Genomic DNA, 57,671 nt, shown 5'->3' with positions numbered 1-57,671 from the left:
GTGAGGTCGAAACCCGCTTCGAGCGCCGCACCCACCATCCTGAGACTGACGATCGAATCGCCACCCGCCGCAAAGAAATCGGTCGTCACGCCGAGCGTTGCCGAGGGCAGCAGCGTGCGCCAGATAGCGAGCAATTGCGCTTCGAGTTCATTACGCGGCGCGACGATCGCAGTCGCAGCGGTATCCACGGCGGGCGCGGGCAGGTTGCGTCGATCGATCTTGCCGCTCGACGTCAGCGGCAACGCATCCAGCACCACCCACGCGGACGGAATCAGCGCGGCCGGCAAGCGCTCGGCCAATGCGCTGCGCCATGGCGCGTGACCATCGTCCAGTGCAGTGTCGCTGACCAGATAGGCGACGAGTCTCGCCGCGCCATCGTCGTGTCGCAGAACCACGGCCGCATCGCGCACGCCGTCCAATGCACGCAACGCCGTTTCAATTTCCGCCGGTTCGATCCGGTGGCCGCGCAGCTTCAGTTGCTGATCGAGACGGCCGAGATAGTCGAGGCCACCGTCGGCTCGTTTGCGGCTCAGGTCGCCCGTGCGGTACAGCCGCGAACCCGGTGCGCCGAACGGATCGGGCACGAAGCTCGCCGCGGTCAGCGACGCGCGTCCGTGATAGCCGCGCGCCAGATTGTCCCCGCCGATGCACAACTCGCCAACCGCTCCCGCCGCTGTCGGCAGGCCGTCCTGATCGAGTACGCGCAACGTGGTGTCATGCAACGCAACGCCGAGCGTGACGGGTTGATTGGCGGCGACGGAGGCCATGCTCGACCAGATCGTCGTTTCGGTCGGGCCGTACATATTGGACAGCGTCACACCGCGTTCGAGCAGCGCCGAGGCCAGATCGGCCGGCAATGCTTCGCCGCCGCACAACGCCTGCAACGGACCGCTCAACGCGACGCCCGCGCGCGTTTCGCTGTCGAGCAGCATGCGCCAACCGGCGGGCGTCGCCTGCATGACGGTGGCGCCGCTTTGTCCGATCAGACGCAGCAGACGCGCGCCGTCGAGTACCGTTTCGCGCGACGCCAGTTCGACTCGTGCGCCGCGCGTGAGCGGCAGGTGCAACTCCAGCCCGGCGATGTCGAACGACAACGTCGTCACGCTGAGCCACACGTCCGTATCGCTGAAATCGATGCGCGCGGCGACGCTCGCGAGCAGGCGGTCGAGGCTCGCGTGCGTGACGCACACGCCCTTCGGCTCGCCGGTCGAGCCGGACGTGTAGATCACGTAAGCGGCCTGTTGCGGATCGATCGGCTGACTCCAGCCGTGCGCCGCTTCGCCGTGCACATCGTTCACGCGCACCAGCGTACGGCCCGCGAAGCAGGCTGCAAGCCGGGCGGCGCTGGCGTCGTCGGTGACGATCAGATCGACACCGGCGTCGTCGAGAATGCGTTGCAGCCGTTGCGGCGGATGATGCGGGTCGAGCGGCACATACGCCGCGCCGGTTTTGGCGATGCCGTACAGCCCCGCGACCATCTCGACGGAACGCTCGACGCACAGACCGATGCGTTGTTCCGCGCGCGCGCCGAGCGCCTTGAGGCGGCGTCCGATCCGGTTCGACCATGCATCGAGCGCGGCGTAGCTGAGCGTCTTGCCTTCGCAGCCGAGCGCATGCGCCGCCGGTTTGCGCGCGGCCTGCGCAGCGAGGCGCGCGCCGATCGGCACGAAGCGATGACCGGCGACGCGCCGCAAGACTTCGTGCGACGCCTCGGCAGCTGCAGCGTCGCGATGGGGCATCAGGTTGCCGACCGCCTGATCGTCGGCATCGGTGGCGCACAACGCGGCGAGCACGTCGCGCCAGGCGGCGGCGAGTTGCAGCAGCAGCGGCTGCGCGACGCGCGCGCCGTCCGCGAGCCAGACGACACGGCCTTGCGCGTCGTTCGACACCAGCAGGGTCAGCGGATAGTGCGTGCGCTCGACCGACTCGACATGGCTCACGCCGACGCGGCCGAAGCGGCCGCGCAACGCGGCATCGACGGGATAGTTTTCGAACACGAGCAGGCTGTCGAACAGCGCGTCGCCGCTCTTGCCGCTCCACTGTTGCAGATCGGCCAGCGACGTGTGTTCGGCCTGATGGCGCTCGCCCTGCGCGGCGTGTACCGACGACAGCCACGCCGACACGCGTTGCGCGGCCGGCACTTCGATCCACGCGGGCAGGCTGTTGATGAAGAGGCCGACCATCCGTTGCGCGCCGTCGAGTTGCGCAGGGCGACCCGCGACGGTCGTGCCGAACGCGACGTGACGGCGATTGCCGCGTCGCGCCAATACGAGCGCCCACGCCGCCTGCACGAGCGTATTCACCGTCACGCGATGCCGTTGCGCGGCGTCGCGCAGCCGGTTCACGAGCGGTTCGCCGAGATGCTGGGTGTGGGTCAGCGCGGCGCCATGTTCCTGCGCGGCGCGCGCCTCGTGTTGCAACAGGGTCGCCGGTTCCGGGTGGCGCTCCAGTTGGGCGAGCCACCAGTCGCGCGGCGGCGTTTGCGCCGACAGCCACTCGACATAGCGGCGATATGGGATCGCCTCCGGTTGCGGCGGCGTTTCTCCGGCGACGCGCGCGACATAGTCGTCGGCGATTTCACCGAGCAGTTGCGCGCTGCTCCAGCCGTCGAGCAACGCGTGATGGATGGTGCGGACCAGATCGTGCTGCCCGTCGGCCCGCGTGAACAGCGCAATGCGCAACAGCGGTGCGCGCGCGGGGTCGAAGCCCTGGCGACGGTCGGCATCGCACCAGGCCTGCAGGTCACGCTCGTAATCGGCGGGCTCGAGCGCGGACCAGTCGTATTCGACGAACGGCAACTCGACGCGCCGTTGCACGAGTTGCAACGGATCGGCTGCTGGCGGCACGACGAACGACGTGCGCAGGATGTCGTGACGCGCGACGGCGTTGCGCCATGCCGCGGCCAGCGCAGCATGGTCTAGCGGACCCTCCAGCGTGAGCCGAAGCTGGTTGACGTAAAGGCCGTGCCCGCCGTCCATCAATGCATGGAACAGCAGGCCTTTTTGCAACGGCGTTGCTGGGTACAGATCCTGAACATTGGCGCGCTCCAGGTTCAGCGCATCGAGCGCAGGCTGGTCGAGTTGCGCGAGCGGAAAATCGCTGGCGCCGAGCGGCATATCGCCTGAAATACATCGGTCGATGAGCGCGGCGAGTTGCGTTTCAAAATCGCTTGCAAGCGACTCCGCGACACCGGACGAGATGTGCGCCGGGTCGTAGCGCAACGTGGCCGTCAACCGGCCGTTGGAAATCCACGCGTTGATGTCGAGCGCGTAATCGAGCGGCGTGTGAGCGGCGACGGCCGCGCCCAGATTGTCGTCGAGCGCGAACGAAAGACGTCCGGCGAGCGAACCGGTTTGCGGCAGGCTCTGATCGAATCGGCCGAGATAGTTGAAGCTGATTTGCGGGGCCGGCAGCGAGTTCGCGAACCGCTCGCGCACGCGATGCCAGTGAGCGCCGCGCAACGGGATGGCGCGCAACGTGCGGGTGGCCGCGACCAGTGGATCGCCGCCGCGCAGATCGAACCATGCCGGATAGCGGGTAGTGAACCAGCCGACTGTCCGGCTCGTGTCTAGCGCGGCCTGTGCGCCATTGGCGGTGCCGTTGAGGTCGCGTTCCGCGTCGCGCCCGTGGCCTTCGAGCGACAGCAATGCGCCGCGAGCTCCGCTCCATCGGTTCAGCGATGAAGTGAGCGCGGCAAGCAACAGTGTTTCGGTGGTGGCGCGTGCGGCGGCGGGCGCGTCGCGCAGCAGCTTGCCGGTCAGGTCGGCTGAGAGCTTCAACGTCTGAGTCTGGCTGGTGCCGACGGTCGGCTTTTCATCGCGCGCCGATGCTTTTGCCGTGCTCGAACCTTGCACGATCTGGGCGGCTTCAAGGTCGGCGTGCGCGGCGTTTTCGTGCGAGTACGATCCGGCGAGCAACGCGTGCCACGCATCGAATTCTGCTTCGAGCGATGCCTCATCCGCCGCGTCCTGCTGATGTTGCACCCATGCGCTCCACGGCAAGCCGCCGGGCAACTCAACCGCCTGCTGTTGCGCAAGTTGCTCATACGCAAGCTGGAACGATTCGAGCAGAACGCGCCACGACATGCCATCGACCGCGAGGTGATGGATGGTCAGCAGCAACCGCCCTTCGTTTTGCAAGCGGACATAAGTCGCGTTCAGCAGCTTGCCCGTTTCGATATCAAGGCTCTGCTGCAACGACGTGCCGATCGCCACCAGACGCTCGGGCCACAGCGGCGAATCGGCTGTTCCGTCGAAGTCGACGACCTCGAGAAACGTGGTCGCGGAGGGCATCGACTCACGCGGCTGCACCTGTTGCCACCAGCCGCCAGGCGAGCGGACGAACTTCAGACGCAACGCGTCGTGCGCGGCAACGACCGCATGCAGCGCCTGCCTGAGCAAAGCGGGATCGAATTCGCCTTGCACACGCAACGCGACGGTCTGGTTCCAATGCGATTCGCCCTCGGGAAAACGCTCGAAGAACCACGTCTGAATCGGCGTGAGCGGCAAGGGTTCGTGCCGTTCGGATGGCATTGCCTGATCGGCGTCGCCAGCCGCAATCGTGAACGGTAACTGCGCAAGCCGCGAAATCACCGGCTGCGCGTAAAACTGCTTCAGCGTGAAATGCATGCCGCGCTGTGCGGCTCGCGACACCACTTGCAGACTCAGAATCGAATCGCCGCCCACAGCAAAAAAGTTATCGTCGACGCCGATTGCCTGCGTCCCCAAAACCGCGCGCCAGATGTCGAGCAGGTCCGCTTCGTGACGATTACGCGGTTCGCGCACAGACGCTTCAGCGTTTTCCGCCGATTCCACCGGCTCCGGCAATGCGGCGCGGTCGATCTTGCCGTTCAGCATCAGCGGCAACGTGTCGAGTTGCATCAGCACGGCGGGCACCATATGGGAGGGCAGACGCGCTTCGAGCGTGTCGCGCAGCGCCCGCAGATCGAGCGACGCCGCACCGGCCACATAGCCGACCAGACGCAGATGCCCGTCCTTGTTGCGCGCTTCGACGGCGGCGTCGCGCACGCCGTCGCATTGCCGCAGCATCGCTTCGATCTCGCCCGGTTCGATCCGGAAGCCGCGCAGTTTGATCTGCCGGTCTATCCGCCCCAGAAAGTCGAAGCCGCCGTCAGCGCGGCGGCGGCACAGATCGCCACTGCGATAGCAGCGCGCGCCGGGCGAGCCGTCCGGGTCGGGGACGAATCGCTCGGCGGTCAGCGCCGCCTGTCCGACATAGCCGCGCGCCAGCGTATCTCCGCCAATGCACAGTTCGCCGATGCCGCCGACCGGCACCGCGTTGCCGTCGACGTCCACCACTTGCGCGGTCCGCGAAGGGAACGGCGTGCCGATCTGCACGATGGGCTGTTGCGCATCGTCGGCGCTGGTCCGGCGATGCAGGCAGGCGACCGTGGTTTCGGTCGGGCCATACAGATTGTCGACGTGGATCGCGCGCAACGGGCCGCTGTTCCAGCGGGCGAGCGCGTCGCCGGGCAGCGCCTCGCCGCCGACCGTGATCTGGCGCAGCGCGGCGAGGCTTGTGCGCGCGGGCGGCGATTGCAGCCATTGCTGCCAGTAGGCGGTCGGCATCCGCGCGAAGGTGACGCGCGAATCGATCAGCCGCTGGCTGAGTGTCGCGAGGTCCCACGCCTGCGGGCCGCGCATGACGACGCGGCCGCCCATCAGCAACGCGGGCAGCATTTCGTGCAACGCCACGTCGAAATTGATCGTGGACGACTGCAACTGGCAATCGTGTTCGGTGATCGCGTAGTTGTCGATGAAGTCGGCGAGATGCAACGCGAGCGCGCGGTGGCTGACCGCCACACCCTTCGGAAGACCGGTCGAGCCGGACGTGTAGATCGTGTACGCGAGTTGGTCGGGATGCGGCGTTGTGACGTGGCGTTGCGTGCTTTGCGGGCTTTGTGTGATGGTGGCCGTTGCTTGATGGATGTCGAGCGTCGTGCGCGCGTCGAACACGTCGGCGAGCGAATCGAGGTTGACCGTGTCGCTGACCACGACACGCACGCACGCATCGTCGAGCATGTAGCGCAGACGTTCGGCCGGATAGACCGGATCGAGCGGCACGAATGCGGCACCCGCCTTCCAGATGCCGAGCAGCGCGGCGATCATGCCCGGCGAGCGTTCGACGCATAGTCCGATGCATTCGTCGCCGCGTACACCCGCGTCCAATAAACGCTGTGCGATGCGGTCGGACCAGCGATCAAGCTCGCCGTAGCTCAGTTGTTGCGCGTCGCATTCGAGTGCGATGCGGTCGGGATGAGCGGTCGCCGTGCGCGTGAACTGTGCGGTGAGAGAAGTTTGCGCGGCCTGTTGCGTCGCGCGCTTTGGCTGCATCTGCAACACGGCTGCCGCGCTGGCCGAACGCTGCAACACAAAATCCCGCACATTCGACGCCGCGCCTTCAGCGGCCTGCGCAACGATGGCGAGATACGCGTCGGCGAGTTGTTCGACGGTGTCGCCATCGAATAACTCGACCGGGTACTCGAACGCGAGTTGAACGCCGTCGTCATCGCGAGAGAGATTCAGCGCAAGATCGAACGGCGTCGCTTCGGCGCCATGTTCGACGCGCTGCAGTTGCAGCGTGCTGGAGCGCAGTACCTGCTTCCAGTCCACCTGATCGAAGTTGAATGCAACCTGAAATAGGGGCGTGCGCCCGTTGTCGCGCTGCGGCTGCAACGCCGCAACCACGCGATGAAACGGCACGTCCTGATGGGCCTGCGCGTCGAGCAGCGCGTCGCGCGTATTGCGCAACAGCGACGCGAACGGCAACGCACCCGTGAGCGCGACCCGCACCACGACCGTGTTGACGAAGTAGCCGATCGCACGTTCCGCCAACGCATCGCGCCGGTTGTTCAACGGCACGCCGATGCGGATATCGGTTTGTCCGCCGTAGCGGTAAAGGAGGGCGGCGAACGCGGCCATCAGCGTCATCGGCAGCGTGAGGCCGTGGCTGCGCGCCAGCGTGCCGATGCGCGCGACGAGGTCGGCGGGCAGGCGTCGCGTGACGCGTGCGCCAGCGCTGTCGCGCGGCGCATCGCGCCTTGCGCCCGACAGCATGATGTCAGTGTGCTGGCTGCCGAGCTGCGCGCGCCAGTATGCGAGTTGTTCGTCGATCCGTGCGGCGCTCAGCGCGCGGCGTTCGTGTTCGACGGACGTGAAATAAGCGCAGGGTTGTGCATCGCCGGATACGACGCGGTTTTCATAGCGCTGGAACAGCGATTCGATGATGAGCGCGAACGACCAGGCATCCGCGACGATGTGATGCATCGTCAGTTGCAAAACGTGTTCGTCCGCTGCTACGCGCACCAGTGTTGCGCGTAGCAACGCGCCGTGGTGGAGATCGAACGGCGCGTGCGCAATCGCGATCAGTTGGTCCTGCAGATGCGCTTCACGGCTCGCGGCATCGAACGATGAAACGTCGGTGACGTGCCAGTCGAAGCGCGGTGCGTCAATGGCCTGCTGATAGGGCACGCCGTCGCGTTCGTCGAAACGCACGCGCAGCGCGTCATGGCTTGCGCAGACTTCGGCGAGTGCCTGGTGAAGCCGCGCGACATCGAGCGGGCCGCGGGCCCGCAACGCCCCCGACACGTGATACGCGGTGCTGGCGGGGTCGAGCTTCCACTCGAAATACAACGCTTCCTGGGCGGGCGAGAGCGGGTGAGGCGTGCCGTCTCGTTGCGCCGATGCGAGTGTGGATGAAGTTGCAGCAGGCTCGGCAACGAGCGGCGCAATCACAGCCCTTCCGGCGTGCTGCATGGTGGTCACCCATTCAGCTTGCAATGCTACGGTGCGCGCTTCGAATACGATGCGCGGCGGCATGGTCACGCTGAACGTTTCGCCGACTCTCGCCGCCAGTCGCGCGGCTTTTAGCGAGTCGCCGCCCAGGTCGAAAAAGTCGTCGTCGATGCCTAACGGTGCGTGGTCGAAAACGGCCTCCCATTGTTCGACCAGCGCCTGTTCGACCGCCGATCGCGGCGCGCGATACGGCGCTCTTGCCAATGCGTTGCCGCTGGTATCCGAGGCCCGCCGATAAACCGCGACAGTCGGCAGCGCACCGTCGCGCCATGCGGTTGCGCACGCGCTGCGGCGCAATTTGCCGCTCGACGTACGCGGCAGATCGCCGGGAGCGAGCAGCACAATCACGCTGACCGGTTCGCCATGCGCTTGCGCGACCGCGCGGTTGATCTGTGCGAACAGCTCGGCCGGATCGGTTTTCGCCACCGCGCGCGACACCTCCGCGGCAATCCCGATTCCTTCGACGCCTTGCTCATTCGCGGCGAACGCGATGATCCGGCCTTTGCGAACCTTGTCGACCTTCTGCGTCAGCGTCGCCTCGATATCCTGCGGATAGTAGTTTTGTCCGCGAACGATGATCAGGTCCTTCACGCGCCCGGTGACGAATAATTCGCCATCGACGACGCAACCCAGATCGCCAGTGCGCAGCCAGTGTTGCGCGCCTGCGTTGTCTGTATCGCGTGTGACGAAGGTCTCGGCGCTGGCTTCCTCGTTGCGCCAGTAGCCGTTGGCAACGCTCGGCCCGTTGACCCAGATCTCACCGATCTGTTCATCGGCCAGTTGAGCCTGCGTAGCAGGGTCTACGATCAGCACGCTGTGCGCGTCCGGCACGCGGCCGCAACTGACCAGCGCCACACCGTCACCGGATGCCTTCAGCGCGCCCTCGCTGAGCGCTTGCGGCGCGACATGGCGCACCTTCATGCCGTGGCCGGGCTCCGCGCCGCTGACCAGCAGCGTCGCTTCCGCGAGACCGTAGCAGGGGAACAGCGCGTTCGCGTCGAAGTCGTGCATGCCGAACTGCGCCGCGAACTGCATCAGCGTTTCCGCGCGAATCGGCTCCGCGCCGCAGAACGCGACGCGCCAGCTATCGAGCTTGATGCCTTCGAGTTGCGCGCTGCGCACTCGATCCGCGCACAGCTGGTAAGCGAAATTCGGGCCGCCGCTGACGGTGCCGCGATAGTTGGCAATCGCTTTCAGCCAGCGAGCGGGCGCTTCGAGAAAGTGCTGCGGCGACAGCAGCACGAGCGGGAACCCACCGAACAACGGCGCCAGCAGGCCGCCGATCAGACCCATGTCGTGGAACAGCGGCAGCCAGCTCACCATCGTGTCGGCGGACGTGAAGGCCATCGCGGAACTGATCGCGCGTTCGTTCGCGACGAGGTTCGCGTGACTGACCATCACGCCCTTCGCGGTGCTGGTCGAGCCGGACGTGTATTGCAGGAACGCGATGGTCGAGCCGTCGATTGAAACGGGCGCATTCAGGGCGATGGCCGGCGCGTCGTCGGTCGTCGTTGCGTCGACCGGTAACGTGATCGGCACGGCCGTTTCGTAGACGCCCTCGCTGTGCTCGGTGGCGAGCGCATTCACGGCGCCGGCGTGGGCGAGATCGGTCAGCAGCAAACGTGGCTGCGCGTCGCCGAGAATCGCCAGCAGGCGCTCGAATTGTTGCGGCTGGGTCGGCTCCGGCGGATACACCGGCACGGCGGCGATGCCCGCATGCAGACAGCCGAGGAACGCGACCGCGTAGTCGAGGCCCGACGGCAGCAACAGCATCGCGCGATCGCCGGGCGATGCCTGCGTGAGCAGCGTGGCGGCGAGTTGCCGCGCGCGTGCGTCGAGTTCGCGATAGGTGAGCGTGCGTTCGTCGCGTTCGCCATCGGCGAGGAAGCGAATCGCGATCTGGTCGGGTTGATGCGCGAGATGAACGGCAAGCGCATCGAGCAACGTGACCGGTGTTCTGGGAACTGATGCGGCTTGCGCTGCTTCCACCGCTTCCTTCATCGCGCCAGGATTGCGCCGCAGGAACGGACACGCGCCGAAATTCGGCGTCTCGTCGTCGGGCAGGAAGTACTGCTTCCACTCGCGGTTTTCCGCGTCGCCGAAATAACCGAGGTCCGCGTGCGGCGGCACTTCATCCCAGATGTTCAGCCGGCGCCGCACTTCGGAGCGCGCCTGCGTGCTGATCGCGCGGTTCGTCACCTTGTCGACGAACACGGCGCGCGGCTGGAACAGCAGCACCATGCCGGGCCCGAGGTTGCGGCTGTGACGCGTACCGAACGACGGGCACGCGCACACCACGAACGTTTCCAGTCCCGCGAAAGAAAACTCCCAGTCCGGGTGCGAGGGATCGAGTTGCTGTCCCACCTTCGGATCGGGATCGCGGTCGTGCAGATACTGCAGCGTTTGCCAGAACGCATCGTGATACGCGGCGTGCGCCAACGGCTCCTCGTCCGGCTCGAAGAAAATCGCGATGTTGTTCTTCTCGTATTGCGGCAACTGCGCGAGTTCCGCGAAGCTGGCCATCGTGTCCGGCAGCGAAGAGATGTCCTTGCCGTCGATCCACGAATAGAACATCTCGCCGCGCTTCTCGGCCTGGGTGCCGAAGAAACATGGATAGCCCGGGTCCATCACGTCGGCGCGCAGGCGCTCGTACGATGCGGGCAGCCAGTCGGGCAACGGGCGATTGAACGTGTTCGCGCCGACCTGGCGGCCGAGAATGATGCGGGATTGCCAGTCGGATACGTCGATCGCGTCGCCGTCCAGATTCGGGCTAACAGATTCCTTTTCAGGCTGCATCAGATGCTCCAGATGTGCGTGTGCTAACGCCGGCTCGTCGTGTGCGAGCCGGACGGTTGATCCGGTAGGGCAGAAGCCCGAGGACCGCGCCTCGGGCAATGGAGTGAATGGGTGCGTCGCGACGCGGCGGCACCCGTGACGCGCGGGCGGCGCGCGTCAGGTCGTGACGGCGCTCGCGCGAGAGGCGTCGGCGGCAGCCGTGGCTGGCGGCGCGGTGAGTTCAGCGATCCAGTCATCGGGGATGATCGGCTGGTGATACGTGCACGAATCGGATTCGACGGTGGAGCCGTGCAGGCGGCCGTCCGGGATCAGCACCATGTCGCCGGGATGCATCTGCAGTTTCATGCCGAGGTTGCCCCAGAACAGCATGTCGCCGCTTTCGATCACGACCAGCCGGTGCTCGTTATGCACATGCGTGGTCGAGCAGAGTTCATGCGGTTCGATAAACGTATCGCGGTCGATATCCGGGAAATCGATTTCGATCTTGTCGTAGATGCGGCGCGCGTACTCGCAGTACGTTTCGATCGACGACAGCCAGTCCAGTTGTTCGCCGAGATCCCAGCGTGCGCGCTGGGCCAGCAATTGCGCCGCCGCCACGCCTTGCGCGAATTGATGCAGCGCGGCTTCGCCGTGTTGGGTGGCGAGGGTGTCGATGGTGCGTTCGAAACGCGCTTGCAGATTCGCGCGCAAGTCGTTCATGTTCGCACCGGCGGCCGCGCCCGGTGCGATGTGCGCGCAGGCCTTGAGCAGCGCACCGCCGAACGCGAGATGCTCCGCCTCGGCGACGAACGCCGCGCCCGCGAGGGCGAACGCACGATCGGGCCGCGAGCCGAGCGCGTAGAGCAGATTGCAGCGCGCGAGCGTGGTCGGCAGATAGAACTGCCAGTACGAATGCGTTTGACGCGTGACGCCGCACATCGCCGCGATGCGCGCGAAGGTGGCGTCGTCCGGCAGCCTGCTCGACAGGCTCGGGCGAAGCTCTGGATCGAGCCAGTCGAAATAGCAGGAACCGGCGGCGCGCGCGAGTGCAGTGCGGCGCGACGGCAGCGTCGCCCAACGCTGAATCACGATGAAGCGCAAACCTTCTTCGAGAAAATCGCGCTCCAGCAATCTGTCGAAACGCAGGTTCCAGAATTGCAGTTCGTCGTCGATCGTCGTGCTCAGGCGCGTGCTGAGCGTTTCGCGCGATTCGCCGGGCTGCGCCTGGTCGCCGAGATAATCGAATGCGTAGGCTTCGAGGTAAGGGCGAATCTGCGCGCCGATGATCCGCTGTTTATCGGCGTAAAACGCGCTGAACCGCTGTTGCTGGTCGGCCGCGAGACCGGGCACGCGGCAGATGTCGAGTTCGTTGATCGTCAGCAGTGTGCGGTTGGTCGCGAGCGACGGCAGGCGGCTCACGTTGTCCGCGCGCACCGGCTTCTGATATTGCAGGAAGGTGAAATCTTCGGGCCGCAGCGGACGCCGGTAGAAATCGTCGTCCAGCACCAGTTCGTCGACGGATGCGCTGCGAAACGGCTCGCACGCAGCGAATTCGCGCAGCAGCGAGCGGAAGTTTTCGCGCTGCGGTAACTGCGCGGCGAAATCGAACAACGGAGGTAAGGCGGTCGGGTTCATGGGAAGCGACTCCAGTGAATAGGGCAGGTTATGTAGTAATGGACGCCCGGCGCGGTGCGCGCGAGCCCGGCCGCATCAGCCGATGGGTTGCATCTCGGCGGGTGTCTGCTGCGACAACGTTTGGCGCAATGAAACAGCAAGACTGTCGATCACTTCGCCGCGATGGCTGTCGATAAAGAAATGGCCGCCGTCGAAAGTCGAGCGTGAGAAGCGGCCGCGACTTTCGCTTCGCCACGCATCGAGCGTGGCAGGGTCTTGCGTGACGTCGTCGCGACTGCCGCCGAACGCATGCAGCGCGCAATCGAGCGGACGCCGCGTGCCGGCGCGCGGCGCACGCCACGTGCCATACAGATGAAAGTCGTTGCGCACGATCGGCACGACCAGTTCGACGAATTCGCGGTTTGCCAGCAATTCCGGCGCGGTCTGGCCGAACGCCGTCAACTCGTCGAGCACGTCCTGTTCGGGACATGTCAGCCAATCCATTTCAGCCTCGTGATGCGACGGCGCAGGGCAGCCGGATACGCCGAGCCAGCGTGGTTCGATACCGAGTCGTTCACGCAACGCATGCGCCAGTTCGAGCGCCAGCAACGCGCCGAGGCTATGCCCGAACAGCGCGAACGGACGGCCAGAGTGCTGACGCAGTGCAACTTCTGTATCGCCGGCGAGACGGTCGATTAGCGGTGCCCACTCCGGCAGCAATGCCTGATCGTGACGCACGCCACGCCCCGGCAGATACAACGGCGCGATGTGCAGCCAGTCCGGCGCTGCGTGCGGCCAGTTTCGATAGACGGCCGCCGCCCCGCCTGCATACGGCAGGCAAAACAATGTGATCGGCTGCATGGAACGGGTGTTATTGCGCGGTGATGTCGGCAGGGGAAACGGCGGTGCGTGGCGCCTGGGCGTCCATCGCCTGACGCAGGCTGAGCGGACGCATGTCCACCCACACTTCGTCGATATGCGCGAGGCATTCGGCTTTGCTGCCCTGCTTGCCGACGGTGTGCCAGCCCGCGGGCAGACTCTTGTAGGTCGGCCAGATCGAGTACTGCTCTTCGTGATTCATCACCACGTCATACACGGTATTTTCGTCGCCCCAGCTCATAGTTTCCTCGTTAGTGATCCAAACTATCTATGCGCAAAACATAGAAATTCAGGACGGTTGAGTTGTACACACGGAATGAGTTGCGAGTCGCGCAACGAGTCGCGCAATATTACGGACTGCTTTCGATGCGTTGGGTGTTGGCTTGCGTTGCTACGCTGGCTGGAAGATTGATACGCAGAATAGGGCAAGCGTCGGTAAGCGTCAAGGAATGAGAATGATTCTTATCTACATTTGTGTGTTTTTCTGTAACTGCTGAATTGTTAGGCAATGGGTTGGGAATGGCTCTTGCGAGCCCGCGAGGACGGCATTGCAGGCGCGCAAGCCCCGCCTGGCCTGAAGCGGAGCTAAATACCAGAATTGGTATCGATATCGCCAAAAATCTGATTGGAAAGATATCAACCCGCTCCGTACACTTCAGCATTCCCAGAAAATAAGAGACAGCCCCGTGATTCGCGTTTCAGAGCCTTGTACAGCCTGCCGCCGCACGGAACGCGCTGTCGCTATCCGCTTACTCGTCGTACCGCCGGTCGCGCCGCGCCGGTTCGGTCAAACTGGCCGGTGTTTTGACCCGGCGCGTGCATCAAGGAAATAGGCATGTCGGAAAAAAAGCGGAAATTGCGATCGACGGAATGGTTCGGTACCGCCGACAAGAACGGCTTCATGTATCGAAGCTGGATGAAGAACCAAGGCATTCCCGATCACGAATTCGATGGCCGCCCGGTCATCGGGATCTGCAATACCTGGTCGGAACTCACGCCGTGTAACGCGCACTTTCGCAAGCTCGCCGAGCACGTGAAGCGCGGTATTTATGAAGCGGGCGGATTCCCCGTCGAGTTTCCGGTGTTCTCCAACGGCGAATCGAATCTGCGTCCTACCGCGATGCTCACGCGCAATCTCGCGGCGATGGACGTGGAAGAAGCGATTCGCGGCAATCCGATCGACGCGGTCGTGCTGTTGACCGGCTGCGACAAGACCACCCCTGCATTGCTGATGGGCGCGGCGAGTTGCGATGTGCCCGCGATTGTCGTCACCGGCGGCCCGATGCTGAACGGCAAGCTCGACGGCAAGAACATCGGCTCCGGTACAGCGGTGTGGCAACTGCACGAATCGCTGAAGGCGGGCGAGATCAATCTGCATCAGTTCCTGTCGGCGGAAGCGGGCATGTCGCGCTCGGCGGGCACCTGCAACACGATGGGCACCGCGTCGACGATGGCGTGCATGGCCGAAGCGCTCGGCACGTCGCTGCCGCATAACGCGGCGATTCCCGCGGTCGATTCGCGTCGCTACGTGCTCGCGCATATGTCGGGCATCCGCATCGTCGAGATGGCGCACGAAGGGCTCACGCTGTCGAAGATTTTGACGCGCGAAGCATTCATGAACGCGATCCGCACGAATGCCGCGATTGGCGGCTCGACCAATGCGGTGATTCATCTGAAGGCGATTGCCGGGCGCATGGGCGTCGACCTCGAACTGGAAGACTGGGTGCGCATCGGCCGCGACACGCCGACTATCGTCGACCTGATGCCGTCGGGCCGCTTCCTGATGGAAGAGTTCTATTACGCGGGCGGTTTGCCGGCGGTTCTGCGCCGTCTCGGCGAAGCGGACCTGCTGCCGTTCCCGGGCGCGCTGACCGTCAACGGCAAATCGTTGTGGGAGAACGTGAAGGAAGCGCCGAACACGAACGACGAAGTGATTCGTCAACTCGACAATCCGCTCGTCGCCGATGGCGGCATTCGCGTGCTGCGCGGCAATCTCGCGCCGCGTGGGGCGGTGCTGAAGCCGTCGGCGGCCACGCCTGAATTGCTGAAGCATCGCGGGCGCGCGGTGGTGTTTGAGAACCTCGAGCACTACAAGGCAAAGATCGTCGACGAAGAACTCGACGTCGATGCGAACTCCGTGCTCGTGTTGAAGAACTGCGGGCCGAAGGGTTATCCCGGCATGGCCGAAGTCGGCAACATGGGTTTGCCGCCGAAGCTGCTGCGTGAAGGCGTGAAGGACATGGTGCGCATTTCCGACGCGCGCATGAGCGGCACCGCGTACGGCACGGTCGTGTTGCACGTGACGCCGGAAGCGGCTGCGGGCGGTCCGCTCGCAGCGGTGCAGGACGGCGACTGGATCGAACTCGATTGCGACGCGGGCACGCTGCATCTGGATATCAGCGACGCAGAACTCGAACGGCGGATGGTGAATCACGTGCCGCCGCAACCGCCTGAGGGTGGTGGCTATCAACGCCTTTACGTGGACCACGTTTTGCAGGCCGACGAAGGTTGCGACCTCGACTTTCTGGTGGGTTGTCGTGGTGCTGCTGTGCCGCGCCATTCGCACTGACGCAACGATGTTTCGCAGCATCGCAGCACAGCGTTGATTCACGCTGCCAACCCGAGTCAGTCGTGGAACCGTCGCCCGACAGTGACATGGCTGACTCGACCGGGCTCTCTTTACTTCACGCGAACAACGCAGGCCGGTTAGCGGCCGGCATTGCATTCGTCTTGAGTTCAGCGCTGCGCGTACCAGACACGCGCCGCTAACTATGGTTGATATGCGTGCGCGTATGGAGCGCACGCCATGCGCCCGGCGTCATTCCTTGCAAGCGTTTGAAGATTCGCCGGAAATAAGCGGTATCGGCGAATCCCGACAAACGCGCAATTTCATCGACACCCGTACCTGACTCGGCGAGTAAAGCGGCGGCGTGTCGTGTGCGGCGCTCATGCAGCGCCTCCGTCATTGTCTTGTTGAACACGCTGCGAAACACGCGCCCTAAATAATCGGGATTGCACCGCAGTTCCGCAGCAATACTCGACGCGGTGATGGGCGACGAGAACTTCGTCTGAATGACGATCTGCGCGCCTGCAGCAAGCGAGGACGTGGTGCGGGCTTCGTCTCCCGCAGCGACGCCCGAGCGGGCGGCCTCACAGAGAATCAGCATCACAATCGGCCCCAATGTCGCGGACTTTGCGCCGAACAGTTCCTGATCGTTGAGCAATTGACGGAACAGTGAGGTCATCTGATCCGGCCGCGCGATATTCACATGCTGACGTATCTGCAATGTATCGCCATTCGCAGAAAACAGCTGCGTATTCAGCGTGAAATGTACCCAGTAGAATTTCAGATTTCGCGGCGACGGCATGATGCCGCCATGACGTCGATGCGGCCAGAGAATCAGCGCTTCTCCTGGTTGCACTTCGAACTGCTCGTCTTCTTCATGCAAACGCAATACACCCTGCTTGACGAAGATCAGTTCGAACGATTCCAGCGTGCGCGCCGGGTGAATCCAGTTCTCGCTTTTCGCGACGAACAGGCCGCCATTCTGGGCTCTGATAGCCAAACCTGTTTCCACTTCCAGTTTGATTTGCACGCCCGCTCCCCCAATGCGAAATGATTGTTGCCGCATGAATATGACTTGCATGCGGCTTCCGATAATAGTCGGAATTGTCTCCCTGTGTATTGTTTTGTCGCTTGTCGCCGATAGCGGCGCCGGTAGCATGAACACATAAATTTCCGGCCGGAAAACCTATCCGTCAACCCGTCTTGCAGTCGTCGGATTCGACAGGATTTACCGGTCATACAACAGGTATGGAGACGACAATGGCGGATACCACGGCGTTAGGCGGTACGGATAGAAGCATCGACCGGACAGGCTGGTCCGGTACGACACTCTCGGCAATAGAGAAGACCGGCTACGGTCTCGGCGATGCGGGTGGCACGATCATCACCGCGTTGATCGGCAACTTCCTGACGTTCTTCTATACGGACATCTTCGGGCTTGCGCCAGGCATCGTCGGAACGATTTTTATCGTATTGCGCGTATTCGACGCAGTGGCCGATCCATTCATGGGCGCACTCGCCGATCGTACTCATAGTCGATGGGGACGTTTCCGACCATGGCAACTGTGGGGTGCGATTCCAATCGGCGTCGTCACGGTGCTGACTTTCACAACACCAGCTCTCTCATACGAATACAAGGTGGTGTACGCGTTCGTCACTTACCTTCTGCTTTCAGCGTGCTATACGGCAGTGAACGTGCCGTACTGCGCGCTGATCAACACGATGACGACGGACCACAAAGAAGTGATGTCGTCGCAGACCTATCGCTTCGCACTGTGCGGCGTGACCGGCTTTCTGGTATCGACCGGCGTACCGTATCTGGTCAAGCGTCTTGGCGGCGCGGATCAGGCACTCGGCTACCGGCTCGCCGTCATGGTCGCGGCAGGCGTGGCGGTCGCGATGTTGCTGTGCTGTTTCGCGACGGTGCGTGAGCGCGTGCCGCTGCGCGGCACCGGCGGTCTCACCATTCGCGACCAGTTGCAAAGCATGAAACGCAACGACCAGTTGATCGTCATGCTGGCGATGTCGTTTCTGCTGATTACGATCTTCAACACGAAGGGCGGCGGGTACATGTACTTCATTACGTATGTGCTGCATGGCGATGCCGCCTACACGTCGCTGTTCTTCGGCGTCGCAACGTTTTCCGCGATTCTCGGTACGTTGATCGTCAACCGGCTGAGCAAGTACTACGACACGCCGCACATTTATGTGCTGACCAATGTGTTCCTCGGTTTGCTGTCGGTTGCGCTGTACTGGGTGCCGGGAACTTATCAGACGTTGTGGCTCGGTTTGATCCTGATCTATTGCACGGTACTCGGCTTCACGTTGCCATTGCACTTCGCGATGATGGCCTACGCCGACGACTACGGTGACTGGAAAACGGGCGTGCGTTCGTCGGGAATGAACTTCGCGTTCAACCTGCTGTTCATCAAACTTGCGTGGGCGGCCAGCGCGGGCATTATCAGCGCGGTGCTTGTAGTTGTGGCTTACAAGGCCGGTATTGCAAATCAGACTCCCGCATCGATTGGCGGCATTACGGTTATTGCGACGGTCATTCCGGGCATTCTTCATCTCGTGCTCGCCGCGGTTGCGCTTCGTTACCGGATCGACAAACCGTTGCTGGAAAAAATTCACGCCGACCTGAAACAGCGCCGCGTTGCTGTCGACGGCGTTCGCTAAGCGAGTACTTTCTCGTCCAACTCTATTCAGCTTTCGACAGACCATGGATCAAAAAGCTCATACCATTCAGCCCATTTCGCTTCACGACATCACGATCGACGACTCTTTCTGGAACGGCTATCGCCGCCTCGTGCGTGAAGTCGTGGTTCCGTACCAATGGGATGCGTTGAACGATCGCATTGAAAATGCGGAGCCGAGTGGCGCGGTTCATAACTACAAGGTAGCCGCAGGCGAAGTAGACGGATCCTTTCACGGCATGGTGTTTCAGGACAGCGACGTGACGAAGTGGCTTGAGGCGGTCGCCTATCTGCTCGTCTCCGGTCGCGACGCAGACCTTGGGCGTACTGCGGATGAATTGATCGATATCGTCGCGCGGGCGCAGCAGGAAGATGGCTACCTCAACACGTATTTCACATTGAAGGCGCCCAGTCAGCGCTGGACGAATCTTGCCGAGTGCCACGAGTTGTATTGCGCCGGGCATCTGATCGAAGCGGCCGTCGCTTATTTTCAGGCGACTGGAAAGCGCAGGCTCCTCGACGTGGCTATCCGCTTTGTCGACCATATCGACACGGTTCTCGGACCGGAGGAGGGCAAGCTAAAGGGCTACCCGGGCCATCCCGAGATTGAACTCGCGCTGATGCGTCTCTATGAAATAACGAACGACCCGAAGCATATAGAACTGGCGCGCTATTTCGTCGAACAGCGCGGCGTGAGTCCGCACTATTACGACGAAGAATACGAGAAGCGCGGGCGCACATCGCACTGGGACGTGCATGGCCGCGCCTGGATTACGTGGCATAAGGCATACAGTCAGGCACATCGTCCGATTGCAGATCAGGATGTCGCGGTCGGGCACGCAGTGCGTCTCGTCTATTTATATGCGGGGGTGGCGCATCTCGCGAGACTGAGTGGCGATGTAGCCAAACTCGACGCGTGCCGGCGTATCTGGCGAAATATGGTCGAGCGCCAGATGTACGTGACAGGGGCTGTCGGCGCGCAAGTGTGGGGCGAGTCGTTCACGAGCGACTACGATCTGCCGAACGATACGGCCTACACCGAGACGTGCGCATCAGTCGGCATGGTGTTTTTCGCGCAAAGGATGCTGGAGGCGGATCACGACGCGCGCTATGCGGACGTGCTCGAACGTGCGCTATATAACACCGTACTGTCCGGTATGGCGCTCGACGGCAGATCTTTTTTCTACGTCAATCCGCTTGAAGTACATCCCACGAGCATTCGTCACGATCATAAGTACGAACATGTGAAACCGGTGCGGCAGAGATGGTTCGGCTGTGCATGTTGTCCGCCGAATGTCGCGCGATTGCTTTCGTCGCTCGGACAATACGTTTATCTCGTCGATGGCGATTCCATTTATGTGAACCTGTATGTGGGCGGCGACGCGAAGCTGAGAGCCGCCGCCACGGAAGTGCGCTTGCGTCAGACGGGTGCGTATCCATGGGACGGCGAAGTACGACTCACGCTTGAAGACGCCGGTGGATTTACAGGCGCGATTGCACTTCGTTTGCCGGATTGGTGCGCGAATCCTGAAGTGCGGGTCAACGGAAATACGGTGGGCCTCGCTGACGTGACCGTGGATGGCTATGCACGTATCGAGCGCGACTGGGCTACCGGCGACGTGATCGAACTTACGCTGCCCATGCAGGTTCGACGCGTGAGCGGTCACCCCAGATTGCGGCATTCGACGGGGAAGATCGCGCTGCAACGCGGGCCGATTGTCTACTGTGTCGAGCAGGCAGATAACAATGGCGATCTGCATCTGATACAGGTGCCTGCCGATGCGCAATTCGAAGTGCTCGACGGCGCGGCGGTCGATGAACGGTTCGCGGGGCGACGCGTTATCGAAGTCGATGGCTATCGTGCCGACGCAGAAGCATCCGCCGGCGCATCGCTCTATCGCTATGACGAGCCAGCCGCCGCAAGCAGCAAACAGCGGCTGACTTTTATTCCATACTTCTGCTGGGGAAATCGGGGAGAAGGCGAAATGCGGGTTTGGGTCGATGCCGATAGAAAAAAGATTGTGTAATTAACTAGCCTAATCGATCCGGTATTATCGAAAATCCTTAATGGATTTTACGGATTGCCCGAGGAATTAACCTGAATGGCATCGCTAAATGCGATGCCATTTGCATTTAATAGTTCAGAAAATCACCTATCCAGTCAATTTGCGCCAAGAAAAAGTCAATCGTGACAGGTGTTTAAGCGCGTTAACCCTAATCATACCCAAATCTGAATACCTTGATATCGAAACAGGGATTGGACGATTCGCGCTAACCGACATTATTATATTTTCATAATACCAAAGCAGCGAATAACGGCAGTTCCGAGACATAATTCCCAGGAGGCACGGTGACGGGCATTCAGCTCAACGGCGTGACAAAAAGGTATGGCGAGACTGAAGTCATTACGGGTCTCGACCTGAATATCCACGAAGGCGAATTCCTCGTCTTTTTAGGCCCGTCGGGTTGCGGCAAGTCCACGCTGCTGCGGATGATCGCCGGCCTCGAAGGCGTCAGCGAAGGCCAGATCAGCATCGGCGGCCGCGAGGTCACTAACCTGCCGCCCGCAAGGCGCGATGTCGCGATGGTGTTCCAGCACTACGCGCTCTATCCGCACATGACGGTCTACGACAACATGGCGTTCGGCTTGCGCAATTCGGGCGTCGACGCGAGCGAGATCGAGCGGCGCATTACCGAAGCCGCCCGCATGCTCGAACTCGATCCGTTGCTCAGGCGCCGGCCTGCGCAACTGTCGGGCGGTCAGCGGCAGCGCGTTGCGATTGGCCGCGCTGTCGTCAAGGAACCCGAAGCATTTCTGTTCGACGAGCCGCTTTCGAATCTCGATGCATCGCTGCGAACCCGTACGCGGGTCGAGCTGGCGCGCATTCATCGCCGCCTGAATTCGACGATGGTGTTCGTCACGCACGACCAGATCGAAGCGATGACGCTCGCCACGCGAATCGTCGTGATGAACCGTGGACGCATCGAACAGATCGGCGCTCCGCTCGATATTTACCGGCGTCCGGCCACGCGCTTCGTCGCGGGCTTTATCGGCGCACCGGCAATGAACTTCATCGACGTGGAGCCCGCTGGTGAGAACGGTGGCCGCCTGCTGGTTCGCCTGCCTGTCGATAACGTCGTGATACCGACGACCATCGCCACCGGCAGCTTGCCGTCAGGGCAACTCACGCTCGGTGTGCGTGCTGAACACGTGGTGATCGACGCCAACGGTCCGCTGACGGGCCGCGCTGAATTTGTCGAGCGTCTCGGCGATCGTTCGCTGGCACACGTGAGTGTGCCCGGCTGCTCGCTGATCGTCGTCGAGATTCCGCGCGACTATGAATTGCAGGCTGGCGACCCGATCCGTTTGAATATCGACGCAGCGCATCTGCACATTTTCGACGAAAGCGGGACGGCGCATCATGGCGGCTGACCGCTCGCTGACGGCCGGATTGCCGAAAGCGCGGCAACGCCGTTTCAACTATCCCCTCGCGTCGTGGTCGAACGGACTGTTTGTTTTGCCGTTCGTGATTGTCTATGTGCTGCTGCTGGTGGTGCCGCTGGTGTACGGTTGGTGGCTAAGCTTGCAGAACGTCGATCTGCTCGGTGGCACAACCGAGTTTATCGGCATCAAGAACTATGTCGACCTCGCATTCGATCCGATCTTCCGCGGCGCTGTACGCAATACGTTCTACTTCGTTTTCCTGACCGTGCCGATGTTCGTCGCATTGGGTCTCGCGCTCGCGCTGGTGCTCAACCGGCCGGGTCGTTTCAGCGCGGCGCTGCGGGCGATTTTCTTCGGCTCGTCGGTGTTGTCGGTGACGATCGTCACGCTCGTCTGGAAACTCGTGCTAATGCCTGGTCACGGTCTGCTGGCCGATGTCAGCCACGCGCTGAGTATTCCCGAGTTCGTGCCGCTGGTTCACGAATCCACCGCGTTGCCGATGATCGCCGTCGTCACGGTATGGTGGATCGTCGGCCTGCCGATGATGCTGTTCCTTGCTGCACTTCAGCAAATCCCGCAAGAACTCTACGAAGCCGCTGCGCTCGATAACGCGTCACGCTGGCGCACTTTCGCGTCGATCACGTTGCCGTCGATCCGCCGCACGCTCGCACTCGTGGCGGTAATCGAAGCGGTGTTCCAGTTCCAGTTGTTCGGGCAGGCCCAATTGCTGACCGATGGTGGACCGAACAACGCGTCGCGACCGCTCGTCCAGTTCATTTATGAATCCGGCTTCCGCCAATGGTTGTTCGGCTATTCGGCTGCCGCCGCCCAGGTGCTGTTTCTGCTGATGCTGATCGGCATTGCGGTGCAGGCATGGATCGTACGCAGGAAGGATTCCGTATGAGTACTGCTGCTCTCAAATCCGCTCCCGGTCCTTCGCGTCAGGAGGGTACGCGTGGCTCGCTCGCAGGCCGCTTCGGCGAGCGCCTGATGCTTGGCGCCGTCGTGCTGCTCGCGCTGGTCTGGATTGCACCGCTCGTGTGGGTGTTCGCGCTGTCGTTCAAGCCGAATGCTTTCCTGCAGCAACACACCGACGTGCTGTTTTCACCGCCTTTTACGCTGGAGAACTACACCAGCATCATTGGGACGTCGGCAGTGGGCGGCTGGTTGATCAACAGCGCGATAGTCGCGTTGGGGCAAACGTTCCTCACGCTGATTATCGCGTCGCTCGCGGGTTACGGTTTCGCGCGCACCACGTTTCCCGGCAAGAACGTGCTCTACGTGATCTGTCTCGCGGGGCTCGCGGTTCCCGAGCAGGCGCTGGTGATTCCGCTGCATAGCATCTTCGCGGCACTCGACTTGCACAATACGTATGGCGCACTGATCATGCCGCGGCTCGCCTCGCCATTCGGTGTGTATCTGATGACGCAGTACTTCAAGGCTGTGCCCGTCGATATCGAAGAGGCCGCATTGCTCGACAATGCATCGCGTTTCAAGGTGTTCTGGCGCATCGTGTTGCCGCTGTCGATTCCGGCGCAAGCCACGCTCGCGATCTTTACTTTCCTGAGCGCGTGGAACGACTACCTGTGGCCGCTCGTGTCGGCGTCGAAGCCGGAAATGTACACGCTGACCATCGGACTCGCATCGACGCAGGGCAACTTCGCGCAGTCCGAAGGCATTGGTTATCTGATGGCGCAGGCGGTATTCGCCGGACTACCAATCTTCGTGTTGTATCTGTTTTTCCAGAAGTACATTGTGGCCGCCGTGGCTGGCACCACAGTGCGCTGAGTTGTTGGCTTGCCGATGTCGCAATTCGCTTTAATACGTTATCACGTTGATAAAAAGAACCGGTCACGCCTTTGACCGACCTGCGGCCGCGCGATATTCACGAAAAGCGTGCGGCTGGTAACCATCGTAAATGGAATCGGATTAACCGCGATGAGACCGGGGTGAGCGCTGAAGCGCCTGCTCTCGCCGACACGCCAACTCCGATCGACATAGGAGACAACCCATGAAGAAATCGCTCGTGCGCGGTGCGCTTTCGCTCGCCTTGCTGGGACTGGCCGCCGGCCTTGCCGCTCCGGTTCAGGCTAAAACCGAGATTACGCTGTCGCGTTTCTTCGGCGCCTGCGACGCTGAATACGGCAAAGTGAACGATGTCAGCAAGGCGGCGGGCGAATGCGGGATTATCACGACGCTGGTCAACCAGTTCAACGCGACGAATAAGGAAGATATCGTCGTCAAGCCGCAGATCATCGAATGGAATCCGTACTACACGCAGATCGACGCGCGCATTCTGAGCCATGACGTACCCACTATTTCAGTCATGCACGAAGCGGTTCTCGGCGACTATGTAAAGCGCAAGCTGGTCGAGCCGCTCGACGACGGCTTCAAATCGGTTGGCGTCGATACCAAAGATTTTACGGGCAACGCGCATCGCGGCGTGACGTTCGGCGACAAGACCTACGCGCTGCCTTTCGACACGCATTCGTGGCTCTGGCACATCAACATCAATCTGTTCAAAAAAGCGGGTCTGGTCGACGCGAGCGGCAAGCCGATTTTGCCGACCACGCCCGACGAACTGCTGAAGCAGGCTAAGCAGTTCAAGGAGAAGACCGGTCTGCCATATATCACGATGCCGATCGCGAACGAAAGCGCAGCGCAAACGCGTTCGCTTTACTCGATGGTGTATCAGCAGAACGGCACGCTGTTTCCGAATGGTCCCACGAAGATCGATCTGCATAACAAGCCGGTGACAAACTCGCTGCAATTGCTCGACAGCCTGATGAAGGCGGGCGACATTACGCCGAATCTCGACTATGGTGCTGCGAATCAGGCGTTCATGAACGGCAAGGCGGGCGTGCTGATCTGCGGAACGTGGATGATCGAGGACCTGACCAATCTGTCGAACAAGCCTGGCTCCGCGCTTGCGAATAACGGCTATGAAGTGGTGCCGTTCCCGAATCTGTTCCAGAAGAAAGCGGTGTGGGCCGACGGCCATTCGTGGGTGATGCTCAAAGGTGGCGCAAAGGATGAAAAGACTCGCCACGCTGCGCTGGTGTTCCTCAAGTTCCTCTACGACCACGATGCGGACTGGGCCCGCACCGGGCACTTGCCTGCGCGTCAGTCGGTGATCGACAGCGCTGCGTTTAATGCGTTGCCGCATCGTTCGTCCATCAAGGAAATCTCGTCGACGGGCTATGCATTGCCGAACACCGTGCCGCGTCAGTTTGCGATTCAGGAAATTGTTGGCGACGAAGTGAGCAACATGCTCACCTCTGGAAAGTCGATTGCGGATGTCCAGCAACAGGCGGAAGACCGCGTGAACAAATTGCTGTCCAGGTAAGCAGGCAATCAGGTAAGCACGCAATCGCGTTACTCACGACCCTTTCGGAAACCGATGTCCCACGCGTGTCGCCAATAGACCACACGCGTGGGCGGATCTCACAACAGGACTTATCACGATGATTAATTCACGCCTTGTCGTCGACCGGGATTTTGTTGTCGCGGACCTTGACCGGCGCGTCTTCGGCACCTTTGTCGAACATATGGGCCGCTGCGTTTATACCGGTATTTACGAGCCGGATCATCCGAATGCCGACGAGCGCGGCTTTCGCAAGGACGTGATGGAACTTACGCGCGAACTCGGTCCGACGATCGTCCGTTATCCTGGCGGCAATTTCCTGTCCGGCTACAACTGGGAAGATGGTGTAGGCCCGAAAGAAAAGCGGCCGAAGCGTCTCGACCTCGCGTGGTATTCGGTGGAGAGCAACCAGTTCGGCACCAACGAATTCATCGACTGGTGCCGCGAACTCGATATTGAGCCGATGTACGGCGTCAATCTCGGCACTCGCGGCCCCGATGAAGCCCGCCATTTTGTCGAGTACTGCAATCATCCGGGCGGCACGGCGCTATCGGATTTGCGTCACGAGCATGGCTATGAGAAACCGCACGACATCAAGTTCTGGTGTCTCGGCAATGAGATGGACGGCCCGTGGCAAATCGGCCGCAAGACCGCCGACGAATACGGCCGCACCGCGCTCGAAACCGCCAAGCTGATGCGTGCAGTGGACCCGACGATTCAACTCGCCGCGTGCGGTTCGTCGACGCATGAAATGGCGACGTACGGCATGTGGGAAGACCGCGTGCTCGACCACTGCTTCGATCAGGTCGATTTCATTTCGCTCCATACGTACTTCGAAAACCGTCACGATTCAACCGCGGAGTTCTTCGGCAACATCGACGTGATGGACCTGTTCATCAAGGAGATTGTGGCGGTTGCCGATAGCGTGGCGGCGCGCAAGCATTCGACCAAACGCATCATGCTGTCGTTCGATGAATGGAACGTCTGGTACAAGGCACGTTCGATCAACGATCTGCGCAAGCCGGGTTGGCCGAGTGCGCCGCGTCTGATCGAGGAGGTCTACAACGCGGAAGATGCGTTGGTAGTGGGCGGTGCATTGATCACGATGATGAACAACGCCGACCGCGTGAAAACCGCGTGTCTCGCACAACTCGTCAACGTGATCGGCCCGATCATGACCGAGCCAGGCGGCGCTGCGTGGCGGCAAACGATTTTCTATCCGTTCTCGCAAGCCTCGAAATTTGGTCATGGCCGCGTGCTGAAACCGGTGATCGATTCGCCGACTTATGAAGCCGAGACCTTCCCCGAAATCGCATACCTGTGTGCATCCGTTGTCGATGATCGGGCAACCGGCACGACAACGATCTTCGCGCTGAACCGTCATCTGACCGACGAGATGGAACTCAATATCGAGTTGCGCGGACTCGGCGCGGACCGCACACTCGATCACGCGCTCGAGTTGCATCACGCGAATCTGAAGGCGGTGAACACGGCAGATGCGCCGATGACGGTGGCACCCGCTACCAACACGCAGGTCGTCGTGGATGGCGAGAAGATCACCGCGCGCCTCAAGCCGGGTTCGTGGAACGTGATCGTCACGACGTCGGCCAAGCGCAGCTAGACGCCAGACGTATTGCACGGATGTCGACGAAGGAGGGGTGATGTTTGAGCGTGAGCCGGTCGTTGGCACCATGACTGCGCAGGTTGCGCGGATCGTCGGAATGAGGATCGTCTCGGGCGAGTTCGGACCGGGCGATCTGCTTCCGGTAGAAAGCGAGCTGTGCAGCGAGTACCGGGTGAGCCGCACGACGGTTCGTGAGGCGATCAAGCAACTCACCGGCAAGCGCCTGATTGAAGTGTCACCCAAGATCGGCACGCGTGTGCTGCCGTTCTCCGACTGGAACCTGCTGGATCGCGATGTACTCGCGTGGCGGCTCAATGCGCAATTCGATTCGAAGATCGTCGAAGACATCTTTGAAATGCGCATCTGTTTCGAGCCGCGCGCGAGTTTTCTCGCGGCACGTCACGGCAGCGATGAAGATCTTCAGTTAATCGATCGTCGTTATCGTGAGCTGGCGAGTGCTTATGCGTCGCCTTCCGCGCAATCGGATGTGCGGGCTTCGGTCGAGGCGGTGCTGGAGTTTCATATGGCGATCATCACGATGTCGCAGAACGGCATGTTCATTACCATCGGGAGCGCGATCAAGGCGGCGTTGCGGGTGTCGTCGGAGATGCTTTACCGGCAGGCGGCGAAGCCCAGCGAAGATATCGCCTTGCACGACGACGTACGCAGCCGGATCGTTTCGCGACAGCCGGAGGAGGCGTCGGCCGCGATGACGCGGTTGCTCGCGGCGTCGCGCGAACGGATGTTGCGGTACACGATTACGCCGAAGGAAGCCGGTGGCGGAGTGAAAAATTTACCGCCATCGTGATATGTCATCGTATGTCTATCTGTTCGTTGATCCACTTTTTATTAGGGAAGACCCGGGTAAATGCTAGTTTTCTCGCGCCCACGCTGATCCTTATACTGACGAGGAAGTACGACGACATATGAGATCCAGCTCGTGAGAGCCAGATTTCACCGTCGACGCCGGATCATCGGAACCGGGCCATGCTCCGTCCACTTGCGCCGCTTCATCGAACCGCGCATTCGGGTGACACGCATTGTTCGGGGCACGTGAGGAGAGAAGAGTGAAATCGAAATACCGCTGGGTAATCGCCGCGCTGCTGTTCTTCGCCGGCATGCTGAATTACCTGGATCGCGCCGCATTGTCGGTGGTCGCGCCGATCATCAAGGCTGATCTGCAGATCAACGACGCGCAGATGGGTTTGCTCTTCAGCAGCTTCTTTATCGGCTATTGCGTGTTCTGTTTCGTCGGCGGTTGGGCCGCGGACAAATTTGGCCCGCGCAAAGTTTTCATGCTCGCGGCGGGTTTCTGGTCGATGTTCTGCGGTGCGACTGCATTCGCCGGCAGCTTCGGCACGCTGATGGTCGCGCGCGTCGCCTTCGGCGTTGCCGAAGGGCCGATGGGCACCACTACCAACAAGTCTATTTCCAACTGGTTTCCCCGCCGCGAAGCAGGCCGCGCAGTCGGTCTGACGAATGCCGGGCAACCGCTCGGTGCAGCGGTCGCTGCGCCGATCGTCGGACTGGTCGCGCTGCAATTCGGCTGGCGCATTTCGTTCGTGGTGATAGCGGTACTCGGCTTTGTGTGGATGGCGTTCTGGTGGCGCTGTTTCCGCGATCAGCCAGACGAGCATCCGGCTGTATCGAAGGAAGAAGCCGAGTGGATCGTGGCCGACCGTCATTTGACGGCGACGGTCAATGCCGATTCTTCGAATACCGGACACAGCGTCTTTCACTACCTGTTCTCGTTGCCTGTGCTTGGCGTCGCGATGGCGTTCTTCGCATTCAACTACGTGCTCTACTTCTTTCTTTCGTGGCTGCCGAGTTATTTCACCGATTACCAGCATCTGGATATCAAGCACATGAGTGTGGTCGGTATCCTGCCCTGGCTGGGTGCAACGCTTGGTTTTGTATTCGGCGGCATGATTTCGGACGGACTGTATAAGCGCACCGGCAATGTTCTGTTTGCACGCAAGACGGTCATCATCATGGGCCTTGGCGTGGCAGCTATTTGCGTGATGCTTGTGTCGCGAGTGAGTTCTCTCGTACCTGCCGTCACATTGATCGCGGTGGCGAGTCTCTTTGCGTTCATGACACCGCAGGCGTGCTGGTCGCTGTTGCAAGACATCGTGCCGCGTGAGCGGATCGGCGCAACGGGCGGCTTCGTGCATCTGCTCGCGAATCTAGCGGGTATTCTTTCGCCGAGCATTACCGGCTTCATGATTCAGTACGGCGCGGGTTATTCGTCGGCGTTCGTGGTGGCGAGCGCGCTGGCAGCGGTGGGTCTGATCGTGTTGTGGTTCTCGGTGCGCGAGCATAACGTTGCACGCTTGCGCAGTGCGCCGGTTTGATTGAGTGAACGTTGATCGTGCCGCATGCTTTTCTATAGAAGGCGATGCGGCACTCGCAGTACTATTAGGTCCCATTCGGTCGATACGACCCGACAGGACTGACTATCATGAGCGATCAACAGCAAGTAGCACCGGACAGCACGGCAGCGCGAGTCGCGCTGTGGCGTGCGCTGCATGTCGAAGCCGATGCCCCGCCACACGTGCTGGACGACGATATCGGCCTCAAGCTGCTCGCGCCAGGCGGCGACTGGCGTCAGCGCGGCGACATGGACCCGCAATTCACACGGCCGTTTCGTGCGTCGATCGTCGCGCGGGCCCGCTTCATCGAAGATCTGGTCGTGGAGCAGGCCGGCCGTGGAGTGGAGCAGTACGTGATTCTCGGTGCCGGGCTCGACAGCTTCGCGCAACGGCGGCCCGAGATCGCATCCCGCATCAAGGTATTCGAGGTCGATCAACCCGGTCCTCAGGCATGGAAGCGTCAGCGTCTGATTGAACTCGGCTACGGCGTGCCGGAGTGGCTACATTTCGTGCCGGTCGATTTCGAACGAAATGAAGCGTGGCGGCAGGCGCTTTCGAACGCCGGCTTCGACGACAGCAAACCGGCTATCGTGGTTTCCACCGGCGTGAGCATGTATCTGACGAAAGACGCAAACGCGGCGACGCTGCGTCAAGTGGCGTCTTTCGCAACTGGTTCCACTTTAGCGATGACGTTTCTGCTTCCGCTCGAACTGGCGGATCCCGAGGTTCGTCCCGGTCTCCTGATGGCGGAGAAGGGCGCGCGAGCCAGCGGTACGCCCTTTATCAGTTCTACACGCCGTCCGACATCGTCGCGCAAGCCCGCGACGCCGGCTTTAAGGACGCACGGCATGTGTCGGCGAACGATCTTGCCGCGCTTTATTTCGCAGACAGATCCGATGGTCTGCGTCCGCCGAACAATGCGGAAGAACTGTTGGTGGCGAGTACCTAGCTCGCGCATTTACCGTACTCCGCAAAACCAGAACTCGCGTCGGTCGATTTCATAAATCGATAGTCCGCTTTTTCCGTCGATACTTTTCCGCTCCAGAACAAAAAGGAAAAGAGATGAGACGACGCGAGACAAATGCAGAACGGGAAGCCCGTTTTGATCGCCATCACGGTAACGTAATTCGACATAAGCACGGTACGAGCGCACTCGCAAAATGGAGTGTCGCATTGATGGCGCCCGCGCTAATCGGGCTCGCAGGAGCCCACGCGGCCGAAAGTCCGCAACGGGGCAACTGGGTCAATAGCTGGCAGGGAAGTCCGACTAAAGGCGCGACTTTCGACACCAAAGCCTGTCCTTCCGACGTCGGCGTGCAGGATCAGACAGTCCGCAATATCGTGTACCTCAGCACGGGCGGCGACCGACTCCGCGTGCGGATTTCAAACGCGGGCGGAGCGGTGCCGTTGCGGGTCGGCGCGGCCTCCGTCGCCCCTTCTTCAGGCGATGGCCCCGGCCTCGAAGGCGATTCGCATGTGCTGCATTTCAGCGGCGCACAGGAAGTGGTGGTTCCCGCAGGTGGCGAAGCGCTCAGCGACGTGGTCGATCTACCGGTGAAATCGTTCGACGCGCTTGCGGTCAGCGTTTATCTTCCGGCGAACACGGGGCCTGCCACGCAGCACTTCCTCGCGACGCAAACGAGCTATCTGTCCGCAGGCAACCAGACCGGAAGTGGCAACACGGTTGCGTTCACGCGCCCGGTGAGTTGCTGGATGTTCGTCTCTGGCGTCGATGTCGACGCAGCGCCCACGGTCAAAGGAACGCTCGTCACGTTTGGCGATTCGATCACCGACGGCTATCTGTCGACGACCGGCAAAAACCGCCGCTTTCCCGACGCGCTGGCTCGCCGGATGTCGCTGCGCAAAGGCGCGGCGCTGTCGGTTTCCAATGCGGGCATCAGCGGTAACGAGTTGCTGACGAACCGCGATCAGGCGATGTTCGGCGTCCCGGCCAGCGAGCGTCTGGCGCGCGACGTGCTGACTCAACCGGGCCTGCGCGCCGTGGTGTTCCTCGAAGGCATCAACGATATCGGCGACAAGTCGGCCAAGGCGGAAGACATCATCCAGGCCATGCAGCAGGTCATCGCGCAGGTTCACGCGGCCGGAGTGCGCATTTACGGCGGCACGCTCTTGCCGTTCATGGGATCGAATAGCACCTACCACACCGACTACGGCACGCCGGCGGGCGAACAGGAGCGGCTCAAGGTGAATGAGTGGATCAGAACGAGCCATGCATTCGACGGAGTGATCGACTTCGACAAGGTGACACGCGATCCGACCAACCCGGACCATATGCGCGCGGTATTCGATAGCGGCGACCACCTGCATCCGAGCGATGCGGGTTACGAAGCGATGGCGCGCGCAGTCGACCTCGATATGATCTTGTCCAATCTCCGCCGCCACTAAAAGGCGAATGGCGATCGTGGCGAAGCCTCGCCACGATTCGCTTCGCGCCAGATGTTCAACGACGTTGCTAATCTGAAGCTGCGTCGTCGGTAGAGCTGCGCAGCGGCGCGCGGCTCTGATCGTTATTCAAATGCACGAATTTCCGCAATAGGCGCAATAGCTGTTGCGCGTCTTCTTCTCCCATTCCGTCGAGCAGGCCGTGACTCAATGCATTGACGGCGGGAATAAACTGAATGAGTAGCTTCTCGCCTTCCGGCGTCAGCAGCAGACGACGTTGGCGACGCGGCAGAACCTCGCGAACAATCCAGCCCTTTGCTTCGAGTCGCACGGCGATGTCGGCGGTGGTCGACGTATCGAGGCCGACCCGTTGCGCGAGAGTGACCTGATCCAGTCCGGGCAACTCGTGAAGCATTCGCAGTATCGAGTACTGGACGGGCGTCACTTCGCGACCCAGCAATTCATGAAACATGGACACTGAAATTTGATGTGCCCGTCTGATCAGATGCCCAGGCTGATCGTAGAGGTCGAGGCTGATCGCCGAAGCGGTGTTGTCTGGTGATGTGGCCATGGAAATAGAGAAAAGCTGTTGACTGGCACGCATCGGAAGTCGCCGATGTTTGCGACAGTGCCGGACTTTGCAAGCGTGAGCATTGTCCACGATCGCCGCGTTTGCTGATTGAAAGTCGGTGTTAGGGAAAACCTTCATTTAATCATCAAAGTTATATTGAGTACACTGAATCTCAATGAGTATACGGAATGAAGAGTGATCGCGACTCGTCAGTGGACTTATCGACGCCAACCAGATTGAAGCCGTTGCGCGCGCTAAAAATAAGGAGTGAGACTCAAATGTTCCCCAAAAACGCGTGGTACGTCGCGTGTATGCCCGACGAAATCACGGACAAGCCGTTAGGTCGCCAGATCTGCGGAGAAGCAATGGTGTTCTATCGAAATGCGGATGGCGCCGCCGTCGCATTGGAGGACTTTTGCCCGCATCGGGGCGCACCGCTGTCGCTGGGTTTCGTGCGTGACGGCACGCTCGTTTGCGGTTATCACGGACTCGAAATGGGATGCCAGGGCAAGGTGACCGGTATGCCCGGCCAGCGCGTCAATGGTTTTCCTTCTATTCGCCACTATCCGGTTATCGAACGTTACGGTTTTATCTGGGTGTGGCCCGGCGATGCGACTCAGGCCGACGCGGCGAAATTGCATCATCTGGAGTGGGCGGAAAGCGCGGAATGGGCATACGGGGGCGGCCTTTATCACATTCGTTGCGACTATCGGCTGATGATCGACAACCTGATGGACCTCACGCACGAGACCTATGTGCACGCGGACAGCATCGGGCAAAAGGAAATCGACGAAGCCGCGCCGAAAACCACGAGCGAAGGCGATACTGTCACGACGAGCCGCTTTATGGAAAATGTTGCCGCGCCGTCGTTCTGGAAAATGGCGTTGCGAGGCAATGGCCTTGCGGACGATGTTCCCGTCGACCGTTGGCAGATCTGCCACTTCTCGCCGCCGAGTCACGTGCTGATCGAAGTCGGTGTCGCGCACGCGGGTCATGGCGGTTATCACGCACCGGCTAACAGGAAAGCTTCTTCAATCGTAGTGGATTTCATTACGCCGGAGACCGAAACCTCGATCTGGTACTTCTGGGGCATGGCGCGTAACTTTCGTCCCGATGATGCGGCGCTGACGGCCAGCATCCGCGAAGGACAGGGCAAGATTTTCAGCGAAGATCTGGAGATGCTGGAACGCCAGCAGCAGAACCTGTTGAAGTGGCCGCACCGCAAATTGCTCAAATTGAATATCGATGCCGGTGGCGTGATGTCGCGGCGAGTGATCGACCGCTTGCTCGAACTCGAGCAAGTTAATAAAGAAGAAAGCGAAAGTGCGCCGCAGTCCCCCGTTTCACGCGTTATTCCAGTGCGGGCGGCAACGTGAAGGATTCTATTTTGAATGTAGTCGTCACTCGCAAATGCAGTGAAGCACTCGATATTGCGAGTTTCGAACTGGCCGGAGAAGACGGCCGCTCATTGCCGTCTTTCGCTGCGGGCTCGCACGTCGACGTGCATCTTCCTGGCGGATTGGTGCGCCAGTACTCGTTGTGCAATGACCCGACGGAAACGCACCGTTACGTTATCGCGGTACTTCGCGACGAACGGGGTCGGGGAGGATCGAAAGCGGCGCACGATTTACTTCACGAAGGTGACCGGCTCCAGATCAGCACACCACGCAATCACTTTGCTCTGGCGCGTGAGGCGGCTCATCATCTGCTGCTGGCCGGCGGAATTGGCGTAACGCCGATCCTTTGTATGGCGGAACGTCTCGCGGCATCGGGTGAGTCTTTCGACATGCACTACTGCACGCGATCCAGAGAGCGAACCGCCTTCGCCGAGCACATCGCGCAGAGCAAATTTTCGGCATCGGTCCAGTTTCATTACGACGATAGCGGATCGATGTTGGACATCGATCAGGTGCTGAAAACTGCACAGGCCGGTACGCATCTTTATGTCTGCGGTCCTCGCGGATTCATGAACGCTGTACTCGATACTGCTCGCGCACTCGGTTGGCCGGAAAACCGCCTGCATTATGAGTTCTTTGGCGCATCTGTCGACCAGAGCGCAGCGAGCGGTAGTTTTCATGTGCGCATTGCCAGTAGCGGCGCCACGATCGAAGTGCCGTCGGAATGCACGGTTATTCAGGCTCTGGCGGCGAATGGGATCGAGGTGATGACGTCGTGCGAGCAGGGTGTGTGCGGTACGTGTCTTACTCGGGTTCTATCAGGGGAACCCGATCACCTCGACTCCTATTTGACGCCCGAAGAACAGGCGGCCAACGATCAGTTCCTGCCGTGCTGCTCACGCGCCAGATCTCCGTTACTCGTCCTCGATCTGTAACGACGCGAGGCCGGCTTTGAAAGCAGGTCGAGGCACTCGTTTATCCGACGAACGAATACTTTTCTGATGGCGATATGAATATGCAAAGCACTGACGCTATTCCCGCTTCCCCAGCGCACTCCTTTCTTATGAACCAATGGTGGGTAGCGGGTTTTACGTGGGACCTGAAAGACGCACCGCTTTCACGAAAGATTCTGAACCGCCCAATTGTGTTCTTCCGGTTGCCGTCAGGAGAAGTCGGTGCGCTGGAAGACAGATGCTGTCATAAGGAGTTGCCGCTGTCTTGCGGAAAAGTCGAAGAAGGCGGCCTGCGATGCGGTTACCACGGCCTGCTGTTCAATTGCGCGGGTACATGCATTGAAATACCCGGACAGGAGCGCATTCCGTCGAAAGCGAAGGTGACCTCTTATCCGGTCAAGGAGCAGGACAAGATCATCTGGGTGTGGATCGGCGCGACGCCGGACGATTTGCCGACTAAAGCGCCGCCGTCCTATCCCATTCACGGCCACCCGGACTTTGCAGTTGGCGGGGGCGGCTATCACTACGACGCGCCTTACCAGTTGATTCACGATAACCTGATGGATCTGAGCCATCTCGGGTATGTGCATCTGAAGACTATTGGTGGTAATGCGCGCGTTCATATGAATGCGGAGACGAAAGTGAGTGGCGAAGGCGACGTGGTGCGTCTCGTCCGGTTGATGCCGGATTCCGAACCGCCGCCCACTTACACCGCTGCGTGGCCTTTCGAGGGCCGTGTCGACCGATGGCAGGAGATCGAATTTCACGTGACTCACGTACGCATCTGGACAGGGGCAATGGACGTAGGTTCAGGGCATTTCGATAACCCTGATCGTGCCGGCTTTCATATGCGCGGGTTCCATGGAATCACGCCCGAAACCGACACTACCACTCACTACTTCTGGAGCGTCGCGACCAATCCGCATCCAGACCGCGAGAACGCCGCGCAAACAGTTGTGGAGCAAACGGCGGCCACATTCGATGAAGACAAAGCCATCATCGAAGTGCAGTACCGGAATCAACTCAATTTTCCGACCCGCTCGCGGCTCGATATTCATGTAGACGTGGGTCCTAATCGCGCGCGTCGAGTCATCGAGCGACTCATCAACGCATAACGGTCAGTACTTTTTACTTGCAAGCTATTGGTACTTCGGAACGGTTTTCAAACGCGCGGAGAAAACCGTTCAATTAGCGTTGTTATTCATTTCGCATTCGACAATGCGTCGAATCTTTGTGTAAGGAACTCGTCGTCAATCGCCACAACGTAGCTATTAGAGTCTTTTTTCAAACAGATCGTGCTTTATAAAGCATAACCTCGAAGACTTTGCTTACGCGTCATAAATGACAGGCTCACTATGGACCCGCTGTCCGCTACGGGTAGCTAACCATAAGGAGCTGAAAATGAAGAATGCTTTCAACCGGTCGACTCCGGACCACTCCCGGCCAGCGTTGCCGGGTTTCGTCACTTCGCGTGTCGAAAAGTATTACCGCGAACGCGTGCAGGAGACCTGGAATGGCGGGCATATCATGCATGGCCTCGTTCCGGGAGCTGATGCGTTGCATTTGTCGAGCAACGACTACCTCGCCATTGCCCGGCACCCGGACATTATTGCCAGCGTCGCCAGAACGCTGCTCCAGAGCGGTAACGGGTTATTGATGTCAGCGGTATTCCTCCACGGCGACTGTCCTCAACTGCAATTCGAGAACCGGTTGGCGACCTTCATGCACGCGGAATCGGGCGTGTTGTGTCAGTCGGGCTATGCGGCCAATACCGGTTTGATCCAGTCCATTGCATCGGAGCAAACGCCGGTCTATGTCGACATGATGGCGCACGCTTCGTTGTGGGAAGGTGTCCGCAGCGCAGGCGCGGTGCCCGTCGCTTTCCGGCATAACGATGCACTCCACCTCGAACAGCAAATCCTGCGATATGGACAGGGCGTGGTACTGGTCGATTCGGTGTATAGCACGACTGGCAGTGTTTGCCCGCTTGCCGAACTGGCGGATGTGTGTGATTTGCACGATTGCGTGTTCGTTGTCGACGAATCGCATTCCCTCGGCACTCATGGTCCGCATGGAGCGGGACTGGTGGTCGAACTCGGGCTCGAGTCGCGCGTCGCATTCCGTACCGCGAGTCTTGCGAAGGCATTCGCCGGGCGGGCTGGTTTCGTCACATGCCCTGTCGAATTCCAGGAGTACTTCAAATGCGAATCGAACCCCGCCATTTTTAGTTCGACTTTGCTGCCGCACGAAATCAGCGGACTCGACGCGACGCTTTCGGTAATCGAGCGCTCAGAGCAGCGGCGCGCGAGGCTTGCGTCGAGTGCCGCATGGTTGAGGCAGCGGCTGACGGAGTTGGGGTACAACCTGAATGGGAGTCAGAGCCAGATCATCGCGCTTGAAGCAGGTACGGAGCAACGCACCATCGTGTTACGCGATGCGTTGCAGTCGCGCGGCATTTTCGGCTCGGTGTTCTGCGCACCGGCGACACCACGGAATCGCTCGCTGATCCGGCTGTCTATCCATGCAGGTTTGAGCGATGCCGAACTCGAAAGAGTGGCAAGTGTGTGCCGCGACATTCGCAGTGAGGTCGAACTCGACAAGTGGCCGTCTACACGCCGTCTCGGCGACGAGTTGTCGTCACGCAGACGCAAGCGCGAGTTTGTCAGCGAGAGAAGTGCGGTAACGGCCTGATGGCTTTATAAACCGATAGTGCGGTAGCAGCTGGACGAGGAGTGCGGATTCGCGGACTCCTCGTCTTTTACATATCGCGGTCAAGTCTTTCGAGGTAGTTGTCGTAGCTGATCACACGATCCAGATCCAGTCCTGGTGGATTCGGAATGACTGCATAAACATAACTCTGCTTGCCGTTCAATTGCGTTGCCGTGTGCATATAGTCCTGCCATGCGATGCAGCCGGCCGGATAGTGTCCATCGGATTGCCAGAAGTACGGCAGACTGTGCCGACTGTCCAGCGCGTCCAGAAAGCCCGCCGGTGCGCCCTGTTCGACGGCGATCTCGCGCAAACCCCGCAACGTTTCTTCCGTATGCACGATTAGCAGATATGAGTTGCCTGCGCTGTCGAGCATCAGCAGTCCGCTGGGGCAGTACGACAGATAGTGTTCGACAATACCCAGAGAAGAAGAGAGTGCACTCACCCGCGCGGAGAGCGTTTCATCGCGCAGAAACGCGTATTCCGACACAGCGAGAGTATCGAGTATCGACTGGCACACGTCGTCGAAATAGGCCTTCTGCAAATCTTGCACAGCGCGGTTCAGCGCCGGCACCGCCGACGCATCCTGCTTGCGAATGAAGCGATGAATAATGCCTTCATTGAAGCTCTGCACGGCGATATGCTCGTCGGCTTTGCCGGTCAACATGATCTTGCGCACAGCCGGGTCCGTCATGCGGCGGCAGAACTCGAGGCCGTTCATGCCAGGCATGTCGTAATCGATGACCACCACCGACATTGCGCGGAACCGGTGAGCGTTGAGAACCTGCTGGCGCACCGTTTTGACGCTCAGCGCAATAACCTGCTGGGCGACGTCTTCGTCGGTGCGGTCGCGAAACGGCGCGAAAATCGGTTCGTCGGAGAGACCGGCATGAGGACGGTTATTCACGAACTCGAGCGCGTCGGCAGGCGAACTGAAAAGACGGAACGCGAGCCCTGGGTCAAGCTGAAGACACAGGTTCGACAGAAAGGTCGAACTGTCGTCGACGAAGGTCACTGTCGTCGGAAAATAGAAAGGCTTGATTGCGTGCTTCGTCATGGCCGGGGATACGTCAAAGTGAACTCGGTAAACATTCCTTCGACCGATTTGCATTCGATCGAGCCACCCATCGCGCGCATTACGTCGCGACAGAAGGCAAGGCCGATGCCCGTGCCGATCGACGCATCATCGACACCGGTCGGCGAGGTATAAAAGCGCGTGAAAATGTGCGGAAGAACATTCGGCGCGATTCCCGCTCCGGTGTCGCGAAACAGCAGCTGATTGTTTCGCGGGCCGCTTACGAGCCGGATCGAGATCAGCGCGCTTTCCACGCTCGCCATGCCGCGCAATGCGTTTTTCAGAAGATTGAACAGAACGTGGACCATCAGCATCTCGGAGCCATGGAAGCTGAAGTCAGTGGCGAGATCGGTGAGTACTTTCTGGCGCTCGCCTTCGCGGAATGGATAGCGCTCGAGTGAGTTTCTGACCGACTGCGCAATCGAGCAACTGACGGCGCCGTGTGAAAAGCCGCTCGTAAAGCGTGCATTTGCGAGCAACATGTCGATAATCGCATTCGAGTGAATCGCTTCCTGTTCGATGCGCGATAGCACGCCGTCCATTGACTGGAGATGTACCAGGCGAACGCGCGGAACTTCCAGTTGGCTCTGCTGGGCGATCGAATAGGCTTCGAGCAGCGAAGGAAGATGGCGGCCAAGCCCGGAAGCACCGGCACGGATCGCGAGAAGCGGAGTACGCAATTCGTGAGCAATGCTGCTTGCCGTGGCGAGCATGGCGCGTTCCTGTTCGATCCTGACGCGATCCATATCGTAGTTCGCCACGACACCGATGGCGACCGCGAACGAGAAAATCGCAAGGTGGATCGGATAGGTCGCGCCGAAAACGATCGGGTCAGTGGTGAGGCAATACACGAGAAGTGCCACGCCGACGCCAATGATGAAATTGAGCATCAGCATCAGCCAGTCGAGCAGCACCGCCAGCACGAAGGCAGCGATCAATGCACTTTCGATCCATACCGTGGAGCCATTGTTCTTCAACAGCATGAACGTGAAGAAGAACGGCAGCGAATAGAAGATCGTTGCGTACCAGTAATAGGGCAAGAATCGCTTTGCGCGTTCCGGCCAGCGCCCGGAGAACAGAATGGGGACGAACAGCGCGGAGCCGATCAACCGCAGCGGCAGGTTCTCGTAAGTCTGCGGAAAGAGATCGTGCCAGACATAGTAATAAAGCGGGAAGCCGATGATCGCAATGATCGCGAGCGGACGCATTCTGCGACTCATGTATTGCAGATTGCGCGCGGCAGGAACAAATGCCCTCGCGAGTAGCGGACGGATCGCTCCCAGCTTACGAATGCCCCACGGCGGTATTCTGGTTGTGCTCATCTAGATGAAATCAGGAAACTACCAGGAATTTCCGGAGCGCTTTTGCTGCCAAATTCGCTCCCCGTTTACGCGATCGACTTGAAAAACGCAGGTAATGCGTTTGGACCGCGTTTTGCGAAGTCCGACTCAGCCGTTACGTTACGCCTTCAGGCCTGCTTGGATATTGATCCTGATCGGCTGCGCTATTTATGTCGTGGCAAATGCTGAATATGCACAATGGATTGGTAATGCGAGCGATAAATTCAGCAGGCATTTCGTAATCGTCTATTGCATGTCAATCAAAGGATAGGCGTCACCATGCTTTTTTAATCCCTTTAAATTCAATGGTTTGTATATGTATGCGCCAAAAGCATAGGAGGTGAATCAGCTCAATTGTAAAACCCGTTCATCAATGACCGCGATGCTGCGCAGCAATTCCGTGCATTAGCGTGAATGACACTTAGTGTAGCGTTCACTAAATGTATTATCTAGCGTTCAGCGTAAATGAATGAGCGGAAGTGGATGGCATACATAAAATAGTTATGATATGTCTCGGAATTTTTCGGTAACAGTTTCATGATGAAACGGTTTTTGCCTTGTGGATTTGTCTATCTGCGAGCCGTAAGCGCCTGCGTCCGCTGTGCGCTGCAAGACCCGGCAATCCAGGCTACGCTGGCAGGCAGCCGTCTCTCCTGCCACGCTCGTGGCGCAACAGGTTAAACCAGGTCTGAAAGCCATGAAACAGTCGCTCACCATCGATTTTGTCTCCGATATCGCGTGCCCTTGGTGCGCTATTGGACTCTCGTCACTTCAACTCGCCCTGTCCCGCCTGAGCGACACGGTGGATGCAAATGTCGTCGTGCATCCTTTCGAATTGAATCCGGACATGGAATCGGGCGGCGAGGATATCGTCGATTATCTCGGCAAGAAATATGGACGCACTCCCGAACAGATCGCCGAAACTCAGGCGATGATCCGTGAGCGAGGTGCAAGCGTCGGTTTTGAATTCGGCCCACGTACACGCGTGTATAACACTTTCGATGCGCACCGCCTGATTCATTGGGCCGGTCTCGAAGGTGCGCAGTTGCCACTCAAAATGACTCTGCTTCGCGCATATCATGCCGAGGGCCGCGATCCGAGCGACCATGAAGTGCTGATCGAGGCGGCGCAATCAGTCGGACTCGATGCTGTGCGGGCGCGCGAGGTCCTGCAAAGTGGGGAGTACGCCGCCGAAGTTCGCGCGGAAGAGCGGAACAACCATGCGATGGGTATTCAGTCAGTGCCGTCCATCATATTCAATCGCCGCCATCTGATGACCGGCGGTCAGCCGGTTGAAGCCTTCGTACAGGGCATCCAGCAGATTCTTTCCGGGGCGGCAGATTGAACCGCGGGCCACATGTGTCATGTGGCCGAACAGAACACCGATTTTCTTTGCTAAAGCACGGCCGGGTGTCGATGTTCCTGACCCCGGTGCGCCGACGAATATTGATTCGCGGGTAGGGGAACATGTGGTTCCGAAGTGGCGGATGGCGAGAACATATTAGTTTAGCCAAATACCTTACCAATTATTTTCTCTCAGATCGAATCCGCGAAAAGAATCGGTAAGCCAGTCTCACTGAATGTGCTCTTAGATTTAAGCTAATTCGGCCGTAATAGCGACTAACGTTTCCACAAACTGGATCGACCTCTCTGCGGGAGGTCTCGCTAATCTTACGGGGTACATTGATGTCCATTTCCGCTTTATCGGGAAGCACTGGCAGCACGCCGGCATGGTGGTCGAGCAATGCGAAGACCTATTCACCGGCAGACGACTCCGACTCGTCGTCGACTGACAGTGCGTCGGCCACCAATCCGCTGGCCGCTGCAATCGCGGCCGCACTCGCGCAGATTGGCGTGTCTTCCGGCAGCACATCGTCGACGGCCTCGACTCCTGACTCCTTGTCAATTGACTCGACGTCGGCCACTTCTTCGACTTCCGCTAGTGGGATCAACGCGGCGCTTCAGCAGTTCCTTGGCGGGTTGTTTCAGGCAGCGGGTCCGGGATCGGCGTCGTCCGCTACCGACGGCACGGTTTCGATCAGTATCTCCGAGACGATAGACGGCGTGGACGCAAGCCCTGATACAGACTCCACCGACGACGTGGACGATACGGATGACGCGGATAGCACTGATGGCACAGATGATGCCGAGGTGGCCTCCGATGACACCATGCTTGAGCCGCCCCCTCCGCCGCTAATTGCGCAAGGCTACGGTGGTGATCTGGCGTCGGCACTCCAGAGTCTCGCGCAGTCGCTGACGTCGTCCTCTGCGTCGAGTGCGGATTCGGACAATACGTCGGCGGATGCAAATACAACAGATACGTCGTCGGATGACGGGTCGCTGTCGGATAATTTTCAGAATCTCCTGACGGCGCTGGGATCGCCGGGTGATCCGTCGTCCGCCAGTTCGACCGCGAATCTGCAAACGTTTCTAACCACGCTTGCGAGTAGTTTGCAAAACGGTACGTCTAACGTGAGCGGGATTTTTATCAGCACAACGGCCTGAAATCAGGCGGTAGATGCGAGCAGGGCATTCAGATCGAAGAGAGCTGATGCCCGTGCGGAAAAATGCTTGCGGTGCCCTGGCGGAAGAGGGTGCGCGCCGATAGAGAATTAGATTCTGACATCCGGCGCGCAACACAAGCTGTAACTATCGTTTTTTTTCAGGCAGATTCGAAAGCCCGTTCTACCCTTGCGCCCAGAAAGAAAGATTGAGCGGCGCGTGTCAGGTGAGACAATGCCTCGCCGCCAAATTCTCACTGACTTGCGCCGTGAGCGGCACCTGTCTTTTTCTCTGCATTCTGAAGATCTTTCGAGTAGTTTTCGTCGTCTCGTGTGGCCGGATTGACGCCAGCGTCTTCAAGTTTCTTGAGTTCGGCATTTTTCTTCGCGCGGGCTTCTTTGCGCGCGGCTTTGCGTTGCGCTTTAGCCGCGCTTTTCGACGTGGGCGTAGATGCTGCCGCGCCCGTCGCCGGCACAGAAGATGCCTGTGCGAATACCGACGATGTTCCGACCGACAACGACGCAGCAATAGCCAGCACCGTAAGCAGGTGCATCCTGATTCGCTTCATGATTCTTCTCCTGTCAGGTCGGGATCGCGGGTTCTGAGTAGCAGTGGACCCGTTCCCAACCATTGTTTTCTGAATATCGAATGCGACGAACGAGGCCGGTGAGTGAGCCCCATTCGTCGCCTGCATCTGCGGATTAGAAACGCGTATGCAGGCCCACGCGCGCAATGGCCTGGGTGGTGCCGCTGGACGCGCCGTCCGAGCTGTTCATGCCGTTGATCTGCGCGAGGCCGCCTGAGCTTGCACGCTGATACAGGCCGAGTACATAGACGCTTGTACGCTTCGACAACGCGTAATCGACAATACCCGCGACCTGATGAGCATGGTTGTTGTCGACGACCGAGTTGCCTTTCATGTACATATACGATGCACCCGCGCTGAGTGCCGGCGTGAAGTTATAGTGCGCGCCTGCCGAACCCTGATACACCGAGCCGCCGTTCGCGGAGTTATGGACAGTGGTAAACAATGCGTTGGTGTACCACGCGCCAAACTTGTAGTGCGCGCCGACGCCCCAATTGCGCACGCTGACTTGCGGCGATCCGGCGGTGTAGTACTTGATATTCGTGTAGGCAGCGTTGGCGCCGAAAGAGGCCGCCGCGTAGTTGAGGGCGAAGCTTGTCGAGTTGCCCGCCCCAATCGAGCCTGCTACGCCGCCGAAGCCGTACATCGCGCCCGCGCTGAATCCATCGAAAATCGGCGTGACGTATTTAACCGAGCTGGCGATACGCTCACCGGCCATGCGGTCCCAGTCGAATGCACCGGTTGCATTCGACGGCAGATCGAGCTTCTGGAACGGACCTGCGCGGAAATCGTAAAAGTGGCCTGAAATTTCAGCCGGGTCATTCCCGCCGAAATACAACGAGTCTGTCATGAAGTCATACTGGTTGCCCATGGTGAACTTGCCAAGGCGGTCATTGACGAGGCCCACCAGCGACGTGCGGCTGAACAGACTCGAGTTGGGCATGAATTGCCCGTTGTTGACCTGAAACTGATTCACGAGTTCGAAGATCGCTTTGGTGCCTCCGCCCAGATCTTCCGAACCTCTCATGCCCCACAGATTCGGGCCGTTCACGCCGTCGTCCATCTTGACGTTGCTCTTGCCGGACTGATTGCTCACATACGTGATGCCTGTGTCGATCATGCCAAAGAGAGTGACGCTGCCTTGAGCATGCGCCGCCGTAGCGATAAAAGTACCTGCGAGAACTGCGAGTGCAATTTGTGTCTTTTTCATCGAAATGATCTCCTTCTTTTATTTAGTAATTCCAACTGATTCAGTTTGTAAATGATTAATATTTTTCTGGCGGTCGTTGCACGCGCTGACGTCGTTTAACCGGATCACGGCCTCCCTCCAGAGGCACACGGCCCACACCGGCGGAAATCTGCTGCTGCGGTGAGTTACGTGGTCAACGCGATGAGTGCGTCGATACCACCGTAATTTGCGCTTTACCGAACGTGTGTATCGATCGTCTCCGGGTATTTTGTTTCTCGTGCGGTGCAGCAGCGACGCTGAACGGGGTTCAATATAGTCGGCGCGATGACCGTAAGGAAGTGGCTAAAACCGTCGGAAAATCGGTCGATGTCATTCGCAATATCACCAGAAATTCCGGGGTTTACGCGAACTACTGCGATCGCTTCAGTTGTCGGCTTTTTTGGGGGTGACGCGATAGTGCGTTGAAAAATAAGCTATTTTTGTTGTGAGTACTTTGGTGACGAACCCGATTGACCCATGCGACGCGCCGAAGATTTGTAAGAATGAGGACTCGACAACCGAAAGCCCGATAAATAAAAGAGAAAGCTCTTCGGGCTACTTCGCAACGTGGTTTGAAAGAGCGTTGGGTTCGCGCCACAGCGTTGTCGTCGAACGAATAAACAATACTGTCGACTCGCGACGATAGGCATCACGCGGATGCTTTATCGCATACGCCGGATGCCGAAAAAACGTAGGAGAATTCATCGCATTGGCCTGCTGGCGCGAACATGGCGCTGGATCAATTCCAGTGTCGTTCGCTTATGGCAAGATTCGCCAATCCTCACCGACTGCGGAGCCGTTGCGCTTTAACGTCATGGTGTCGACGCTCGCCTCGATCAACCGGTGCCACGCGATAACAGCACCGGTTCAACGCGTTTTCAAGGGAGTACGGTATGGCACGCATCATCGGCGGCATTGCCGCCTCGCATACACCCACCATCGGGTTCGCTTTCGACAAGAACAAGCGCGACGATCCTGTCTGGGCCCCCATCTTCGAAAACTTCGCGCCACTCGCCGAATGGCTTGACGAAAAACGTCCTGACGTCATCGTCGCTATCTATAACGATCACGTCACGTCGTTTTTTTTCGATCACTACTCGGCCTTTGCGCTGGGTGTCGGACCGGAGTGGCCGGTTGCCGACGAGGGCGGCGGCGCGCGTGATCTTCCGCCGATCAAGGGACATCCGGCACTGGCCGCCCACATTGGCAACTCGCTGATGACCGACGAGTTCGACATGTCGTTCTTTCAGAACAAGGCACTCGATCACGGCTGCTTTTCTCCGCTGTCCATGTTGTGCCCGCATGAGCGTGAATGGCCGGTGAAGCTGGTGCCGCTGCAAATGGGGGTACTTCAATTGCCCATGCCCAGCGCGCGTCGCTTTTATAAGTTAGGTCAGGCACTCAGGCGCGCTATTGAAAGTTATCCGGAAGATCTGAAGGTGGCGATCCTCGCCACAGGCGGCCTTTCGCATCAGGTGCACGGAGAGCGCGCGGGCTTTAACAATACGGAATGGGATCAGCGCTTTCTGGATCTCTTTGAAAATGATCCCGAGCAGCTCGCCGGCATGACGCTCGCCGAATACGCGGAACTCGGCGGCTATGAAGGTGCGGAAGTCGTCATGTGGCTGACCATGCGCGGTGCGCTGTCGGCCAACGTGGTTTGCAAACATCGCAGCTATTACCTGCCGTCCATGGCGGGCATTGCGACTGCGATCTACGAAGGCGAAGCGGGCCAAACGAAGCCTTCGATCATTGAACGCCATCGGCAGCGTATGGCGGTTCAATTGACCGACGCGGAGAAACTGGCGGGTACCTATCCCTTTTCGATTGAAGTTGCGGTCAGGGCATTCCGCATCAACAACTACCTGCACAGTATGGTGGAGCCGGCTCATCGGGAGGCATTCGTTCGCGACCCGGAAGCCAGTTTCGAGGCAGCGGGATTATCCGCCGAAGAGCGCGATCTGATTCGCCGGCGCGACTGGCGCGCGTTGTTGCACTATGGCGTCATCTTCTTCATGCTCGAAAAATTGGGTGCAGTGGTCGGCGTATCGAATCTTCATATCTATGCAGCGATGCGCGGGGAAACGCTCGAAGAGTTCCAGCGCACGAGAAATGCGCCAGGTGCGTTGTACTCGGTGGCGGGAAAGTCGGCAGGGAAACTCGATTGGGATGGCGCAGGGAAGGAAGAGAGCTGATAACGGCGCATTTACCTCTGCAAATGGAAAAGCGAAATTGCCGCCATCAAGGCAATTTCGCTCGGAGAAAGCCGGCTCCCGAGAGCCGGCTTTTAATCAGCTTCGACAACTGGCTTACGGCGCTGCGACACCTTGTGTCTTTGCCGTATATGCGGTGTAGAAGCTTGAGCCTGCCCAAGCCGGTGCCGATGCGTTGTACAGCGGGTCGCCCTGAACATAGTTGGCGCCGTTGTGCCAGTCGCCGGTGCCGGTGAACTTCGCCACTGCCGGATACGGATACACCGGGCGCGACGCCGTCACGGCATTCGACGAATCGGTCTGATACGTCATCACCGCGTTCGGTGCCGTGCCTTGCTCGACCCAGCCCGTCACCTGTGTCACCAGGTCGATGTTCGGGAAGCCTTCGCCGCCGCCACAGTGGCCGACGCCGGGCACGAGGTACATCCGCGCGAACTGGCTCACGTTCGACTCGCCCATCGTGTTCTGCATCGCCTCGAAATAGTTGATCGTGAACAGCGGCGAGATATGCTGGTCGGCCCAGCCGTGCCACAGGATCAGCTTGCCGCCTGCCTTCTGGAAGGCGGAAAGATCGGGGTTGGTTGCGTCGTTGAGCGGGTGATTTGCAGCCAGGAACGTCGGGTAGAAACTTGCATCCTGATAGCCGAACGTGTCGACATTCGGCATGCTCGGTGAACCTGTGAAGATCAGGTTATAGGCGCCCGTTACGATCGAATAGCTGAACAGACCCGTGACCGGCACCGGTGCGTCCGTCGAATTCGTCGTCGGCACTTCGACGCCAACCCAGTTCGCTTCCGAGCCCAGTTGCGGCGAACCTGCGAGCATGCGTTCACCCGTCGTAGCATCGACCGGTCCGCCGTAAATCTTGCTGGCGGTTGCGACTTCCGCTGCGGTCAGGCAATTGCTGGTGCTGGTCGCGCCGTTCGCGCACTGGATCGATGCCGGGTTGAAGTTACACGTGCGCGGATCGGTCAGCAGGCCGTCAGGTACGCCGGTTTGGCCACCGCACGCAGCGACGACTGCCTTGTGCAACACGAGCGCCTTGTCTGCGTAGAGCACGGCATTGCCGGTGCTGTTGCCGGTGGTGCTGTTCGATTCCACGCTCCAGCCGTGATACAGCGAGTTCTGGATCTGGAAGTGAGCAGCCGGAGCGCCCGCGACGATACCGTTGTAGTCTGCCGGATAGCGCTGTGCGGCCATCAACGCTTCGCGGCCACCGTCAGAGCAGCCGATGAAGTACGAGTACTTCTGAACCTGGCCGTAATAGGCCTTGATCAGTTTCTTCGCCGCAAGCGTCGTGATGTGCTGGCCGCGATAAGCGAAGTCAGCCTGCTTTTGCGGGTCGGTGGTCCAGCTTGAACTCTGACCCGAGTGGCCCATATCGGTCGCTGCCGTCACGAAACCGCCGTGTTGTACCAGCGGGCAGGTGTAGCTGAAACTGAACGAGCTTTGCTGGGTCGGGTCACTCAGATTTCCGCACAGGCCGCCGCAACCCAACGCTGCAAAGCGTTGCGTGTAGGTACTGACGGGTAACGCGACTTCGAACGTGTTCGACGGAGCAAGCGTGCCTTTCACCGTACAGAAGTTGACTGTCGCGCCGTTGACGGTGGCAGCGGTGACGGTCGCGGAAGTGATCGAGCTGCCTGCGCCACCGATGTCGGTAATGTCGATCGCGGCCAGCTTCGAACAGTCGACAACCGGAGTGACAACCGATAACGCCGCAGTAGTAGTGGTACTGGCACCACCACTGCTGCTGACGCTACCGCCGCACGCCGCAACAATCGTGGCGCCGACGCAGACGGTGACCAGGGTCAATATCGACACTGTGCGCGCACGGGCCTGGGTGAATAACTGGCGAGGATGCAAAGCTCTCATGCTTGTCTCCCTGACGTGTCTTTTGTATCGAGCATCAGAACCGCGCGCGTACATTCAGAACATATGACGTACTCGCAATGCATTGCGTATCTGGTGTTTGTTTTCATCGATTCACATCTCCTTTTTTTAATACTTGGGCACTAAATAGAACGGCACTCTTGCGCAAGGCGCGCTGTGTTATGTGTTGTGCGCCCGCAATGTTAATCAACATAGCTAATTGTTTTATTTGTGACTTTCTGGAAGAGGTAAGGCCAGTTAGTTTTTACCGTATGTTGCGTACAGGTATTGGGAGTGCGTCAGCGCGAGACCGATCGTCGTCTTCATGCGTGAAGTAAGTGCTTTTGTCTCCGCTCATTCTTGTGCTCTCTCAGTAGATACAGCGAACAACGCGCAGCCTCCACGTATCCATAGAAGGCCGGGGTGGCAAAGCCGGCCGAATCATATGGCTAGTGAGCGCGATGGCTGAGTTTTGACGCGACGTTAGCCGCGCCATGACGGCGACGAAATCCGGGGTTAACCAGAGTCGTGCGGCTTGAGAAGCGGTCATAACTTGCTTGCAGAAACATTACGTTTCAATCGCTGTTGCTCGAAGTCCCGCAGTGCAGGGGCTTTCGCTTTATCGACCGAGGCGGATTGCGCATTTCCGCAATGGTCCCCGCTACAACACGCAATAATTTTTTTAGATGGAGAAAGAGATTGAAAGAGATTCAAATTCGTTGGGCTCGGCGACCCACGCGTTGCGTGCTGTCGCGCGCCAGAAGTCACCGCTATTAGCCAACGCAGTGCCGCGTTTCGTTCCGCCCGCACGTGCCTGTCTTTGCGAGTCTGGACAAAAACTCGGGCTCGCTTACCCGTTCTATGCGACTTCGTTCGTGCGTCATCTGATTTGTTTATCGAGGTGTAATTCGTCGGGCAGTCGCCGAGGCTGCTTTGGAGGGCCGACGAGGCGGCCTTCAACCTTATTTGACAGCCTTTCGGAAGGGGTTTCGCTGGTTTCGGCGGTGCTATGCGGAACAGTGAAAAAGCGGATACTTCGTCCACGCATCTGGTTAACCCGCACTTTTGGAAGCAGTGGTCGAACGGATACCTTCGGCGTCAGTTACATGAGGAAGGTAGGCGACGCACCATCGACACGACCGGCAACGGGGGCGATGAAAGTATCCAGCCTGAGGCTCCGGCCGAGGGGGACGGCACCTGCTCTTGCACTGATCGTAAGGCAAATGCCGGCTTTGGCCGCGCTACAAAACCAATGAAGGGGACAGGAGAAATCTGATGACGAGTGGAACAACGAGCGGTAAGAGAATCGATATCAAGGCGTTCATCGACGAGCGGCCTATCTCGGCGTATCAGTGGCTACTGGTAGCGCTGTGTTTTCTGGTTGTGACCGCCGACGGCATGGACGTCGCGATCATGGGCTTTGTCGCGCCGTCCATCATTCACGACTGGGCGATTTCGCGCCCCGCATTCGGTCTGGTGATGAGTGCCGCGCCGATCGGTCTCGTGATCGGCGCGCTGACTGCGGGCCCTGCGTCGGATCGTATCGGCCGCAAATGGGTGCTGATTACTTCGGTGTTTCTGTTTGGCGTTTTCACGATTGCGACAGCGTTCACGCAAACACCGGCCGCTATGGCGCTGCTGCGTCTGCTGACCGGAATCGGACTCGGCGCTGCCATGCCGAACTCGACGACGCTGCTGTCGGAGTACGCACCACAGCGCAAGCGCGCATTGCTGATCACCATCATGTTCACGGGTTTCAACCTGGGTTCGGCATTGATCGGCTTTGCTGCAGGCTGGCTGATTCCGGTACACGGCTGGCGCTCGGTGCTGATTTTCGGCGGCACGCTGCCACTGGTTCTGATTCCGCTGCAAATCTGGTTGCTGCCTGAGTCGGCCCGTTTGCTCGCAGTGCGTGGCGCAACGTCAAAGCGTATTGGCGCTGTTCTGGGCCGCGTGTGCGGCGCGCGTTTTGCCGGCGACGAAGTGTTCGTTTCGAATGAACCGCCGCTGCCCACGCGCAAGCCGATTGGCGTGCTCTTCTCGCAGGGCTATAGCACGATGACTATCGCGCTGTGGGTCACGTATTTCATGGGCCTGCTGGTGATCTATCTGTTGACCGGCTGGTTGCCGACGCTGATGAAGGATGCGGGTCTGACGGTTACCGCAGCCGCCAACGTGACGGCAATGTTCCAGATTGGTGGCACGGTCGGCGCAGTCCTGGTGGGCTGGATCATGGACAAGGCTCGCCCGGCTCCGGTGATCAGTGCGGCGTATCTGGGCGGTGCATTGTGTGTGCTCGGGCTCGGCTACATCGGCGCAATGTCATCGTCGCTCGCGATGCTGGTGTTTGCCGCAGGCTTCTGCATGAGCGGTGCGCAAACCGGTTTGAACGCTTATGCGCCTGGCCGTTATCCGACCGTGGCGCGTGCCACGGGCGTGAGCTGGATGCTTGGCATGGGGCGTTTCGGCAGCATCTTTGGCTCCGCGATTGGTGGCGCGTTGCTGGGTTTGGGTTGGCAGTTCGGCGGTATTCTCGCCATGCTGGCTATTCCCGCCACGCTCGCTGCCATTGCTATTCTGGTGAGCCAGCGCGTAAGCGCCGGCGAAGCAGCGCCTCGTACGAACGCGGCACACTGAATCAAGGCGGCGCGTGCGGCTTTGCCGCAGCGCGCCGCTGGTTAGATCAATTTTCTGAGGAGAGACGGTGATCATCGACATTCATGGCCATTACACCACCGCGCCAAAAGCGCTGGAGATGTGGCGCAACCGCCAGATTGCGGGTATCAAGAATCCGTCCGAGATGCCGAAGGCGTCCGAGTTGCAGATTAGCGATGACGAATTGCGCGAATCGATTGAAGGCAATCAGTTGAGGCTCATGCGTGAGCGTGGCCTCGATCTGACGATCTTCAGCCCGCGTGCAAGTTTCATGGCGCATCACATTGGCGACGCACAGATCTCCGCTACGTGGGCCGCAATCTGTAATGAGCTTTGCTTCCGGGTCAGCCAACTCTTCCCCGATAACTTCGTGCCGGCAGCGATGCTGCCGCAAAGTCCCGGTGTCGATACCGCCACGTGTATCCCCGAACTTGTCAAATGCGTCGAGCAGTACGGCAATGTCGCGATCAATCTGAACCCCGATCCGTCGGGTGGTCACTGGACCAGCCCGCCGCTGTCCGATCGCTACTGGTATCCGATCTACGAGAAGATGGTCGAGTACGACATTCCGGCTATGGTTCACGTGAGCACGAGTTGCAATGCGTGTTTCCACACCACGGGCGCGCACTATCTGAATGCTGACACCACCGCGTTCATGCAATGCCTGACATCGGATCTGTTCCGCGATTTCCCGACGTTGCGTTTCGTGATCCCGCACGGCGGCGGCGCCGTTCCTTATCACTGGGGACGTTTCCGCGGACTCGCACAGGAACTGAAAAAGCCTTTGCTGAAGGATCATCTGCTGAACAACATTTTCTTCGACACCTGTGTTTACCATCAGCCGGGTATCGATTTGCTGACGCGCGTGATCCCCGTCGACAACATTCTGTTTGCGAGCGAAATGATCGGTGCAGTGCGCGGCATCGATCCGGAAACGGGTCACTATTTCGACGATACGAAGCGCTATATCGAAGCGGCGCATGTCGACGTGGAAGAGCGGAACAAGATTTATGAAGGAAACGCGCGGCGTGTTTATCCTCGCCTCGATGCGCTGCTTAAATCGAAGGGACATTGATCATGTATGAACTTGGAGTGGTATATCGCAACATCCCGCGCGCGGATAAAGACGTTGCCGCGAAGCTCGGTGCGCTCGGGTCGGCGACTGTCCACGAAGCCATGGGGCGAGTGGGTCTGCTGAAGCCGTATATGCGTCCAATCTATGTCGGCGCGCGCGCCAGCGGCACGGCGGTCACGGTGCTGCTGCAACCCGGCGACAACTGGATGATGCATGTCGCAGCCGAGCAGATTCAACCGGGCGACATCGTGATTGCAGGCGTGACAGCGGACTGCACCGACGGATATTTCGGTGACTTGCTGGCAACCAGTTTCAAGGCGCGGGGCGCACATGCGCTGGTTATCGATGCAGGCGTTCGCGACGTGAGCGTGCTGACCGAAATGAATTTCCCGGTCTGGAGCAAGGCGATTTCCTCGAAGGGTACGGTCAAGGCGACACTCGGCTCGGTGAATATCCCAGTGGTTTGCGCCGGTGCGCTGGTCACGCCGGGCGATGTAGTGGTCGCGGACGACGACGGCGTTGTGATCGTGCCGTCGGCAATCGCCGCTGCCGTCCTTGAGAAAGCGGCCGCGCGCGAAGCGTTCGAAGGCGAGAAGCGTGCAAAGTTGGCGAGCGGCATACTGGGTCTGGATATGTACAACATGCGCGGACCGTTGGAAAAGGCCGGCTTGCGCTACAAGGATTGAACAGGGTGATCGATATGGTCAGCGGTCAAGCTGGGCGCAAACCGATCACCGGCATTTCGTCGATGGCCACGCGCCAGGTACTGGCCGAACTTGCGGCAGCTTACGAGCGCAAGTCGGGGCAGCGGGTGATCATCGAGTCGGTAGGCGGTGTCGACGCTGCGCGCCGAGTTCAGGATGGCGAAGCATTCGATATTGTCGTGCTCGCTTCGGATGCACTCGACCGTCTGGCTGCGACCGGCCATGTCGACCCCTCCAGCAAGGTCGGTCTCGCACGCTCGGGCGTTGCCATTGCGGTGGCGGCTGGCGAGCGGCATCCGGACATCAGTACAGAGGCGGCGCTCCGTGAGGCTGTTCTGAACGTGCGCAGCATCGGCTATTCGACGGGGCCGAGCGGCACGCATCTGACGCGTCTGTTCGAGCGTTGGGGTATCGCGGAAAGTATCGCGTCGCGTATCGTGCAGGCGCCGGCCGGCGTTCCTGTCGGTGCGCTGGTCGCGCGCGGCGATGTGGCGCTCGGCTTTCAGCAGCTCAGCGAACTAATCCACTTGCCCGGTATCGAGGTGGTCGGTGCAATGCCGCCCTCGACTCAGGTCACCACTATTTTTGCAGCCTCGATCTGCCCGGCGACAAAGCAACGTGGTGCCGCGCAAGAGTTTCTATCGTTTCTGACTTCACGCGAAGCCGACGACGCCAAATTGGCAAATGGTATGGAGCCGGTATGATGGCATTACATGGCTTGCCGCATTAGTGCTTCCAGATGATCTGCGTCGCAAATAAAGCAGCGGGTTTTGTAAAGCGCGGTCCGCATTTCACGGCAAGCTGCCTGGTTCATTAAAGAGGCTCGGACCGATACCGTTCTGATTCGCCGCTCCAATAAGGTTGAGTGAGTGATCGCCGAGTTCTTCCATCTCCGCAAATCCGGACCGCGTTGGCCCGTCGCTTGCCGCGCTGCAATCAGCATCGGATTGCTGGTAGCGACCGGGTGGCTGTCCGGGCACTTATCGGCAGGATTGATGGCGACGCTCGGTGCGTTCACGTCGCTTTATGCGTCCGATCGTCCTTATCGCAATCGCGCGCGGGTACTCGCCGGCATTGCACTCTCGTTTGCAGTGGCCGTGAGCCTTGGCGTAAGCGTGCAGCATCTGCCGGGACTGGCTATTCCTCTGCTTGTCGTGATTGCAATGCTCGCGACGTTTATCTGCCATGCGATCAGAATCGGCCAGCCGGGCGCTTATATGTTCGCGTTGGCCTGTGCCGCGGGCACGAGTATCCCCGTCGCTGATATGGCGTTCTACGAGGTTGGCGCGCTGGTTCTGGCGGGGGGCGCAGTGTCGTGGATCGTGCACATGGCGGCCGGAATTTTTTGGCCTCGCGGTCCCGAGCGGCAGGCGGTCGTGGCGGCATCGCGCGCGGTTGAACATTTCGCAGAAATGGTTGGCACAGGAGAAGAGGATCAGGCTCGCCACGACGCCGCTCTATCACTTCATGATGCATGGGCCGCGCTCGTGACTTATCAGCCGCTTCATGTTCATCCCGATACGGCACTGTTGCACTTGCTGGCTCTCAATCGCGAACTGCATCTGCTTTTTGCCGCATGCGTCAATGCTGGCAAATCGTCTGGAATAGACAGGCACGTTCTGGCGACGCGGGCTTCTGAAATTGGGCAACAGGCGGAATCATCCGCTGATAATCGCAGTCCCTCGCGGCAATCTGATTTTCCTTTGGGACGTCTCAGCTCGTCCGAATTAATCGTCGAATCGCTTGAATGGAATTCCGCTGCGTCGGCGGTCACGCTGCGTGTAGGCGTTGCGGTGGCGGTGGCCGGCACAATTGGCGCGGCGTTTGGTCTGGAGCGCGCCTATTGGGCAATGGCCGCCGCCGTGCTCGTTTTGCATCAGGGATTGGCGTGGCAACGCACCTTGCGACGGGGCGTCGAGCGGACCATCGGCACGCTGGTCGGGCTAGGGGTGGCAGGTGCCATACTCGCGATTCATCCAGCCGGTGCATGGCTCGTGCTAACCATGATGAGCCTCCAGTTTTGCGTCGAGATGCTGGTCGCGCGCAATTACGCATTTGCCGTCGTGTTCGTCACGTCAATCGCATTACTGATTGCGTCGGGCGGTCACAGCGTGGCCGAGCCCGGCACACTTCTCCTGGCGCGTGGACTCGATACTGCCATTGGTTGCGGCATCGGGCTGCTTGTTTATGTACTCTTCCGGCCGCGTGATTCGTTTTTGTCGATACGTCAACAGATTGTTCTCACGTTGATTGCCGTTCAGGCGGTGGTCCGGCACATTGCAACGAGCAGCGTGACGACCGCCGCTGCACAGCAGGATCGTCGCGATCTTCAGCACCGTATTCTGGGGCTGGTGGAGTGGTACGAAGAGGAGGCGGGTGGCCTGATGAGTCACCGGGCTATCGCGAATCGGATGAAGCCGGCAGTCGATGCCGTACAACGGCTAGGCTATAAAGTTCTCGCCGCGTGCTGGTCCCTCGAGGCGACGCAAGAGGAGCGCACTATCCTGGCGATGCATGACGCTGTTTCATCAGACGAATTCATAAAGACCTCCGTTGCGTTGGAAGACGTCATCGGTAGATTGCAGAATGGAAAAAGCCCGGTTACGTCGCAAGACGTGCCGGAGTTTGTACGCGAAGAAATACGTGCGCTGTGTGAGTCGCTGACGTTCGATTGAGTCGCTGAGCGGCAATCGTGCGTCGACCTGGTGAAAGCCGTGTTGGTGTGCGTCGAGTCGATTCGACCCATCGCTTGTCCTGCTCGAATGACACGTCGACCACATGCAAAATCTTTCGACGTTGGGAAATGACGTTTTGTTATTCAACGAAAGTACCTGAAAGCGGCTTTTGCGACACCGACGTTTGTAAAAGCGCGCGCTCCATCCTCACTGTCAAAGTCATCGTCGAGTTCGCGTAGTAGTTGCCGGACTCGTCCAGATCGGCTTATCCAATCGCTTTCGGTTGATTTAAATACGCTGGAATTTCTATCCCCGATCAATACTTCGCGATTATTCTAATTTAATTCCAGCGATAGCGATGGGGTAAATCCATTTCCGCGGGATAAGGTCATTCACCCACAGCCTCGAAGGCTATATGAAATGCCGAAACCAGAAACCCATCACTGGAGCAAACGAAATTTCGGGCCGATTTGCATTGGCATCTCACGTCATCTTCGTGAAAGCCACGCATATTCTTTCTATTATTTACGTAACGAGTTGTTAATGGTTATGCTCTCTTGCGGTGCATGATGCACCTCACGAAGGCGACTGCTTTAAACACGGCTTTCAAGCACGTTTTACGTATAGGGTCGAAGTCGCAAAGATCGTGTACATCCAATCCTCTGATCAACACGAGAAAACCAGAATTTTTGCGATGCAGGAAATTATTAGATTTATACTATTGGCCGAAAAGTGCTATTTATTCTGTGATTAAGCGGTCAATCCGGGTACGATTTACCCCGGTCGCTGCGGTGGAAGGAATATTTTGCTGAGAGGGTCAGAAGGTCCGTCCCTTTGGGCAAACGTTTGCTTAACAGGCGACTTCGTTTTGTAAACATATGCTTTAAACAGCAACGGGTGTCGCAGTCAGGTCGTCTCCCATCGTACGTTCAAGTAACGTGACGCGCATCGGCTCGCCCCTGGCGATCGCTGATATCCGTTTGCTGGATTATCACGTTTAAAGGGCTTCAAGCCCGGAAGTTTCAATAGAACATCTAAAACGATGTCTGTAATGCGCTAAAAGATTTTAATTTTCTCTGGGCTACGAATTCAAATCGGTTTGTCCTTGCGCATTGAATCACTTGAACCTCCAAAAATAATCTTTGGACTTTTTATCGAGAATTTTCTCGACAGTGGAAACTATTTGCCATGGTAAAACGACGTCAATTTATTGGTGCCCTCACGGCACTGGGTGGAAGTTATCTTTTGAGCGCTTGCGGTGGCGGAGGCTCGGGAGACAATAGCGGCAGTAGTGGATCGGCTGACAGTAAGGCAACCGCCAAATCGAGCACCGCATCGGCGAGCGGCACGACGGTCCCGCCGGCAGCTTCGGTGACCGACAGTTCGGGCAACGTGTGGACGCTGTCGGGCGGCTCGGTCTATCAAAACGGCTCGAAAGCCGAAGACACCTACAACGTTTCGCTCATTCTGTACTACGGCACCACCATTTATCACGAAGGCACTGGCGGCCAGTTCTATGCATGGGGCGGCTCTGGCTGGTCGTCGTGCAACGACCCGCGCCTCGGCGGTACTTCGGCAGACGGCACGACGCTGCCGGCTTCGCCGTACATCATCGACAAGTCCAATGCGATCTGGACTCTCGTCAGTGGCGTGATCTACCGGAACGGCGCGACCGTTGGCAATACCTATAACGTGACGCTGGTGCTCTGGTACGGCGGCAAGATCTGGCATTGCGGTACGGGCGGCCAGTTTTACGTCAATGCGGGTGTCGCTGCGCAGTGGCTGGCGTGTAACGATCCGCGCATTACCCCCACGCAAACCGCAGGCATGTTCTACGGTATCAACGGCCACTACGACTACACCTATACGCCGACGCAACTCGTTTCCATTCTGAAGTCGATGGGTTGCACGAGCTATCGCGTTGGATGTACTGACGACTCGACGTCGTTGAATGCGGTCGTCAAACTGGCGGAGGCATTCCAGTCGGCCGGACTCACGCTGGTGGTTCTCGTTAATCAAGGCGTGTACTCGTCCGGAAGCACGCTGTTCGCCAATGAGTCGGCTGCGTACAGCCGTGGTTATACGGCCGGTTCAACGGTTGCTAACGCGCTGAAGCCGTATGGCGTGACGATCTACGAATGCGGTAACGAGTTGACGCGTCAGAACGGCATCATTATCGATTCGACCAACGCAGGGACGAACGCCGCTGACTTCAACAATTCGAACTGGCCTGTCATGCGTGGTGTGATGCGCGGCATGATCGACGGTGTGAAGTCGGCGCAGTCCAACGCGAAGTGCGGTATCAACTTCTGCGTCGCAGATATCGGTGCGGCCGATGCACTGTGGGACGGTATGCAACCTGACGGCAGTGGCGGTTATCCCACGGTGCGTTGGGACATCACGACGTGGCACAACTACGAAGTGTACGGTGACATCTTCAATATCGGGACCGACGGTGCAGGCCCCGGTTTCGATCTGCCGACGTACTGTAAGGCCCGCTACAACGTGCCGTTCATCATTACGGAGTGGAACACGGGTCCGGAGCAAACCGAGGCGTATCGCGC

Annotated in this window: 35 protein-coding genes and 1 pseudogene (2 of these 36 only partly in view); 25 read left to right on the top strand and 11 right to left on the bottom strand. The window is 59.4% G+C overall.

The window, feature by feature from the left end:
* The 4 genes from ABH945_RS26930 to ABH945_RS26915 all read right to left on the bottom strand — a co-directional run.
* Positions 1-10,610 carry the 5' portion of a non-ribosomal peptide synthase/polyketide synthase gene (locus ABH945_RS26930; protein WP_429252551.1) on the bottom strand. The gene continues 6,631 nt to the left of window position 1, outside the view, so only the first 10,610 of its 17,241 coding nucleotides appear in the window; the start codon lies at positions 10,608-10,610; its stop codon lies off the left edge, out of view.
* Positions 10,611-10,766: 156 nt separating this feature from the next.
* Positions 10,767-12,224 carry a peptide synthetase gene (locus ABH945_RS26925; protein WP_429252550.1) on the bottom strand — a complete coding sequence of 486 codons (1,458 nt, stop codon included), beginning with the start codon at positions 12,222-12,224 and terminating at the stop codon, positions 10,767-10,769.
* A 75-nt stretch (positions 12,225-12,299) separates the two neighbouring features.
* On the bottom strand, positions 12,300-13,064 hold the full coding sequence (locus tag ABH945_RS26920; protein WP_429252549.1) for a thioesterase II family protein: 765 nt from the start codon (positions 13,062-13,064) through the stop codon (positions 12,300-12,302).
* Between the two features lie 10 nt (positions 13,065-13,074).
* Positions 13,075-13,323: an MbtH family protein gene (locus tag ABH945_RS26915; RefSeq protein ID WP_074767254.1), complete on the bottom strand. Its 249-nt coding sequence runs from the start codon at positions 13,321-13,323 to the stop codon at positions 13,075-13,077.
* A 594-nt stretch (positions 13,324-13,917) separates the two neighbouring features.
* Here ABH945_RS26915 and ABH945_RS26910 point away from each other — a divergent pair.
* Positions 13,918-15,651 (top strand): IlvD/Edd family dehydratase, encoded by a 1,734-nt coding sequence (locus tag ABH945_RS26910; RefSeq protein ID WP_074767257.1) that lies wholly within the window; start codon positions 13,918-13,920, stop codon positions 15,649-15,651.
* 196 nt (positions 15,652-15,847) lie between these two features.
* Here ABH945_RS26910 and ABH945_RS26905 read toward each other — a convergent pair whose 3' ends face one another.
* Positions 15,848-16,648 (bottom strand): AraC family transcriptional regulator, encoded by an 801-nt coding sequence (locus tag ABH945_RS26905; protein WP_429252548.1) that lies wholly within the window; start codon positions 16,646-16,648, stop codon positions 15,848-15,850.
* 260 nt (positions 16,649-16,908) lie between these two features.
* Between ABH945_RS26905 and ABH945_RS26900 the strand changes: the two genes are divergently transcribed.
* The 11 genes and pseudogenes from ABH945_RS26900 to ABH945_RS26850 all read left to right on the top strand — a co-directional run bounded on the left by ABH945_RS26900 (position 16,909) and on the right by ABH945_RS26850 (position 31,555).
* On the top strand, positions 16,909-18,327 hold the full coding sequence (locus ABH945_RS26900; RefSeq protein ID WP_429252547.1) for an MFS transporter: 1,419 nt from the start codon (positions 16,909-16,911) through the stop codon (positions 18,325-18,327).
* Positions 18,328-18,370: 43 nt separating this feature from the next.
* Positions 18,371-20,371: a glycoside hydrolase family 127 protein gene (locus ABH945_RS26895; protein WP_429252546.1), complete on the top strand. Its 2,001-nt coding sequence runs from the start codon at positions 18,371-18,373 to the stop codon at positions 20,369-20,371.
* Between the two features lie 323 nt (positions 20,372-20,694).
* Positions 20,695-21,777, top strand: coding sequence for an ABC transporter ATP-binding protein (locus ABH945_RS26890; protein WP_429252545.1), 1,083 nt, complete (start codon positions 20,695-20,697; stop codon positions 21,775-21,777).
* Positions 21,767-22,693, top strand: coding sequence for a carbohydrate ABC transporter permease (locus ABH945_RS26885; protein WP_074767269.1), 927 nt, complete (start codon positions 21,767-21,769; stop codon positions 22,691-22,693). The genes ABH945_RS26890 and ABH945_RS26885 overlap by 11 nt, the downstream gene beginning before the upstream one ends.
* Positions 22,690-23,577, top strand: a complete 888-nt coding sequence (locus ABH945_RS26880; protein WP_074767271.1) for a carbohydrate ABC transporter permease — start codon at positions 22,690-22,692, stop codon at positions 23,575-23,577. Before ABH945_RS26885 ends, ABH945_RS26880 begins: the two co-directional genes overlap by 4 nt.
* Before the next feature lie 223 nt (positions 23,578-23,800).
* Positions 23,801-25,135 (top strand): extracellular solute-binding protein, encoded by a 1,335-nt coding sequence (locus ABH945_RS26875; RefSeq protein WP_429252544.1) that lies wholly within the window; start codon positions 23,801-23,803, stop codon positions 25,133-25,135.
* A 118-nt stretch (positions 25,136-25,253) separates the two neighbouring features.
* The gene (locus ABH945_RS26870; RefSeq protein WP_429252543.1) at positions 25,254-26,774 is read left to right on the top strand and encodes an alpha-N-arabinofuranosidase; all 1,521 of its coding nucleotides are present in this window, start codon (positions 25,254-25,256) and stop codon (positions 26,772-26,774) included.
* 40 nt (positions 26,775-26,814) lie between these two features.
* Positions 26,815-27,585 (top strand): FadR/GntR family transcriptional regulator, encoded by a 771-nt coding sequence (locus ABH945_RS26865; protein WP_074767280.1) that lies wholly within the window; start codon positions 26,815-26,817, stop codon positions 27,583-27,585.
* A 259-nt stretch (positions 27,586-27,844) separates the two neighbouring features.
* The gene (locus tag ABH945_RS26860; protein WP_429252542.1) at positions 27,845-29,131 is read left to right on the top strand and encodes an MFS transporter; all 1,287 of its coding nucleotides are present in this window, start codon (positions 27,845-27,847) and stop codon (positions 29,129-29,131) included.
* 107 nt (positions 29,132-29,238) lie between these two features.
* Positions 29,239-30,098: pseudogene (locus ABH945_RS26855) on the top strand (class I SAM-dependent methyltransferase).
* A gap of 227 nt (positions 30,099-30,325) precedes the next feature.
* Positions 30,326-31,555: an SGNH/GDSL hydrolase family protein gene (locus ABH945_RS26850; RefSeq protein ID WP_429252541.1), complete on the top strand. Its 1,230-nt coding sequence runs from the start codon at positions 30,326-30,328 to the stop codon at positions 31,553-31,555.
* 67 nt (positions 31,556-31,622) lie between these two features.
* On the opposite strand, the gene ABH945_RS26845 is transcribed toward ABH945_RS26850, so the two are convergent.
* Positions 31,623-32,123 (bottom strand): MarR family winged helix-turn-helix transcriptional regulator, encoded by a 501-nt coding sequence (locus ABH945_RS26845; RefSeq protein WP_074771031.1) that lies wholly within the window; start codon positions 32,121-32,123, stop codon positions 31,623-31,625.
* 278 nt (positions 32,124-32,401) lie between these two features.
* Between ABH945_RS26845 and ABH945_RS26840 the strand changes: the two genes are divergently transcribed.
* From ABH945_RS26840 to cqsA, 4 genes are all read left to right on the top strand, one after another.
* Positions 32,402-33,499 (top strand): Rieske 2Fe-2S domain-containing protein, encoded by a 1,098-nt coding sequence (locus ABH945_RS26840; RefSeq protein ID WP_429252540.1) that lies wholly within the window; start codon positions 32,402-32,404, stop codon positions 33,497-33,499.
* Positions 33,496-34,455, top strand: coding sequence for a PDR/VanB family oxidoreductase (locus ABH945_RS26835; RefSeq protein WP_429252539.1), 960 nt, complete (start codon positions 33,496-33,498; stop codon positions 34,453-34,455). Before ABH945_RS26840 ends, ABH945_RS26835 begins: the two co-directional genes overlap by 4 nt.
* A 74-nt stretch (positions 34,456-34,529) precedes the next feature.
* On the top strand, positions 34,530-35,588 hold the full coding sequence (locus ABH945_RS26830; RefSeq protein WP_429252538.1) for a Rieske 2Fe-2S domain-containing protein: 1,059 nt from the start codon (positions 34,530-34,532) through the stop codon (positions 35,586-35,588).
* 286 nt (positions 35,589-35,874) lie between these two features.
* On the top strand, positions 35,875-37,164 hold the full coding sequence (gene cqsA / locus ABH945_RS26825) for an alpha-hydroxyketone-type quorum-sensing autoinducer synthase (RefSeq protein ID WP_429252537.1): 1,290 nt from the start codon (positions 35,875-35,877) through the stop codon (positions 37,162-37,164).
* 67 nt (positions 37,165-37,231) lie between these two features.
* On the opposite strand, the gene ABH945_RS26820 is transcribed toward cqsA, so the two are convergent.
* Both ABH945_RS26820 and ABH945_RS26815 read right to left on the bottom strand, forming a co-directional pair.
* Positions 37,232-38,239, bottom strand: coding sequence for a response regulator (locus ABH945_RS26820; RefSeq protein ID WP_074767301.1), 1,008 nt, complete (start codon positions 38,237-38,239; stop codon positions 37,232-37,234).
* Positions 38,236-39,477 (bottom strand): sensor histidine kinase, encoded by a 1,242-nt coding sequence (locus ABH945_RS26815; protein WP_429252536.1) that lies wholly within the window; start codon positions 39,475-39,477, stop codon positions 38,236-38,238. Before ABH945_RS26815 ends, ABH945_RS26820 begins: the two co-directional genes overlap by 4 nt.
* 817 nt (positions 39,478-40,294) lie before the next feature.
* Between ABH945_RS26815 and ABH945_RS26810 the strand changes: the two genes are divergently transcribed.
* Both ABH945_RS26810 and ABH945_RS26805 read left to right on the top strand, forming a co-directional pair.
* Entirely contained in the window at positions 40,295-40,942 is a 648-nt protein-coding gene (locus ABH945_RS26810; RefSeq protein WP_429252535.1) for a DsbA family oxidoreductase, read from the top strand.
* A gap of 341 nt (positions 40,943-41,283) precedes the next feature.
* Positions 41,284-42,102, top strand: coding sequence for a hypothetical protein (locus ABH945_RS26805; RefSeq protein ID WP_429252534.1), 819 nt, complete (start codon positions 41,284-41,286; stop codon positions 42,100-42,102).
* 250 nt (positions 42,103-42,352) lie between these two features.
* On the opposite strand, the gene ABH945_RS26800 is transcribed toward ABH945_RS26805, so the two are convergent.
* Both ABH945_RS26800 and ABH945_RS26795 read right to left on the bottom strand, forming a co-directional pair.
* On the bottom strand, positions 42,353-42,667 hold the full coding sequence (locus ABH945_RS26800; protein WP_429252533.1) for a DUF4148 domain-containing protein: 315 nt from the start codon (positions 42,665-42,667) through the stop codon (positions 42,353-42,355).
* A gap of 133 nt (positions 42,668-42,800) precedes the next feature.
* A complete protein-coding gene (locus ABH945_RS26795) occupies positions 42,801-43,895 on the bottom strand; it encodes a porin (RefSeq protein WP_074767312.1) in 1,095 nt (364 codons plus the stop codon).
* Between the two features lie 911 nt (positions 43,896-44,806).
* On the opposite strand from ABH945_RS26795, the gene ABH945_RS26790 reads away from it, so the two are divergent.
* The gene (locus tag ABH945_RS26790; RefSeq protein ID WP_429252532.1) at positions 44,807-46,108 is read left to right on the top strand and encodes a gallate dioxygenase; all 1,302 of its coding nucleotides are present in this window, start codon (positions 44,807-44,809) and stop codon (positions 46,106-46,108) included.
* A 114-nt stretch (positions 46,109-46,222) separates the two neighbouring features.
* On the opposite strand, the gene ABH945_RS26785 is transcribed toward ABH945_RS26790, so the two are convergent.
* Positions 46,223-48,001 (bottom strand): tannase/feruloyl esterase family alpha/beta hydrolase, encoded by a 1,779-nt coding sequence (locus tag ABH945_RS26785; RefSeq protein ID WP_429252531.1) that lies wholly within the window; start codon positions 47,999-48,001, stop codon positions 46,223-46,225.
* A gap of 1,272 nt (positions 48,002-49,273) precedes the next feature.
* On the opposite strand from ABH945_RS26785, the gene ABH945_RS26780 reads away from it, so the two are divergent.
* The 6 genes from ABH945_RS26780 to ABH945_RS26755 form a co-directional block, all read left to right on the top strand.
* Positions 49,274-50,635 carry an MFS transporter gene (locus tag ABH945_RS26780; protein WP_074767320.1) on the top strand — a complete coding sequence of 454 codons (1,362 nt, stop codon included), beginning with the start codon at positions 49,274-49,276 and terminating at the stop codon, positions 50,633-50,635.
* Positions 50,636-50,702: 67 nt separating this feature from the next.
* Positions 50,703-51,728 carry an amidohydrolase family protein gene (locus ABH945_RS26775; RefSeq protein WP_429252530.1) on the top strand — a complete coding sequence of 342 codons (1,026 nt, stop codon included), beginning with the start codon at positions 50,703-50,705 and terminating at the stop codon, positions 51,726-51,728.
* A gap of 2 nt (positions 51,729-51,730) precedes the next feature.
* A complete protein-coding gene (gene ligK / locus ABH945_RS26770; protein ID WP_429252529.1) occupies positions 51,731-52,414 on the top strand; it encodes a 4-carboxy-4-hydroxy-2-oxoadipate aldolase/oxaloacetate decarboxylase in 684 nt (227 codons plus the stop codon).
* 14 nt (positions 52,415-52,428) lie between these two features.
* The gene (locus tag ABH945_RS26765; RefSeq protein ID WP_429252528.1) at positions 52,429-53,136 is read left to right on the top strand and encodes a substrate-binding domain-containing protein; all 708 of its coding nucleotides are present in this window, start codon (positions 52,429-52,431) and stop codon (positions 53,134-53,136) included.
* 165 nt (positions 53,137-53,301) lie between these two features.
* Positions 53,302-55,107, top strand: a complete 1,806-nt coding sequence (locus tag ABH945_RS26760) for an FUSC family protein (RefSeq protein ID WP_429252527.1) — start codon at positions 53,302-53,304, stop codon at positions 55,105-55,107.
* 1,188 nt (positions 55,108-56,295) lie between these two features.
* On the top strand, positions 56,296-57,671 hold the 5' portion of the coding sequence (locus ABH945_RS26755; RefSeq protein WP_429252526.1) for a hypothetical protein. Its footprint extends 184 nt past the window's final position; the window shows 1,376 of its 1,560 coding nt (coding positions 1-1,376); the start codon lies at positions 56,296-56,298; the stop codon falls past the right edge of the window.

Source organism: Paraburkholderia sp. GAS333 (assembly GCF_050435665.1).
GTDB lineage: Bacteria > Pseudomonadota > Gammaproteobacteria > Burkholderiales > Burkholderiaceae > Paraburkholderia > Paraburkholderia fungorum_A.
Note: the sequence above shows the minus strand (reverse complement) of the source record. Positions and strands in the feature narration are given on the sequence as shown.

Bases quoted from the DNA above. Each gene is read 5' to 3' on its own strand.
- ABH945_RS26790 (WP_429252532.1), top strand. From the start codon at position 44,807: ATGGCACGCATCATCGGCGGCATTGCCGCCTCGCATACACCCACCATC.
- ABH945_RS26805 (WP_429252534.1), top strand. From the start codon at position 41,284: ATGTCCATTTCCGCTTTATCGGGAAGCACTGGCAGCACGCCGGCATGG.
- ABH945_RS26850 (WP_429252541.1), top strand. From the start codon at position 30,326: ATGGCGCCCGCGCTAATCGGGCTCGCAGGAGCCCACGCGGCCGAAAGT.
- ABH945_RS26885 (WP_074767269.1), top strand. From the start codon at position 21,767: ATGGCGGCTGACCGCTCGCTGACGGCCGGATTGCCGAAAGCGCGGCAA.
- ABH945_RS26815 (WP_429252536.1), bottom strand. From the start codon at position 39,477: ATGAGTCGCAGAATGCGTCCGCTCGCGATCATTGCGATCATCGGCTTC.
- ABH945_RS26785 (WP_429252531.1), bottom strand. From the start codon at position 48,001: ATGAGAGCTTTGCATCCTCGCCAGTTATTCACCCAGGCCCGTGCGCGC.
- ABH945_RS26820 (WP_074767301.1), bottom strand. From the start codon at position 38,239: ATGACGAAGCACGCAATCAAGCCTTTCTATTTTCCGACGACAGTGACC.
- cqsA (WP_429252537.1), top strand. From the start codon at position 35,875: ATGAAGAATGCTTTCAACCGGTCGACTCCGGACCACTCCCGGCCAGCG.
- ABH945_RS26795 (WP_074767312.1), bottom strand. From the start codon at position 43,895: ATGAAAAAGACACAAATTGCACTCGCAGTTCTCGCAGGTACTTTTATC.
- ABH945_RS26875 (WP_429252544.1), top strand. From the start codon at position 23,801: ATGAAGAAATCGCTCGTGCGCGGTGCGCTTTCGCTCGCCTTGCTGGGA.
- ligK (WP_429252529.1), top strand. From the start codon at position 51,731: ATGTATGAACTTGGAGTGGTATATCGCAACATCCCGCGCGCGGATAAA.
- ABH945_RS26780 (WP_074767320.1), top strand. From the start codon at position 49,274: ATGACGAGTGGAACAACGAGCGGTAAGAGAATCGATATCAAGGCGTTC.
- ABH945_RS26845 (WP_074771031.1), bottom strand. From the start codon at position 32,123: ATGGCCACATCACCAGACAACACCGCTTCGGCGATCAGCCTCGACCTC.
- ABH945_RS26830 (WP_429252538.1), top strand. From the start codon at position 34,530: ATGAATATGCAAAGCACTGACGCTATTCCCGCTTCCCCAGCGCACTCC.
- ABH945_RS26910 (WP_074767257.1), top strand. From the start codon at position 13,918: ATGTCGGAAAAAAAGCGGAAATTGCGATCGACGGAATGGTTCGGTACC.
- ABH945_RS26865 (WP_074767280.1), top strand. From the start codon at position 26,815: ATGTTTGAGCGTGAGCCGGTCGTTGGCACCATGACTGCGCAGGTTGCG.
- ABH945_RS26840 (WP_429252540.1), top strand. From the start codon at position 32,402: ATGTTCCCCAAAAACGCGTGGTACGTCGCGTGTATGCCCGACGAAATC.
- ABH945_RS26765 (WP_429252528.1), top strand. From the start codon at position 52,429: ATGGTCAGCGGTCAAGCTGGGCGCAAACCGATCACCGGCATTTCGTCG.
- ABH945_RS26915 (WP_074767254.1), bottom strand. From the start codon at position 13,323: ATGAGCTGGGGCGACGAAAATACCGTGTATGACGTGGTGATGAATCAC.
- ABH945_RS26800 (WP_429252533.1), bottom strand. From the start codon at position 42,667: ATGAAGCGAATCAGGATGCACCTGCTTACGGTGCTGGCTATTGCTGCG.
- ABH945_RS26925 (WP_429252550.1), bottom strand. From the start codon at position 12,224: ATGAACCCGACCGCCTTACCTCCGTTGTTCGATTTCGCCGCGCAGTTA.
- ABH945_RS26900 (WP_429252547.1), top strand. From the start codon at position 16,909: ATGGCGGATACCACGGCGTTAGGCGGTACGGATAGAAGCATCGACCGG.
- ABH945_RS26920 (WP_429252549.1), bottom strand. From the start codon at position 13,064: ATGCAGCCGATCACATTGTTTTGCCTGCCGTATGCAGGCGGGGCGGCG.
- ABH945_RS26810 (WP_429252535.1), top strand. From the start codon at position 40,295: ATGAAACAGTCGCTCACCATCGATTTTGTCTCCGATATCGCGTGCCCT.
- ABH945_RS26880 (WP_074767271.1), top strand. From the start codon at position 22,690: ATGAGTACTGCTGCTCTCAAATCCGCTCCCGGTCCTTCGCGTCAGGAG.
- ABH945_RS26870 (WP_429252543.1), top strand. From the start codon at position 25,254: ATGATTAATTCACGCCTTGTCGTCGACCGGGATTTTGTTGTCGCGGAC.
- ABH945_RS26895 (WP_429252546.1), top strand. From the start codon at position 18,371: ATGGATCAAAAAGCTCATACCATTCAGCCCATTTCGCTTCACGACATC.